This window comes from Methylobacterium currus, from assembly GCF_003058325.1.
Classification (GTDB): domain Bacteria; phylum Pseudomonadota; class Alphaproteobacteria; order Rhizobiales; family Beijerinckiaceae; genus Methylobacterium; species Methylobacterium currus.
This window is the reverse complement of record NZ_CP028843.1, coordinates 359,316-414,433: the sequence shown is the minus strand read 5'-3', so window position 1 is coordinate 414,433 and position 55,118 is coordinate 359,316. Positions and strand designations below refer to the sequence as shown.

Sequence of the window (55,118 nt, the reverse complement as noted above, 5' to 3'; positions counted from 1 at the left end):
GGCGCTGGAGCGCCGCGTTGTAATCCTGCGAATCGTCGCCGAACACCGCCCGGCAGGCCTCGAGCCGGCCGGCGTCGCGGACCAGCAGGTCCCAGTAATGGTGCCCGACCTCGTGACGGAAATGCCCGAGCAGGGTGCGGTAGGGCTCGCCCATCTCGCGCCGGCGCTTCTCGCGCTCGGCATCGTCGGCCTCGACCAGCGCGATGGTGATGACGCCGTTGTCGTGGCCGGTCATCACCTTCGGGCCCTGGTTCTCCGGCGGGTCGGCCAGGAAGTGGAAGATCAGCCCGTGCTCGGGATCCTCGGCGCGGGTCTTCAGCGGCAGGTTCCAGCGCAGGAGGCTGTAGAACAGCCGGTGCTTGGCGAATTCCATCTCGCGCCACCTGGCGAGATGTTCGGGGTTCGACACGTCCGGGATGGTGCCGTTGTGGCGGCAGGCGAGGCAGAAGGCGTCGCCCGATCCCGGCGGCACCAGCCAGTTGCAGGCATCATGCACCGCGTTGGCGCAGAACCGGCTCGGCCGGTCGCGGGCGGCGAGCGGGGTCCAGTCGTCAGCCCCGGCGGGCTCCAGCGCCGAGAGCGTCCGCGTCTCGGGCAGGTAGGCGAGGCGATGGCCGCAGCGCTCGCAGGTCCGGTTCTCGAAATACAGGATGTTGCCGCAGGACTGGCACTGGAACAGCTTCATCGGACATCTCCACCGGGCGCGAGCGCCCGCCGCACGGTGCAACGAACGTGCTAGGGGTGCGCGGGTTGCGGTACCCTGCCGAAGGAAGATCCCCCACGGCGTTGCGCGGCGCCAGCGGGACCGCCGCTCCGTCGAGTGGCCCCCTCGGGTCCGGGAAGCGCTCAAGATTCAAGGCCACCCATGCCCCCGGCGCCCTCACAAGCCGGCGCGAAATCCCCTATCACCGGACCGGAAACCCGAACCGGGCCGACAGATGCCCGCGCGAGAGGAGATGCCGATGGCGATGAACGGGGCCGAGAGCCTGGTGCGCACCCTGGTGGCGGGAGGCGTCGAGGTGTGCTTCACCAATCCGGGCACCTCGGAGATGCACTTCGTCGCCGCCCTCGACCGGGTCGAGGGGATGCGGGCGGTCCTGTGCCTGTTCGAGGGCGGCGCCACGGGGGCCGCCGACGGCTATGCCCGCATGGCCGACAAGCCGGCCTCGACGCTGCTCCATCTCGGGCCCGGCCTCGGCAACGGCATCGCCAACCTGCACAATGCGCGCCGCGCCCGCTCTCCCGTCGTCAACATCGTGGGCGAGCACGCCACCTATCACCGCACCTTCGATGCGCCGCTGACCTCCGACATCGAGGGGCTGGCCGGCCCGGTCTCGGCCTGGGTGCGCACGGGACTGAGCGCCAAGGCCGTGGCGGCGGACGGGGCGGATGCGGTCGTCGCCGCCCGCACGGCGCCCGGGGGCGTCGCCACCCTGATCCTGCCCGCCGACACCGCCTGGGAGGAGGGCTCCGGCATCGCGCCCCTGCCGGCGATCCCCGAGCGCCCGCGGGCGAGCGACGAGGCGATCGCCCACGCGGTCGCGGCGCTCCGCAGCGGCGAGCCGGTGCTCTTGCATCTCGGCGACCGGGCGGTGCGCGACGAGGGCCGTCGCATCGCCGCCCGCATCGCGGAGAAGACCGGCGCCAAGCTGCTCGCCATGACGTCGAATGCCCGTATCGACCGCGGCGCCGGCTCGGTGCCGATCGAGCGCCTGCCCTATCCGGTCGATCCGGCCCGCGAGGTGCTGGCACCCTACAAGCACGTGATCCTCATCGGCGCGACGCTCCCGGTGGCGTTCTTCGCCTATCCGGGCAAGCCGAGCGCCCTCGCCCCGCCGACCTGCGACGTCTTCGCCCTCGCGACCCCCGAGCAGGACCAGATCGACGCCCTGGAGCGCCTGGCCGAGGCGGTCGGCGCCCCCGCCGACGCGCCGCTGCCGCCGCTCGCCCGCCCCGACCTGCCGACGGCAGGCCCCCTCGACCAGGACGCGATCGGGCGGGTGCTCGGCGCCCTGATCCCCGAGGGCGCGATCATCTGCGACGAGTCGGTGACGACCGGACGCAACTTCTTTCCCGCCACCCATGCGGCGGCCCCCCATACCTGGCTCCAGCTCACCGGCGGCTCGATCGGGCTCGGCATCCCGATGGCGACCGGCGCCGCGGTGGCCTGCCCGGACCGCAAGGTGATCTCGCTCCAGGCCGATGGCAGCGCGCTCTACACCGCGCAGGCGTTGTGGACCCAGGCGCGCGAGCGCCTCGACGTGGTGACGCTGATCTGGGCGAACCGCTCCTACGCGATCCTGCGCCACGAGCTGACCAATGTCGGCGCCAATCCGGGCCGCAAGGCGATCGACATGCTGACCCTCGACGATCCGCCGATCGACTGGGTGAGCCTCGCGCGGGGCTACGGCGTCGAGGCGCGCCGGGTCGAGACCCTGGCCCAGCTCGTCGATACCCTCACGGGGGCGCTCGCCCGGCGCGGCCCGTTCCTGATTGAAGTCGCTCTAGGGTAGCCGCCGCACCGACGCAGAGTTAGCGCCCCGCCCAGGCCGATCTCTTCAAGAATCCGGCTGACTTTAACCTTTCGGAAGACTCGCGAGGTCTACCGTCGCGAGGATGCGGCGGGCGGATCGGATCGGATGGGCGGGAACGCGAAGAGCGACGGCACCCTGGGGCTGCTGTACCGCTGGCGTGCCGCCCGGGCCACCGCCGGCGGGCTGCCCACCTACGAGGACCTGGTCCTCGGCAATCTCGGCCGCATGGCCAGCCGGGCCGCCCTGGTGGGCGGGCCGCCCGATCACCCCCGCCTGCTCTGGATCGGGGAGGCGTTCGAGGGCTGGCTCGGCCGCGCGGGGGCAGGTCTCGCCATCGACGACCTGCCGGGCGACCTCGCGCATTCCCTGCGCGAGGTCATCGGCGACGCGCTCGCCGCGGCCGAGCCGGTCCGGGCGCCCTGCGCCCGTGTGGCGGGCGGCGTTGCCTACACCACCGGGATGCTCGGCCTGCCTCTCGCGACCCGGGAGAGCGGGCACCTGGTGCTGCTGTGCCTCGCCGGCGAGACCGCGCGGACGAACCTCCTCAGGACCCTGTTCCGCTCGACCCGGCAGGGCATGGTGGCCGCCTCGGCCCTGCGCGACGCGAGCGGTGCGGTGCGGGATTTCCGGATCCTCGCCCTCAACGCTGCCGCGGCCACGATGCTGCGCGCCACCGTCGAGACGGCGCAGTGGCAGCGCCTGACCGTGTTGCTGCCGCATCTGCGGGGCTCGGCCGTGCTGGAGCGCCTGGTGGCCGCCCTCGAGGGCACGACGAGCAGCTTCGAGGGCTCCTATCCGCGGCCCGACGGGAGCGTGCTGCACCTGCGCATCGAGATCGCGGCGATCGGCGAATTGCTCGGCGTCACCCTCACCGATATCGGCGACCTGAAGGCGCGGGAGGCCTCGGCCCGGCTGCTGTTCGAGCACAACCCGGTGCCGATGTGGCTCGCGGGCGAGGACGGTGCGGTGCTGGCGGTGAACGACGCGGCCACCCGCCATTACGGCTTCCCGCGCGAGGACTTCCTGGGGCTCTCGGCCGGCGACCTCGTCGCACCAGAGGCCCCGGAGACCTTCGCCCCGGGCCCCTCCCAGCGCCATCGCCGCCGGGACGGCAGCCTGATCGATGTCGAGGTCTTCTCGGGCCCGATCCCGTTCGAGGGCCTGAGCGCCACCCTGACCGCCTGCGTCGACGTGACCGAGCAGCGCCGGGCCGAGCAGCGCATCGCCCACATGGCCCTTCACGACGCCCTGACCGGGCTGCCGAACCGGGTCCTGTTCCACCGGCGGCTGGCCGAGGCGATGGCGGCGGGCACCCGCCTCGGCCTGCTCTGCCTCGACCTCGATCATTTCAAGCTCGTCAACGACACCCTCGGCCACCCGGCCGGCGACGCGCTGCTGCGCCAGGTCGCCGAGCGCCTGCGCGCCTGCCTCGACGCCGACGGGCTGGTGGCGCGGCTCGGCGGCGACGAGTTCGCGGTCCTCAGGCCTGCCGGGCGGGACGCGGTGCTCGGCCTCGCCGACCGGATCATCGCCGCCCTCGGCCGGCCCTTCGCGCTCGAGGGCCAGGACGTCACGATCGGGGTCAGCATCGGCATCGCGCTCGCGCCCGAGCACGGCGACGACCCCGACGCGCTCCTGCGCAAGGCCGACACGGCCCTCTACGCCGCCAAGGCCGACGGACGGCGCACGCGGCGCCTGTTCGAGCCCGCCATGGACGCGGCGCTGCAGAGCCGCCGCGCCCTCGAGCGCGACCTGCGCGCGGCCATCGCCGCCGAGTCGCTGGAGGTCCATTACCAGCCCCTCGTCGCCACGGGCAGCCTCGCGGTGACGGGGTGCGAGGCGCTCCTGCGCTGGCGCCATCCGGAGCGGGGCTTCGTCTCGCCGGGAGAGTTCATCCCGGTCGCGGAGGAGACCGGGATGATCGCAACCTTGGGCGAATGGGTGCTGCGGCGAGCCTGCCGGGAGGCCGCCGGCTGGCCGGAGGCCGTGCGGGTCGCCGTCAATCTCTCGCCGGCACAGTTCCGCACCCCCGACCTCGTCGGCACCGTGGCGCGGGTGCTCACCGAGTCGGGCCTCGACCCGGCGCGGCTCGAACTCGAGATCACCGAGCAGGTGATGCTGGAGGAGAGCACCGCCAACATCGCGGTGCTGCACCGGCTGCGCGGTCTCGGGCTGCGCATCGCCATCGACGATTTCGGCACCGGCTACGCGTCCCTGAGCTACCTGCGGGCCTTCCCGTTCGACAAGATCAAGATCGACCGCTCGTTCACCGCGGCGCTGGGCCGCGAAGCCACGGCCGGCGCGATCGTGCAGGCGGTGATCGGGCTCGGCGCCAGCCTCGGCATCACCACCTTGGCGGAGGGCGTCGAGACCGCGGCGCAGCTCACCGCCCTGCACCGCAGCGGCTGCGACGAGGTGCAGGGCTTCCTGTTCAGCCGGCCGGTGCCGGCGGAGGAGATCCGGCGACTGGTCGCGGCCTCCACGGTGCCCTGGGTGGCCGCGGCCTGAGGCGCGTGCCTGATTTTCGCCGCCGGGTTTCTCCGGCGTTGCGTCCGGGAGGACACAACCTGTGCGACCCGGAGCGGCTAGGCATGGGACGACACCCCTGCCGAAAGGTCACGCCCGCATGCTCCCGCGCCGTCTCGTCCTCGCCCTCCTCGCCGGGCTGCCGCTCGCGGCCTGCAATGCCCGCGGGCCCGCGAACGTCGCCGCGGTGGATCCGGACGCGGCCTGGTACATCGGCAGCATGCCCGACCAGCCCTACGACGTGCCGCTGGTCGACCGCAGCCGGATGGATCCGAAATACCGGCGCCAGACCGTCGCCTATACGGGCCTGGAGAAGCCCGGCACCGTCGTGGTCGATATCGACGAGCGCTTCCTCTACCTCGTGCAGGAGGGCGGGCAGGCGCTCCGCTACGGCGTCGGCGTCGGCAAGCTCGGCTTCTCGTGGAAGGGCACCGCCACGGTCGGCCGCAAGGGCGTCTGGCCCGACTGGGGGCCGACCGCCAAGATGGTCAGCCTCAACCCCGACCTGCCGCGCCTGCGCAAGGGCGGCCTCGACAACCCGCTGGGTGCCCGCGCCCTCTACCTCTACCAGGGCGGCCGCGACATCCTGTTCCGCATCCACGGCACCAACGAGCCCTGGAGCATCGGCGAGCAGATGTCCTCGGGCTGCGTGCGCATGCTCAACGAGGACGTGGTCGATCTCTACAATCGCGTGCCGGTCGGCACGACCGTGCTGGTGAAGCGGCACGGGAAGTACCGGGCGTAGCCTAGTGGGGGTCGCCAGGCCTCCGGCGACGCGAAGGCGGGCGGTTCGCCGGAACGACGAGGCCCCGGCACCCGCCATGGGCGGGCCCGGGGCCTCCTGTCTCGGATCGCGCGCCGTGGGGCGGCCTCAGGCGCTCGCGCGGGCCTCGCGGCGGCGGGCGCTCTGCTGGAAGAACAAAGCCTGGCTGATCACCGCCGAGACGTTGGCGGGCTGGAACGGCTTGGCGATGAGGAAGGCCGGCTCGGGCCGCTCGCCGGTGAGGAAGCGCTCCGGATAGGCGGTGATGAAGATCACCGGCACCTCGAACGACTTCAGGAGGTCGTTGACCGCGTCGAGGCCCGAGGACCCGTCGGCGAGCTGGATGTCGGCGAGGATCAGGCCGGGGCGCTTGGTCGAGGCGAGCTTGACCGCCTCGGTGCGGGTGCGGGCGACGCCCGTGACGTTGTGGCCGAGGCCCTCCACCAGGGCCTCGAGATCCATGGCGATCAGCGGCTCGTCCTCGATGATGAGGATCTCGGTCGCCATGTCGGCGGCGAGCTCGCGGCCGGCCTCGTCGACGAGGTCGCGGACCTCCGAGACGTCGACGCCCAGGATCGTGGCGGCGTCCTCCTCGGAGAAGCCTTCGAGGCAGGAGAGCAGGAAGGCCTGGCGCGGCAGCGGGGTGATCTGGCCCAGCCGCACTTCGGCCGGCAGGTCATGCTGCGCCTGCTCGGTCTGGCCGTTGACGGAGAGCGAGTTCCAGATCCGGGTGAAGACGCGGAACAGGTCGGCCTTGACGTTGGTGCTGCGCCCGAGAGTCTCGGGCTCGTTCACGAGCGTCTCGAGCGTCGCGGCCACGTAGGCATCGCCGGCCACCTGGCTGCCCGTGAGGGCGCGCGCGTAGCGGCGCAGGTAAGGCAGGTGCTGCACCACGAGTTGTGCTGTCGACATTCATGTCCCCTTGGTGTTGTCGTTCGCGCGTCGGCCCTCACGCCACAACGCCGCAAAGGCGCGTTCGTTCCGGACCGGAGCGGAACTGACTGCGCTGGCGTGCGTTGTCGCCGCAAGCGCGCGACCCGGCATACCGGGCGCCATGGCATCGCCCTGTCCGCGTGTCCAGGACGGGCGAAGGGGAACGGTATGATCGAAGGCAAGGGGATGCAGGGCCCGCGGGCGCCCCGGCAAGAGGACGATCCCGCGGATGACCCTGCCGCCGGGCCCGAGCAGCCCGCCCTCGACCGCAGCGTCCAGGGGCGCATCGGCTCGCACCTGCGTGCGATGTATGACGAGCTGATGCAGCAGCCTATTCCCGACCGATTCGTCGATCTCATCGCCGAGCTCGAGCGCAGCGCGGCCCGGGAGGCACCCGAGGGGCCGCCGACCGAGTCGTGACGGAGGCCGCCTCGCAGTGACGCCGCCCCTCGTGGGAGGGACGGCGCAAAGTCATCGTGAGGACGTCGTCGGCCGACGTCAGAGCGTCGGCGAGCGGCCCCGCATCAGGCCGACCACGGCCGAAATGGCGAACAGCACGACGGCGACGAAGAAAATGAGCTTGGCGGCCTCGACCGCGGTGCCGGCGATGCCGCCGAACCCGAACAGCGCGGCGACCAGGGCCACGACGAGGAAAGTGACAGCCCAACCCAGCATGGCGAGACCCTCTGTTATCTGATTCTCTCGGCCCTCGGCCGATCGTGAGCAGACAACGTCAAGCATGACCTTGGGTTCCGCTTTGTCGCAGGTAGCGCAATCGGGTCGGGCACCCCACATTCCTGATACGGCCGGGGAGCGGCCGGGCGGAACTCCGGTTTCGCGCCACACGTTCTCACCGGCGTCTGGATGGAGGCTTGATGATGATCCGTTCCAATGCCCTGCGTGCCGGCCTCGTGCTGCTCGCCCTGCTGGCGGGTCTTCTCACGGCCTCGCCGATGGTGGTCGCCGGGGTGATCGCGGCGCTCGGTCTCGCGGGTGCTCTCGCGCTCGCCGGTGGGCGGGCCCAGCAGGCGCCGGTCCTCGTTCCGGTGCGGGTGCGCGACCGCCGGCGTCGCTGAGCCGCCCTCCCCTGCCGGTCCCTCACGGGACCGGGTGCCGGTCCCTCACGGGACCGGGTGCCGGTCCCTCACGGGACCGGGTGCCGGTCCCTCACGGGACCGGGTGCCGGTCCCTCACGGGACCGGACCAAGGAGAGCCATACCAAAGGGGGCGGGACCGCGACGGTCCGCTTCCTCGCCTTCCGCTCCGCCATCCGGCGGAGCGTTCCACGCTCACCATCGATATCAGGGCGATCGCCCGTCAGCGCTGGCGCTGCATCTCGCGCTCGCGATGCCGCAGGCGCAGCAACAGGTCGACCTGATCGAGGGGGATGGGTTGGCCGTCCACCGTGCGTTCGTAGAGCGATCGCAACGTCCGCCCGAGCCGATGCTGCGCTTCGACGCAGATGGCCGGCAGGACCGGATCCTGGACGGTCTCCCGGGACGCACTCACTTCCTGCTTCATGGGACCACCGGCCCTGTGCCATTGCACGAATCCGAGGGAAGGCTGACCCGTGCCGAGATGAAGCAGTCTCCCCGGGCATGGTAAACAAACCGTTAAAATTTGTTCTTTGTTCACCATGTCGGCGGCGCTGATGGACGCCTCGCGAATCACCCCGAGAGCTTAACCGTACAGTAATACCGCCGCGCTTTCGAACTGGCTCGTTCGAAGGCGCTGGCTAAGCCCGAACGGGCGCTGGCGCCGATGCGCCGGACGCCTTCGCATCGACACGTCGATGCGAAGGCGCGATGGCATGATGTCTGTCGGGAGGCGTGACGCCTTCGGACGGAGCCGCGCGTCAGGCCGACGCTGCCTGGAGCAGCCGGGCCGCGGCGGCGCGGGCCTCCTCGGTCACCGTCGCGCCGGCCAGCATGCGGGCGATCTCCTCCTGGCGCGGCATCGCCGCGAGAGGCTTGACCCGCGTGGCGACCCGGTCGGACCCCTTCACCGCTTCCTTGGCGATCAGGAAATGCGTCGAGGCGCGGGCGGCGACCTGCGGCGCATGGGTCACCGCGACGGTCTGGACCCGGGCCGAGAGCCGGGCGAGGCGGGCGCCGATCGCGTCCGCCACCGCGCCGCCGACACCGGTATCGATCTCGTCGAAGATCAGCGTCGGGGCCGACCCCTTGTCGGCCAGCACGACCTTGAGGGCGAGCATGAACCGCGACAGCTCGCCGCCCGACGCCACCTTCATCATCGGGCCGGGCCGGGTGCCCGGGTTGGTCTGGGCCCAGAACTCGACCCGGTCGAGGCCGGCCGGATCACGAGCCTCCGGATCGGTGGCGATCTCGGTGATGAAGCGGGCGCGCTCCAGCTTCAGCGGCGGCAACTCGGCCTGCACTGCCTTGTCGAGGGCGGCCGCCGCCTTGCGCCGTCCCTTGCTCAAGGCGCCCGCCTTCTCGAGATAGGCCGCGTCGGCGCTGGCGAGATCGGCCTCCAGCCTGCCGAGAGCCTCCTCGCCGGCATCGATCACCGCCACGTCGCCTTCGTAGCGCTCGCGCAAGGCCGCGAGGTCGTCGACCGCGACATTGTACTTTCGTGCCGCGGCGCGCAGGCCGAACAGGCGCTCCTCGACCCGCTCCAGCTCGCGCGGATCGAACTCCGCCGCCTGCAGGGCGTCCTCCAGGCTGGTGCGGGCCTCGTCGAGGGCGACGAGGGCGTTGTCGAGGGCATTGATGCTGGGCTCGACGAGGCCCGGCGCCTGGGCCGCCCGCCGTTCGAGCTTGCGGAGCGCCGCCGAGAGATGGGCTGTGGGCGAGCCCTGGCCGGCAACGGCGTCGAGGGCCTCGTTGAGTTCGCGGGCGACCTTCTCGCCCTGCTGCATCATGGTGCGGCGCTCGGCGAGCTCGGTCTCCTCACCGGCCTTCGGATCGAGGGCGGCCAGCTCCTCGACGGCATGGCGCAGGAAATCGACCTCCTTGCGGGCGGCCTCGACCCGGGCGCGATGCTCGTTGAGGGCGTTGCGGGCCTGGCGCACCCGGCGCGCACTGTCCGCCACTGCGGCCTGACGGCTTCCCAGACCCCCGAAGGCGTCGAGGATCGCCCGGTGCGTGGTGGAATCCGAGAGCGCCCGGTCGTCGTGCTGGCCGTGGATCTCGACGAGGGCCGCCCCGATGGCGCGCAGGACCTGCACGCCGACCGGCTGGTCGTTGACGAAGGCGCGGGTGCGGCCGTCCGCGACCTGGACCCGGCGCAGGATCAGGTCGCCCTCGGTGTCGATCTCGGCGGCGGCCGCGAGCGCCCGGGCCGGATGATCGGCGGGCACGTCGAACACCGCCGTGACCTGGCCTTGCGCCTCGCCCTGGCGCACCAGGCGCCCGTCGCCGCGCCCGCCCAGCGCCAGGGTGAAGGCATCGAGGAGGATCGACTTGCCGGCGCCGGTCTCCCCGGTCAGGACGCTCAGGCCTTCGCGAAAGTTCAGCTCGAGCTTATCGATCAGGACGATGTCGCGGATCGCGAGCTGAACCAGCATGCCACCCTTGCCGGGACGTGGAGGAGGAGATCGGGCGGGTATCTACAGCCGAACGGGCCGCGGCGCGAGTGCGCGCCACGGCCGCATGCCTGTGCTTTGATCCGCGAGGCTCTTACTGCGCCTCGGCGGTGCGCGTGTCCATCCCGATCACGCCGCGGAACGCCTTGCTGATCCAGGACGCCTTCTCCTCGCGGGGCTGGAGGCCGCCGCTCTGGAGCAGGTTGTAAGCGTCCTTGTACCAGGGCGAATCGGGGAAGTTGTGGCCGAGCACCGCCGCGGCGGTCTGCGCCTCGCCGGTGATGCCGAGAGCCATGTAGGCCTCGGCCAGGCGCTCCAGCGCCTCCTCGACGTGGCGGGTGGTCTGGTACTTGCTCACCACGTCGCGGAAGCGGTTGATCGCCGCCGGGAAGTTGCGCCGCTCGAGGTAGTAGCGGCCGATCTCCATCTCCTTGCCGGCGAGCTGGTCGCGGGTGATCTGGATCTTGGCCTTCGCGTCGGCGGCGTATTCCGAGGTCGGGTACTTCTGCACCAGCTCGGTGAGCGCCACGAGCGCCTTCTCGGAACGATCCTGGTCGCGGGTCACGTCCGGGATCTGCTTGTAGTGCGACATCGCCAGCAGGTACTGGGCGTAGGCCGCATCCTTCGAGCCCGGATGGCGCTGCAGGTAGCGCTTCGACGCGGTGATCGCGTCCTCGTAGCGGCCGCCTTCGTAGTTCGAGTAGGCGGTCATCAGCACCGCCTTCCGCGACCAGTCCGAATAGGCGTACTGCTTGTCGAGGTCTTCGAACTTCTTCGTCGCGCCCTCGTAGTCGCGGTCCTCGAGCTTGCCGAGGCCCTGGCTGTAGAGCTTGTCGGCCGGAACGTCGGGAACGATCTCGGTCTTGTACTTCTCGTTCGCGAACGGATTGATGGAGTCGATCGCGTCGCAACCGGCGAGCCCCAGGCCGCACGCCGCGACCAGCATGGTCCGCAGAACGGTCACCTTCGCGTCGCGAAGCGGGTGGGCGAACGGCATTCGGGTTCTTCCCCAAGCAGGCGGCCTTGCATGGCCGCTGATCCACGAGCCCCTTAGCCCAGGCCGGCGCGCCGCGCCAAGCCCGTGACGGCCACTGCACAGGGCAGGCGGCCATCGGTCAGGAACCTCTTAACCCTGCGGGGCGAATGGGGCGCCAAGACGGCGCGAGGCGGTGGAGGTTCCGTCCGTCGCCATGACGCGGCGACGAAATCATCCGCATGTGGCCCTGCTGCAACGCGCGGGCCGGGCGGTCGCTCAGAGCTCGGGCGCGTAGACCGCGGCGCCGAGGCCGACGCCGAACTCGGCGAAGACCGGCTCGCGCCGGGACGCAGCCCCCTCGACGATGGCGTAGTTGGCCCGGTCGGCGAAGAGCTCGCCCAGGACCGCGCAGTTCAGGCCGTGGCCGCCGCAGAAGGACTGGTAGGCGCCGAGGATCGGCAGGCCGGCGAGCGCCAGGTCGCCGACGGCGTCGAGGATCTTGTGGCGGACGAACTCGTCCGGGTAGCGCAGGCCTTCCGGGTTGACCACGCCGCCATCGCCGACCGCGACGGTGTTCTCGAGCGAGGCGCCGAGGGCGAAGCCGGCCTTCCAGTAGCGCTCGACGTCGCGCATCATCCCGAAGGTCCGGGCGCGGGCGATCTCGCGGCGATAGGCGGCGGGGGTGAGGGTCAGCGCCTTGCGGCTGCGGCCGATCACCGGGCTCTCGAAGTCGATCTCGACGTCGAGGTGGAAGCCGCGCTCGAACGGGCGCAGCTCGGAATAGGCGCGGCCCTTCTCGGTCCGGACGGTCTTGAGCACCTTGATGAAGCGGCGGGGGGTGCCGCAGGACGTGGTGCCGACCGCCTCGATCGCCGCCACGAAGGGGGCGGCGCTGCCGTCGAGGATCGGCATCTCGGGCCCGTCGATCTCGACGAGGCAGTTGTCGATGCCGAGCCCGTAGAGGGCGGACATCAGGTGCTCGATGGTGGCGACGGCGCCGGTCTCGCGGCTGCCGATGACGGTGCAGAGCTCGGTGGCGCTGACCTGGGCGTATTGCGCCTGGATCAGGCGGTCGCGGCCGCCGGGGAGGCCGGTGCGCAGGAAGGCGATGCCGTGATGCGCCTCCGCGGGATGGAGCGTGATCGAGACGGGGTTCCCGGAGTGGACGCCGAGGCCCGAAAGGCTCGCGGCGGAGCGTAGGGTCGTTTGCTGACTTGTTCTCATTACCTCAGCCCTCGGCCGCGACTCACCAGCGTGTCCTGTTTCCAGGCCCACGTTCGAGGCGATCCGTCCGTTGCTTGAAGCCCCTGTGGGTGTCAGTGCCGGCGGTCCTGCGCGGCCTTCGCCCTTGTGCGTAGGACACCTATAGTCGCGCTCCGAAGCACGGCCAAATCACGGATTCTTACGCTCTGTAACAGCCCGGCGGGTCCGCTACGGTCCCAAAAAGCCGTTTTGGATCAAAAACTTGAACAACGCGTAAACCCCGAGGCCGGGCGGCCTCGGGGTGTGTCTTTTGGGCTGCACCGGTGCCCTCCGTGGCGGGATCGTGGCGTCCGCCGCGGGCCCCGGGGCTTCGCCCTTCGGCGGAGCCCCGGCCGGCCGGTCCCCTCGGTCCGCCGGTCAGTTGGCCTGACGGCGCAGGAAGGCCGGGATCTCGAGCTGATCGTCATCCATCATGCGGGCGCCGGCCGGCACCGAGCGGCCCTGCGGGTCGAGGTTGCCCTGCGCCGGACGGTACCCCTGGGGCTGGGTCGGGTAGCCGCCCTGCGGCGCGTAGGCCTGCTGCGGGGCGGGCTGGCGCGCCGCCGGGGCGGCGTGCTGCTGCACCGGAGCCTGATGGAGCGGGGCTTGCGGCATCGGCCGCGGCGCCGGCTGCGGCGCATGAGCCGCCGGAGCATGATGGGCCGCCTGCGCCGGAGCCTGGGCCGGGTGGCCGGCCTCGTCCTCGCGCCGGCCGCCGAAGCCGACGGTGGCGAGGCGGCGCAGCAGCGAGGTGCGCTTGGCATCCGGGGTCACCTGCTGCACCGGCTCCTCGCCGCGGCTGGCCCGGATCTGGTTCTGGGCCGGCATCGGCAGGTCCTGGACCCGGGGCATGCGCGGCGCGCGCACCACCGCCGGGGACGGCGGGATGAACGGGCCGGAGGCCATCGGCATCTGCGGCTCGAGAGCCGGCGCCGGGGCCGGCTCGTAGACCGGGGCGGGACGCGGCTGGGCCGGTGTGATCTGCACCTCGTCGCGCATCAGGCTGGCGGCCTGGTGGGCGGAGGGCAGCTCCATCCGGACGGTCTCGGGCGCAGGGATCTGGGCATGCATCGGGGCATGCGCCACCGGATCCGGCGCCGGGGCCCGCGCTACCGGGGCCTCGGCGGGACGAAAGGAGGCGGTGGAGGGGGGCGCCGACGGGGTGGCGGCCCGGGCCCGGGCCTCGGCGCGCAGGCGCTCGGCGACCTCGGCGATGCGCTGCTCGGTCTGGGCGATCTCCGGCGAGCCGATCGCGTTGGCGTTGATCAGGGCCGGCTCGATGCCGGTGGCGACCACCGAGACCCGGATGATGCCGTCGAGGCTCTCGTCGAAGGTGGCGCCCAGGATGATGTTGGCGTCGGAATCGACCTCCTCGCGGATGCGGGTGGCCGCCTCGTCGAGCTCGTAGAGGGTCAGGTCGTTGCCGCCGGTGATCGAGATCAGCAGGCCGCGGGCGCCCTTCATCGAGACGTCGTCGAGGAGCGGGTTGGCGATCGCGGCCTCGGCGGCGCGGTTGGCGCGCTTCTCGCCCGACGCCTCGCCGGTGCCCATCATCGCCTTGCCCATGCCGCGCATGATCGCCCGCACGTCGGCGAAGTCGAGGTTGATGAGACCCTCCTTCACCATCAGGTCGGTGATGCAGGCGACGCCCGAATAGAGCACCTGGTCGGCCATCGCGAAGGCGTCCGCGAAGGTGGTCTTCTCGTTGGCGACCCGGAACAGGTTCTGGTTCGGGATCACGATCAGGGTGTCGACGGCCTGCTGAAGCTCGTTGATGCCGGATTCAGCGGTGCGCATGCGGCGCACGCCCTCGAACTGGAACGGCTTGGTGACCACGCCGACCGTCAGGATGCCCATGTCGCGGGCGGTGCGGGCGATGACCGGGGCCGCGCCGGTGCCGGTGCCGCCGCCCATGCCGGCGGTGATGAAGCACATATGGGCGCCCGAGAGCTGGTCGCGGATCTCGTCGATCACCTCCTCGGCGGCGGCGCGGCCGACATCCGGCTGCGAGCCGGCGCCGAGGCCCTGCGTCACCCCGATGCCCATCTGGATCACGCGCTCGGCCTTCGAGGAGGTCAGCGCCTGGGCATCGGTGTTGGCGACCACGAACTCGCAGCCGAGGAGCCCCGACTCGATCATGTTGTTGACGGCGTTGCCGCCGGCGCCGCCGACGCCGAACACGGTGATGCGGGGCTTCAGTTCGCGGATGTCCGGAGCTTGCAGGGAGATGGCCATGATGCGCGAGCCTCTGATGATCGTTACGTTTCTGGTGGCGCTTGAGCGGCGCCGTTTGCCGTCCCGCCCGCCGGCACGGCCCGTTTCCGGGGCCCGCGCCGGGAGGCGATCCCGTTAGAAGCTCTCCCGGATCCAGCGTCCGACCTTGGAGAGGTAGGTGTCCGAGCCGAGGCCGACGCTGCCGGACTGGCCGCGCGGCTCGAAATGCTCGACATGCGAGACCTGCGGGTAGACCAGGAGGCCGACGGCGGCCGAGAAGGCCGGTCCCTTGGCGGCCTCGGGCAGCCCCTTGATGCCGAGGGGCCGGCCGATCCGGACCTGCCCCTGCAGGATGCGGCGGGCGACCTCCGGCAGCCCGACGAGCTGGCTGGCGCCGCCGGTCAGCACCACCCGGCGCCCGGCCTGGGCGGCGAAGCCGGCATTGCGCAGGCGGTCGCGCACCAGTTCCAGCACCTCCTCCACCCGCGGACGGATGATCCGCACGAGGTGCGATTTCGGGATGTGGTGCGGCAGGTCGCGCTCGTCCTCGTCGACGCCGTGGACCGCGATCATGTCGCGCTCGTCCGACGCCGTCGCCATGGCGGCGCCGTAGAGGGTCTTGAGCCGCTCGGCCGCCGCCACCCGGGTCGAGAGCCCGCGGGCGATGTCCATGGTGACGTGGTGGCCGCCCACCGCGAGCGCATCGACATGGACGAGGTGGCCGCCGGAGAAGACCCCGACGCTCGTCGTGCCGCCGCCCATGTCGACCACGGCCACGCCCATCTCGGCCTCGTCGTCGACGAGGGCCGAGAGGCCCGAGGCGTAGGGGGTGGCGATCACCGCCTCGACCCGCAGGTGGGTGTTCTCCACCGCCAGCATCAGGTTGCGGGCGGCGGCGATCTCGGCCGTCACGACGTGCAGGTCGACGCCGAGGCGCTCGCCGAGCATCCCCGACGGGTCGACCACCGCGCTCTGCTGGTCGAGGGAGTAGCCGGTCGGCAGGGCGTGCAGCACCGCCCGGCCGGGGCTGATGCTGTGGGTGCTCGCCGCCTCCAGCACCCGCTGCACGTCGGAGCCGGTCACGGCGCCGGTGCGCACCGGGACCTTGGCGTCGAAATGCTGCGAGCCGAGCCGCCCGCCCGACAGGCTGACGATGACCGACTGCACCTCGACCCGGGCCATGCGCTCGGCCGCGTGGACCGCCTGGCGGATCGCGGTCTCGGCCGCCTCGAGATCGACCACGGCGCCGCCCTTGAGGCCGAGGGAGCGCTGGTGGCCGATGCCGATGATGCGGGCGAGGTGGGTGCGGCCGCGCAGGGTCGCCAGCGTCTCGACCGGCTGCAGCTCGGCGACGAGGCAGACGATCTTGCTGGTGCCGATGTCGAGCACCGACAGGGTCGCGCTGCGGCGCGCCGAGAGCGGCTTTAAGCGCGGCGTGAGACCGTGCTGGAGGAGACTCATGACGCGATGCTCACGGGCAAGGAAAGGGAATTGAGAGGGCTGCCGGAACCGGCAAGGGTGGCTCCGGCAAGAGTGGATCCGGGAAGACCGGCGGGCGTCACGTCTCGCGCGCGGGTCATGTCTCGGTTCCCTTCGGTTTCTTCTGCTTCTTCTGGGCCTCCAGGCGCGCCGCCGCGCCCTCTTCGGTCAGCCGCACCACCACCCGGTCGGGCAGCCGCAGGTCGACCGCGATGATGTCCTTCTCGAGCAGGCTCGACTCGGCCTCGAGCTTGACGAGGCGGGCCACCGCGTCGCGGGCGCCGGCCTCGGGCAGGCGGACGTCGATGCCGTCGAGCTTGAGGGTCCAGCGCCTCCCTGAGACCAGGGTGCCGGCCCGGATCCGCTCCTTGAGCGGGCCCGCCGCCTCGAGGAGCGCGAGGTACTCCTTGGTGCGCAGGTTCGCCTCGTCGCCCACCACCAGCGGCAGGTCGGCGAAGCGGCCGTCGCGCATCTGGTCGATCACCGTGCCGTCGGCGGCGATGACGGCGATCTCGCCGTTGCGCTGCCACAGGGCGCTCGGCTCGCGCTCGGTCAGCGTGACCAGGAGCTCGCGCGGATAGATCTTGCGCACCGAGACCGCGCCGATCAGCGGCACGGTGGACAGGCGGTCGCGCACGTCGACCACGCTGAGGAAGGGCAGCGAGTTGCGCTGGTCGATGCCGGCGGCCTTCAGGATCTCGGCCGAGCGCAGCTGCACCAGGCCGGTGATCGTGACCTTGTCGAGGCCGAAGCCGAGGGCCCGCGCGGCCATGTCGGCCGGGGTGCCGTAGCGGGCCGAGACCTCGGCGTAGCCGCCGCCGGAGACGAAGCCGGCCACCGCGACGAGGCCGAAGAACCCGAAGGCCAGGCCCATCCCGAGATGGCGCGGCATCCGCCGCTCGATCGGCACCGCCACCGACGGGCGGCGCGGGCGCAGGAACCGCGGCAGGACGCGGGCGAAACGCGACTCGCGCGAGGGACCGCCCCGGGCCGGCGCCGCCCCGGGGGCGGGCATGCCGGCCTCCGCGCCGGCATAGCCGGCGGCGGTCAGCGGCTCAGGGAAGCGTCCACCACCATCCATGGGGCGAGTTCACCGAAAACGATACCCGGCACGGGCTGCGATCTCCGGCGCAGGGCTGTCCTGGGTGGTCCGGGGCTCGCGTACCGGCCTGCCGCACCACGGGCATGCCGGTCGCCAGGGCCGGCATGTCGTCGTCGCGAGAGGTCGGCACGGCTCACGCCCGGCATCCAAGTGCTTGATGCGCCGTTAACGCCAACTCTCGAACTCGCTGGTAAATATCCGGTAAAGTTTTCGCTCCCCGCACAAGGATCGCGCACCCCCGGCGGACCCCGTCGCCGAGGCGCCACGCCACGGAAGGAGGCCGGATCCGGATCGCCCAGCCGGTCGGACCCGGGCCGGAAAGTGACGTCTCTTCAAGAGCTTGCATGCCGCTCCGCGGAGCCGGGCCCCGGCTGGGGCCGGCTCCGAAGGAGCGTGGAGCGCCCCGGGACGGCACCGGACCGGGACGGCCCGCATGGTTACCGTCCGGGCCTCGCGGCGGGGTTCGCCCGGGTGATTCGCGAATCAGCGCGTGGCGACGCCGATGCGCTTGATCTCCCAGTGCAGGTCGATGCCGGAGGTCTCGCGCACCCGCGCCCGCACCTCCTCGCCCAGGCCCTCGATCTCGGCGGCGGTGGCGCCGCCGCGGTTGATCAGGAAGTTGCAGTGCATCTCCGACACCTGCGCGCCGCCGCGGGTCAGGCCCCGGCACCCGGCGGCGTCGACGAGCTGCCAGGCCTTGCCCCCTTCGGGGTTCTTGAAGGTCGAGCCGCCGGTGCGCTCGCGGATCGGCTGCGCCGCCTCCCGGGCCGCAGTGACCCTTTCCATCTCGGCCTCGATCGACGCCCGGTCGCCGGGCCGGCCGCGATAGGTCGCCTGAGTGAAGATCAGGTCGGCGGGCGCCGAGCAGTGGCGGTAGGCAAAGCCCATGTCGGAATGGGTCAGCACGCGCAGGGCGCCCGAGCGGTCGACGGCGCGCGCCTCGACCAGCACGTCGGTGGTCTCGCCGCCATGCGCGCCGGCATTCATCCGGAGCGCCCCGCCGACCGAGCCCGGGATGCCGCGGTAGAAGGCGAGGCCGTCGAGCCCGGCCTCCGCCGCGGCGCGGGCGAGCTTCATGTCGGGCACGGCCGTGCCGGCCCGGATCGCCTCGCCCTCGATCGTGACCGACCCGAAGGCCTTGCCGCCGAGGCGGATGACGAGGCCCGGCACGCCGCCGTCGCGCACGATCAGGTTCGAGCCGAGCCCGATCACCGTCACGGGCACCTCAGGCGGCAGGGCGGCCAGCGCCGCGGCGAGGTCCTCCTCGTCGGCGGGCGTGAACAGCACGTCGGCCGGCCCCCCGACCCGGAACCAGGTCAGGTCGGCGAGCGGATGGTCGGGCAGGAGGCGGCCGCGCAAGGCGGCGGGCTCCAGGGCGGCGAGGATGGCGGCGGAGGTCATGGTTCGGTTCCGGCTCGACGCGCGGGGGCGGAGCACTCTAGAGTTGACGCAAGGGCGATGGAGGCCGGCGCGGATGGCCGGGACGGTCGTCTACACCCGAAAGGCGGCGCGGGCGCTCGCCCGGATGCCGGCCGATACCGAGGCGCTGATCCGCGCGAAGCTCGATCAGCTCGCCCGGGATCCGGCGTCGCTCGCCAACACCATCCGGCCGATGAAGGGGATACCGGGCTACCGGCTGCGGACCGGCGATCGGCGCGCCCTCCTCACGAGCGAGGGCGCGCCGATCATTGTGCACGATGTCGGGCCGCGTGGCTCGATCTACGACTAAGCAGACTCGCGTTGGCGGGCCGACGCTTCGTCCGCTTAGGTTCTTGTTTTGTCGCAGATTTTCGTCGCAAAACCGGCAACCACTTTTGCGAAATCTGCTTAGGATCCGGAGCATGACCATCGTCCGCACCAGGACGCCCGCCGGCGAGGCGACCGTGATCCTGCCGGAGGCGGAGTTCGAGCGGCAGCGCGACCTCGCCGAGGAGGCCGCGGATGCCCGCACCCTCGTGGCCGCCCTCGCGCGGCTGCAGGCCGGCGAGGAGGAGCTTCTGGGCGGGGACGACCTCGACGCGTTGCGCGCCGCGCCGACCCCCCTCGCCTTCTGGCGCGGCAAGCGGGGTTTGAGCGCGGCGCAGCTCGCCCGGCACGCGGGCGTGCCGGAGGAGCGCTTGGGCGCGGTCGAGCGCGGCGAGAGCATCGGCGACGTCCAGCTCTACCGGCGGCTCGCCCGGGCGCTCGGGGTCGAGATCGAGGATCTCGTCCCGGAGCCCTGACGGCGCCTCACGCCGCCTTCTCGCCGCCCGAGGCGAGTTCGCCCGGGAGCGCGTAGGCCCATTGGGTGATGTTGCCGGCCCCCAGACACACCACGTAGTCGCCCGGCCCCGCGAGCCCGCCGACGATGCCGGCCAGGTCCTCGGTGCGCTCGAGCGCGATGGCGTTGCGGTGGCCGCGGGAGGTCAGGCCCGCCACCAGGGCGTCGCGGTCGATGCCCTCGATCGGCGCCTCGCCGGCGGCGTAGACGGGGGCGACGATCACCGTGTCGGCGTCGTTGAAGCAGGTGCAGAAATCGTCGAACAGCGAGGCGAGGCGCGAGTAGCGGTGGGGCTGCACCACCGCGATCACGCAGCCGTCGGTCGAGGCGCGGGCGGCCTTGAGAACCGCCCGGATCTCGACCGGGTGGTGGCCGTAATCGTCGAAGATCTGCACGCCGTTCCACTCGCCGGTGCGGGTGAAGCGCCGCTTGACGCCGCCGAAATTCGCCAGCGCCTTACGGATCGCCTCCGGCGACACGCCGAGTTCGTGGGCGACCGCCAAGGCCGCGGTGGCGTTGAGCGCGTTGTGCTTGCCCGGCATCGGCAGGACGAGTTCTTCCATCTCCATCCGGAAGCCGGGGCGGCGGTCGCGGATCATCACCCGGAACCGGCTCTGGCCGCCCTTCAGGTCGACGTCGATCAGGCGCACGTCGGCCTGCGGGTTCTCGCCATAGGTGACGATGCGGCGGTCCTCGATGCGCCCGACGAGGTCCTGCACCGTCGGGTGGTCGATGCACATCACCGCGAAGCCGTAGAACGGGATGTTGTAGATGAAGGCGCGGAAGGCGTCCTTGATCGCGTCGAACGAGCCGAAATGATCGAGATGCTCGGGGTCGATGTTGGTGACGATGGCGATGTCGGCCGGCAGCTTCAGGAAGGTGCCGTCGGATTCGTCGGCCTCCACCACCATCCAGTCGCCTTCGCCCATGCGGGCATTGGTGCCGTAGGCGTTGATGATGCCGCCGTTGATGACCGTCGGGTCGAGGCCGCCGGCATCGAGCAGGGTGGCGACGAGCGAGGTCGTGGTGGTCTTGCCGTGGGTGCCGGCGACCGCGACGCAGGACTTGAAGCGCATCAGCTCGGCCAGCATCTCGGCCCGGCGCACCACCGGCAGGCGGCGCTCGCGGGCGGAGACCAGCTCCGGGTTGTCGCGGCGGATCGCGGTCGAGACCACCACCAGGGCGGCCTCGGCCAGGTTCTCGGCCCGGTGGCCCACGAAGGTGCGGATGCCCTTCTCGGCGAGGCGACGGACATTGGCGTTGTCGGACGCGTCCGAGCCCTGCACCGTGTAGCCGAGATTGTGCATCACCTCGGCGATGCCGGACATGCCGATGCCGCCGATGCCGATGAAGTGGATGGGTCCGAGCTTGTTCGGCAGCTTCATGGAGTCGGGGTCCTCAAAGTCTTCTTGTTCACGAGAGCATTTTCCGACGAAGCGGAGACCGGCTCGTCGCAGAAAATGCGGCACAATCAAAAACCCAGAGCCTCACCCGATCGCGCGGCGATCGGGTGAGGCTCTGGACGGCCGCTAGCGGGCCGCGATGGCGGTCTCGACCACCAGGGCGGCGAGGCGCTCGGCGGCATCGGGCAGGCCGGCCCCCTTGGCGGCGGCGGCTGCCTTGGCGAGCCGGTCGGGATCGCCGAGCAGCGCGCCGAGATCGGCGGCCAGCCGCTCAGGGGTGAAGTCCGTTTGTGGTCTGGGAAAGGCGGCGCCGATCCGGCCCAGCACCGCGGCGTTCGCCGCCTGGTCCTGGTCGAGGGCGCCGGGCAGCGGCACCAGGATCGACGGGCGCCCGATCACCGCCAGCTCCGCTACCGTCGAGGCGCCGGAACGTGCCACGACGAGGTGGGACGAGGCCATCTTGGCCGGCAGGTCCTTGAAGAACGGCGCCACCGTGAAGGCGGCGAGGCCCGCGCCCTCGTAGAGCGTCTGCACCCGGGCGAGGTCCTCGGCCCGAGCCTGCTGGATCACCGTGAGGCGGGCGCGCAAGGGCTCGGGCAGCCGGACGACGGCCTCGGGCACCACGTCGCTCATCACCCGGGCGCCCTGGCTGCCGCCGAAGGCGAGGAGCTGGAGCGGGGCGTCGGGGCCGACGCCGGGGTACGGCATCTCGGCCGCCGCCAGCACCGCCGGGCGCACGGGGTTGCCGGTATGGACGCGCCGCGCCGTGGCCTTGGCGGGCACGCCCCGCACCTCGGGGAACCCCGTGGCGATGACGGTCGCGCCGCGGGCCAGGAAGCCGTTGGCGCGGCCCATCACGGCGTTCTGCTCGTGCAGCAGGGTCGGCACCCGCAGCATCTGGGCGGCGAGCAGCGGCGGCACGGTGGGGTAGCCGCCAAAACCCACCACGACCGCCGGGTTGAGGCGGCGCACCTCGCGCAGAGCCGCCGCGAAGCCGCGCCCGAGGGTCGCGAAGGCGGCGAGGCGGCGCAAGGGGGAGCGTCCGCTCGACGGGGTCGCGGAGGGCACCGCCACGATCTCCGAGGCCGGGAACTCGCCGGAGAGCGCCGCGACCCGGCTGTCGGTGGCGAGCACGACCCGGATGCCGCGCTCGCGCAGGCGCAGGGCCAGGGCCTCGGCCGGGAACAGGTGGCCGCCGGTGCCGCCGGCGGCGAGCAGGACGCGGGGCTGGGCGACGGTCATCGGGCGGCCGGTGTGCGGGGGCTAAGCATGAGGTCTCCGGTCAAGGATCGGCGTCGAGGGGCCCCCGTGTGTCACGGCGGGCCCTCGCGGTCACCCCTCGGGGTGCTTCAGCGCGCCGAGCCCTCGTCGCGGGAGAGGAGCGTCGTGCGCGGCCGGCGCCGGGTGAGGGCGACGAGGAAGCCCATCCCGAGGGCGAGCGAGATCAGCGACGAGCCGCCATAGGAGATGAACGGCAGGGTCATGCCCTTGGCCGGCATCATCCGGGTGTTCACCGCCATGTTGATGCAGGCCTGAAGGCCGAACAGGGCGGTCAGCCCCGTGATGGCCAGGCGGCAGAAGATGTCGTCGCTGCGCCGCGCCAGCATCAGGCCGCGCATCACGATGAAGGCGAACAGGAGCACGATGCCGATGCAGACGATGACGCCGAATTCCTCGCCCGCCACCGAGAAGATGAAGTCGGTATGGGCGTCGGGCAGGTGACGCTTGGCGACGCCCTCGCCCGGGCCGGTGCCGAACCAGCCGCCGGAATTGAACGATTCCTGCGACCAGAAGGTCTGGAAGTTGTCACCCGAATCCTTGTCCATGAAGCGGGTGATGCGGGCCCGCACGTGGGGCAGGAACTGGTAGGCCGCCGCCACGCCGATGAGGCCGGCCCCGCCGAGCCCGCCGACCCAGAACCAGTGCAGCCCGGCCACGAACACCATGGAGCACCACACCATGGTGACCAGCATGGTCTGGCCGAAATCCGGCTGCAGGATGAGGGGCACGATGGTCATCGGCAGGAGCAGCACCGCGAGGGTGCCGCCCGGCATGTCGCGCCGGCGCGCGCCCTCCGCGAAGGCCCAGGCGGCCAGGATCACGAAGGCGGGCTTGACGAACTCGGAGGGCTGGACGCCGATCGGGCCGAACTGGATCCAGCGATGCGCGCCCTTGATCTCGGGCCCGTACTTGGTGGCCGCGATGCACAGCACGATGCCGAGGCCGTAGGTGACGAGCGCCATGCGCCGGATGTGGCGCAGGGACAGGAACGACACCGCCAGGATCAGGGCGATCGTCGGCAGCAGGTACATCACCTGCCGGTTGAGGAAGTGGAAGGTCGGCAGGCCGAGGCGCTCGGCCACCGGCGGGCCGCCGGCCATCAGGAAGACCAGGCCGGCCGTCATCAGCACGCCGAGGCCGGCGAGCAGCGCCCGGTCGACGGTCCACCACCAGTCGCCGAGATGCGAGCGTTCCGCACGGGACATCATGGCTTGCAGGGCCCCTCGTTCACCAGCCCCGACCATCGGACGGAATGGTAAACCGAGTGTTGCCGCGGCGCCGCAGCGAAGCGGATCGCCGTGGCGCAGCCGCGGGCTCGCGCCGCAGGCCGGCCCCGGTCAGGCTTGGAAAGCCGGGTCAGCCTTGGAACGGGATCAGCCTTCGAACAGGGTCAGCCTTGGAACATGCCGTGCGGCGCCAGCTCGAAGTGCCGGGCGTACTCGTCCTCCAGGCTCTCCCACGGCATCAGCATCACGCCGTGCAGCGGCGCCGCGCCGGCCGTGAGTGCTCCGAAGCGACGCAGGATCAAGGCCAGCTCGTAGGCCGTGATGTCGGGCTTAGGGGTGAACTTGTAGAAGTGGGTCTCGTTGTCGACCGGATCGGCGCCGATGCTCTTCAGGAGCGAATCGAACATGACGGAGGTCCCCCGTACCGGCGCGACGCGCCTCGCGCCGGCCTGAAGGTTAGGCCGGATGGTCGCCTGCGGCAAATGAACTTGATGGGAGGGGAGCGCTTGTCTCGCGCATCGGCGGGGGTGAGCCGAGACCTTCCGCAAGTGGGCCCTTCCATCGATGTCTCTCGACGTCATCCCGAGGCTCGACGCAGTCGAGAACCCGGGATGACGCGGAGGGTGTCTCCATGGCCGGATGAAGGCTTCACTCCTCGTGCGGCCCGCACCAGCCCGGCAGGTACGCCGCGTCCTTGGAGCGGGCGAGGGCCAGGGCCTCCTCCAGCGCTTCGGAAAAGTCCTGCTTCACGTCCTTGCGCTTGATGTGCCGGCGCAGGAAGTCGGCCCACAGGAACTCGCTGAACGGCGTCGTCTCCTTGGCGAAGCCCCCGGCGCGGCGCAATTCGCCGGCGAGGCTGCGGAAGGGGTCGTCGGCGAGATCCTCGATGCGCTTAGGGAGATCGCCGACGTCGCGGCGCACGCCGTCCACGTCGTAAGGGTGGACCCAGGCACGGTGGTCGGCCACGACCCAGAAGGCGTCCTTCTCGAGGTGGTGGAGGTCGGCCACCACGGTGGTGAGCACGTTCTCCACGCCCTCCTCCTGCAGCGCGCGGGCGAGGTGGTGGTGGTCGATGACGTAGCGGCGCTTCTTCGGCCCGAGCAGGACCGGGATCATGTGCGAGCCGAGGAACGTCTCGCGGTCCTTGTCGTCGATCTCGCGCCAGCGCTTGCGCTTGGCCTCGACCTCCCGGTAGCCGACCGTCATCTGGGTCGGGCGCAGCTCGGCGATCGGCACGCTGTGGAGAATCGGGTCGCGGACGGACATGCGGGTCATGCGGGGTTGCACGCGCGGAACAGCCGCGCGGGACCCGGAAGCCTCGGGCAGACCGTCCCTAAGGTCAAGGCGCCGGTCCGGCGCCGCACGCGCCCGTTTCGCCTCGGCCTGACGGATTAATCCATGCCGTCGAAAATTTTTTCGCGCCGGCCGTAAGCCGTTCGCGTTCGAGGCATTTTTCCCGTCGAACCGGGGCCGCGGCAGGGCCGGATGGCACCCGGCCGCCGCGGGCGGATGCGCGGCCGCGCATCCTTGACTCGGCTTCGGTTTGCTCGCCAAGAGACCAGAGCGGGGCGCCGCCCGCGAAGCGCGGCGCCCCGTCCCGGACCCCGCCTCGATACTCCCCTCTGTCATGGAATTGACGCAGGGACAGGGCAGGACGCCCGTGGACCCAGGATTTGAGGCACAGACAGGGGCCGATCGGCCGGCCCGGGATGATCCCGGCCGCTCCCCGCAGGGAAGCGGCCGGGCGCTCCGAGGACCCGGCCGCACCGCCCCGGCGAATGGTCGGCGCGCGATGGACACGAACAACCCTCTGACGACGGAGGCGCCGGCGCGCCGGCGGCGCGGCCTCGGCCTCGGCCTCGGCCGGGCCGTCACGCTCCTGCTCCTCGCCGGCGCCGGCGCCGCGATCGGGTTCGTGCCCGCCCTCGCGCCCGTGCGCGAGCGCCTCGAAGCGCTCCTCGTCCAGCGCCAGGGCGTCGAGGGCCAGGCGCCGGAGGCCGGCGAGGCGCACGGAGAGCCGGTCTTCCGGCCGAGCAAGCAGCAGCGCGCGAGCTTCGGCATCGAGACGGTGCAGGCCCGCGACTTCCGGCCCGAGGGCTTCGCGGAAGGCCGGATCACCGTCAACGAGGACGACAACGTCCCGGTCTACACGCCCTATGCGGGCCGGGTGACCAAGGTGATGGTCCGGGCCGGCGACCGGGTGAAGGCCAACCAGGTCCTGTTCACCCTGGAGGCCACCGACATGGTCTCCGCCCTCAACGACTTCCAGGCCGCGACGAACGCGCTCGCCAAGGCCTCGGCCCTGCTGAAGCTCGACCAGACCGTGGCGGCCCGGCTGCAGGAACTCTTCCAGGCCAAGGCGGTAGCCCTGAAGGACTGGCAGCAGGCCCAGAACGACGTGATCGCCGCGCAGAGCGACCAGCGCTCGGCGGAGGCCGCGCTCCAGGCGGTGCGCAACCGCCTGCGCATCCTCGGCAAGTCGGAGGCCGAGATCGACGCCTTCGCCAAGAGCGGCGCGATGAGCCCGGAGACCGAGATCCGCGCCCCGATCGCCGGCACCATCGTGCAGCGCAAGGTGGGCCTCGGCCAGTACCTCGCCTCCGGCAGCGACCCGGCCTTCGTCATCGGCGACCTCTCGACGGTGTGGCTGGTCGCCAACGTGCGCGAGACCGAGGTGCCGCGGATCAAGCTCGGCCAGGAGCTCGAAGCCAGCGTGATCGGCTTCCCCGACCGGGTGTTCAAGGCGCGCATCAGCTACATGGCCGCCTCCCTCGACCCGGCGACGCGCCGCCTGCCGGTGCGGGCCGAGATCGACAATGCCGAGGGCCTGCTCCGGCCCGAGATGTTCGCGACCTTCACGATCCTGACCGGCCGCGACGAGAGCGCCCCGGCGATTCCCGCTTCCGCGATCGTCTACGAGGGCGCCCGGGCCCGGGTCTGGGTCGAGCGGCCGGACGGCACCATCGCGTCGCGGGGCGTCACCCTCGGCCTGTCCGGCGGCGGCCTCGTCCAGGTCGTCGACGGGCTGACAGTGGGCGAGCGGGTGGTGACCCGCGGCAGCCTGTTCATCGACCGCGCCGCCTCCGGCGACAAAGCTTCCTGAATCTCGGTCTCCTAAACGGGCCGCCCCGAGCCCGGCGTCCCGTTTCCAAACCCCGCGAGAGGGGCGACATGAACCGCCTGATCGACTTCGCCCTGCGCCAGCGGGTGCTGGTGCTGCTCCTGTTCCTGGCGATGCTCGGGATCGGCTATGCCAGCTTCCTCGAGCTCAACATCGAGGCCTATCCGGACCCGGTGCCGCCGCTCGTCGACGTCATCACCCAGAATCCGGGCCAGTCGGCCGAGGAGATCGAGCGCTACATCACCATCCCGCTCGAGGTTCAGCTCGCCGGCATCCCCAACGCCAAGGTGACCCGGACGATCTCGGTCTTCGGCCTCTCGGACGTGAAGATCCAGTTCACCTACGACTTCACCTACCAGGAGGCGCTCCAGCGCGTCCTCAACCGCCTGTCGCAGCTCTCGCCCCTGCCGAACAACGCCCAGCCGCAGATCTCGCCGACGAGCCCGATCGGCGAGATCATGCGCTACAAGGTGGCGGGCCCCCCGGGCTATTCCTCGACCGACCTCAAGACCCTGCAGGACTGGGTGCTGCAGCGCCGCTTCAAGGCGATCCCCGGCGTCGTCGACGTCTCGGCCTTCGGCGGCAAGACCAAGGAGTTCGAGGTCGCGGTCGACCTGCGCCGGCTCCAGGCGCAAGGTCTGACGCTGGTCCAGCTCGTCTCGGCGCTCAACAACGCGAGCACCAATGTCGGCGGCCAGACCCTCAATGTCGGCGAGCAATCGGCGGTGGTGCGCGGCATCGGGCTGATCCGCGACATGGACGACATCCGCAACACCATGATCACGCAGGTGAACGGGGTGCCGGTGCTGGTCCGCGACGTGGCGGAGGTGACGGTGAGCAACGCGCCGCGCCTCGGCATGGTCGGGCACGAGAACGAGGGCGACATCGTCGAGGGCATCGTGCTGCTCAGCCGTGGCGGCCAGAGCCTGCCGACGATCCAGCGGGTCGAGGCCGAGATCGAGAAGATCAACACCTCCGGCATCCTGCCGCCCGGCGTGCAGGTGGTGCCGCTCTACGACCGCAGCGCGCTCATCCACACCACCACCCATACGGTGATGCACAACCTCGTCTTCGGCGTGGTGCTGGTGTTCCTGGTGCAGTGGCTCTTCCTCGGCAGCCTGAAGAGCGCGATCATCGTCGCCGCCACCATCCCGTTCGCGCTCGGCTTCGCCATCGCCATCATGGTGGCGCGGGGCGAATCGGCGAACCTCCTGTCCCTCGGCGCGATCGATTTCGGCCTCATCGTCGACGCGACGGTGATCATGGTGGAAAACATCTTCCGCCACCTCGCCGAGCACCAGGGGCCGGCGCAGCGCGGCTCCTCGCTCAAGCTCCGGCTGATCGCCGCGGCGGCGCGGGAGGTGAACCGGGCGATCTTCTTCTCCGCCTCGATCATCATCGTGGGCTTCCTGCCGCTCTTCACCCTGACCGGCGTCGAGGGCCACATCTTCGGGCCGATGGCGAAAACCTATGCCTACGCGCTGATCGGCGGCCTGCTCGCCACCTACACGGTGTCGCCGGCGCTCTCCGCGCTCATCCTGCCCAACCACGTCGAGGAGCGCGACACCATCGTCGTCAAGATCCTGCGGGCGCTGTTCCGGCCGCTCCAGGGCTTCACCCTGAACAACCGGGTGCTGACCATCCTGGTGACGCTGGCGATGCTCGGCTGCACCGGCGTGGCGATGCGGACGCTGGGCCTCGAGTTCCTGCCGACCCTGGAGGAGGGCAACCTCTACATCCGCGGCACGATGCCGGCCTCGATCTCCCTGGAGGCCGGCAACCCCTATGTCGAGCGGATGCGCAAGCTGATCGGCTCCTACCCGGAGGTGGTCACGGTCGTCTCGCATCAGGGCCGGCCCGACGACGGCACCGACGCCACCGGCTTCTTCAACGTCGAGATCTTCGCGCCCCTGAAGCCCGCCGACCAGTGGCCCGCCGGCATGACCAAGGAGAAGCTGATCGAGGAGATCTCGGGGCGGCTCCGCGAGGAGTTGCCCGGCATCGAGTTCAACTTCTCGCAATACATCCAGGACAACGTCCAGGAGGCGGCCTCCGGCGTGAAGGGCGAGAACTCGGTCAAGATCTACGGCACCGACCTCGGGGAGATCACCCGCACCGCCAACGACATCAAGGCGGCGCTCGCCACCGTGCCGGGGGTGACCGACCTCGCGGTGTTCACCTCGCTCGGGCAGCCGACGGTGCGGATCGACATCGACCGGGCGCGGGCCGCCCGCTATGGCCTGAGCCCCGGCGACATCGCCACCACGATCTCGGCGGCGATCGGCGGCCAGGCCGCCGGCGACCTCTACGAGTATGGCAGCGACCGCCACTTCCCGATGCGGGTGCGGCTGGCGCCGGAATACCGCCGCTCGCTGGAAACCATCCGCAACATCACGGTCGGGGTGACGAATCCGAGCGGCGGCGTGATGCAGGTGCCGCTCTCGGAGATCGCCCAGGTTCAGCTCGTCTCGGGCGCGGCCTTCATCTACCGCGAGAACCAGGAGCGCTACATCCCGGTCAAGTTCAGCGTGCGCGGGCGCGACCTCGGCGGCGCGGTGATCGAGGCGCAACGGCGCGTCGCCGAGCAGGTCGAGCTGCCGGCCGGCTACCACCTCGAATGGGTCGGCGAGTTCACCAACCTGCAGGGCGCGATCGCCCGGCTGAAGCTCGTGGTGCCCCTGACGATCGGGCTGATCGCGCTCCTGCTCTACGTCAACTTCGCCTCGCTGACCGACACGCTGCTGACCTTGAGCGTGATCCCGATGGCGCTGATCGGCGGCATCTTCGCGCTGGTGCTCACCGGCACGGCGTTCTCGGTCTCGGCGGCGATCGGCTTCATCGCGCTGTTCGGCATCTCGACCATGGAGGGCGTGATCCTGCTCTCCTACTGCAACCAGCTGATGGACGAGGGCTGGGCGCGGGCGCAGGCCATCCACCACGCCGCCGACGTGCGGATGCGCCCGGTGATGATGACCTGCGTCGCGGCCTGCGTCGGCCTGCTGCCGGCGGCGGTCTCGACCGGCATCGGCTCGCAGGTGCAGAAACCCCTGGCGCTGGTGGTGGTGGGCGGCATCCTGCTCGCCCCGATCCTGATCCTGGTGGTGCTGCCGGTGCTGATCGCCACCTTCTCGCGCCACCGTCCGCGGCAGCCTGTGGCCGCGGCGCGACAGCCGGAGCCGGCGGAATGAGCGACATGCTGTCCCGACCCGACGCGCCCTCCTCCGCCTTCGCCAGCATGCCCCCTTCCATGCGCGCCATCCTGCGCCTCTCGACCGCCATCACGGCCCCGCGGGCCGCCGCGCCCGCCGCACACCCTGCGGCGGACGGCACGGTGCCGGGCGACACGGGCCCGGACGGGAAGGGCTTGGGTGACACAAGTCCCGGCGACGAGGCGGGATCTCGCCGCGCCGCGCGCACCGCGTCCCGCATCCTGGCGGCCGCTCTCGCGGCCGCGTCGGCCTCGGCCTGCATGGTCGGGCCCGACTTCCAGGGCGCGACCCCGCCGCCGGTCTCCCGCTACACCAAGGAAGGCTTGCGCAACCCCGAGGTCGGCGCCGAGGATCGCCGCAACGGTGCCCTCAGCCAGACCTTCGCGACCGGGCGCGACGTGCCGGGCGAGTGGTGGACGCTGTTCCGCTCGAAAGCCCTCAACAGCCTGGTGGCGGAGGCGCTCGCCCGCAACCCGAACCTCGAAGCCGCCCAGGCTAGCTTGCGGGCGGCGCGGGCCACCACGGAAGCGCAGCGCGGCGCGCTCTTCCCGCAGGTCGGCTTCAACTCGCAGGCCTCCTACAACAAGGCGCCGGGCGGCGACCTGCAATCGCCCCTCAACGACAACTCGCTGCTCTACAGCCTCGTCACCCCGCAGGTGACGGTGAGCTTCACGCCGGACGTGTTCGGCGGCACCCGCCGGGCGCTCGAATCGCAGGCGGCGCAGGCCGAGGGGCAGCTCTGGCAGCTCGAGGCGGCCTATCTGACGCTCACCGCCAACGTCGTCGCGGCGGCGATCCAGGAGGCCTCCCTGCGGGCCCAGATCGCCGCGACCGAGAAGGTGATCCAGGCCCAGACCGACCTTCTGAACCTGATCACCAAGCAGCAGAATGCCGGCCAGGTCGCGGGCGCCGACGTGGTGCAGCAGACCGCATTGCTGGCCCAGTCGCAGCAAGTGCTGCCGCCGTTGCAGCGCGCGCTGGCGCAACAGCGCAACCTTCTGACGGCGCTCGCCGGCCGCTTCCCGAGCGAGGAGGTGAGCCAGACCTTCACCCTCGCCTCGCTGCACCTGCCCCGCAGCCTGCCGGTGAGCCTGCCCTCGCGGCTGATCGAGCAGCGCCCCGACGTGAAGGCGGCCGAGGCCGCGGTGCACGCCGCGAGCGCCCAGGTCGGCGTCGCGGTGGCCAACCGCCTGCCGCAATTCACCATCTCGGGCGCGGTCGGCGCCAGCGCCACCAATTTCGCCGCCCTGCTCAACCCGGCGGCCAGCCTCTGGACCATCGCCGGCGCGGTGGCCCAGCCGCTCTTCGACGGCGGCACCCTCTTCCGGCGCCAGCAGGCGGCGGAGGAGAATCTGGTCCAGGCCCAGGCCCAGTACCGCGCCACCGTCATCACCGCCTACCAGAACGTCGCCGATGCCTTGCGCGCCCTCCAGGCCGACGGCCGCGCGGTGGCCGCCGCCAATGCCGCCGTCAAGGCGAGCCAGCAGAGCGTGGACCTGGTGCGCAAGCAATTCGGCCTCGGCGCCGTCAGCAGCGCCTCGCTGCTGATCACCCAGTCGGCCTATCTCCAGGCGGTGGTGACCCAGGCCCAGGCCCAGGCCAACCAGTACGCGGATACGGCGGCGCTCTTCCAGGCGCTCGGCGGCGGCTGGTGGAACCGGCGCGACGTGAAGCCGGCACGCGACCCGAAGGATCCGGCGCCGTTCCTGTGAGGAAACGGGGCTCGAGCCTTTTTCCGACGAAGCGGACACCGGTTCGTCGCGGAAGACGCGGCAAAGTCAAAGACCGAGAGCAGCGCCCGATTGCAACGGGATCGGGCGCTGCTCTAGGCAGCCGCCGAGAGCCGATCGACGGCGCCGAGCACCGCCCGGATGCACAGGACGAAGCGCTCGATCATCTCCTCCAGCGCCTGGCGGGCCGGATCGTTGTCCGAGAGCGCGTCGAGCATCGGGACCATGGCCTCGACGACGTCGCGCAAGCCTTCGCCGATCCCCTCCCGCAGCAGCGCGATCTGGTGGCCGCGCGGTCCCAGGTCGGTGCCGGCCCTGGCGGCATTCGTCAGGACGGCCGTGAGACGCCGGAACGTCTCGGGGGCCGCATCGACCGGCGAGGGAACCGGAAAGAGGTGGATCTCGGCCATGGTTGCTCTGCCCGCCTGAGATGGCGCAAGGGTGGGAGGCGCGTCGCGGCTGCGCCCGTCGGGAGCTCGGTCAGCGTGCCAGCACGCGGGCGGCGCCCTTCGTCGTCTCGACGGCCTGCGTGACGCTGTGAACCGCCGCCGAGATCGCGCCGATATTCTGCGCGATGGCACTCACGGCCCCGGCGGCGTCCTGCATGTTGGCCGACATGTCCTGCGTCACGGCACTCTGCTGCTCCATCGTGGCCGCGGTGCGCATCACGTCGTCGCGCATCGCGCCGACCGCGTCCTGGATCGCCCGCAGCGTCCCGACGACCTGGCCCGACACCGCCTGGATGCTGCCGATCTCGGCGCTGATCTGCTCGGTCGCGCGGGCGGCCTGGTTGGCGAGGTTCTTCACCTCCGCCGCCACGACCGCGAAACCCCGGCCGGCCTCGCCGGCCCGGGCGGATTCGATCGTCGCGTTGAGCGCCAGCAGGTTGATCTGGCTGGCGATGCTCTGGATCAGGCCGACGATGCCGTTCATCGCCGATGCCGTCGTCGTCAGCTTCTGGGTCAGCTCCCCGGCGGCGCTGGCCTGGTGGTGCGCCTCGTCGCTGACCGTCCGCGCCCGGTTCATGCTGGCGGCGATCTCGTTGACCGACTGCGCCAGCTCCTCGGCGGCGGCGGCCACGGACTGCACGTTGGCGGAAGTCTTGCCCGCGGCCAGCCGCGCCTGCTCGGCCTCGCTGTTCGAGCGGCCGACGGCTTGGTCCACCTCGGCGAAGTTCTCGTCGATGAGCAGCTTGAGCTCGGTCAGGCGCTTCACCTCCGCGGTCACGTCGCTGGCGAACTTGACGATCTTGGCGACGCGGCCGTTCTGGTCGAGGATCGGGTTGTAGGAGCCCTCGATCCAGACCGGGCGGGCGTCGCGGGTGAAACGCTTGAATTGCGCCGCTTGGTACTCGCCCCGGCGCAGCTTGTCCCAGAACTCGGCGTAGTCCCGGCTCGCGCGGGTCTCGGAATCGATGAAGATGCTGTGCGGCTTGCCGCGAACCTCGTCGAGGCTGTAGCCCATCAGCGTGAGGAAATTCTCGTTGGCCGTAATGACGGTACCGTCGGGATGAAACTCGACCGCGGCCTGGGACCGGCTGATGGCGGCGATCTGGCTCGAATAGTCGAGATTGAGCAGTCGGGCGCTGGCGTCGCTCCACTCCACCACGAAGCCGAGGCGCTGCTCCTTGTCGCCGAGCGGCGTCACGAGGAGATCGAAGACGCGCTTGCCGACGCGGATCGTGGCCTCGTGGGGCTTGTCGAGGGCCGCGAGCATCCGGCGCTGGTGCGTGGGATTCTTGTGAAAGATGTCGATGTTGCTGCCGATGAGCTTGGCCGCGTCGAAGCGCGGCAGCTCGGCACTGAGATCGGCCTCGGCGTCCTGCATGAAGCGCCGGAGGGCCGGATTCATGTAGGTGATCGTCATGTCCGCGTCGGCGATCATGACGTTGGTGCGGAGCGCCGCGAGGGCTGCAATCTCCAGGCCGTTCCTCGCCGGCCTGCGCTTGAGCAAGAGTTTCATGGCGCCTCGCAAACTCCCGGTCTTATTGCTGAAGGGCAACGCTGTTGTTCAAGTTGTTCCCGTCGATGCTTGTCGACACTTGGCAAAAAATGCTAACAAATCCTGAATTTTCGCGGATTAGTTCGAAATCCGACGGTCATAAGCCCCATCTCCGTGGTGAGGGGAAGTTAACAAATTCTGATTATCGCTGGGGCGTCACGGAGCCGGAGCCATGAACGTCATCGATCTCGTCCGCCTGTTCGCCGAGTCTCTGGATGTCGGAGTGCTGCTGACCGACGCGCAGCTGAACCAGCCGGGCCCGAGGATCCTGTATGCCAATCCCAGCTTCGCGCGGATGAGCGGCTACGCGGCGTCCGAGGTGATCGGCCAGACGCCGCGCATCCTCCAGGGCCAGGGGACGAGCCGGGAGGGAACGCGGCAGGTGCAGCGGGCCCTGCGGGCGGAGGGGCATTTTCTCGGCTGCCTCCAGAACTATCGCAAGAGCGGCGAAGCCTATCTGTGCGAGATCAACGTGCGGGCGATCCGGCGCCTGGACGGCGAGCCGGAGGCGTACATCGCCTTCGAACGCGAGGTCGTCCGTCGCCGCGGCCGGCCGACGCGCGGCGGGGCCGGCCGGTACAGGCCCGTCGAGGAGACGGCATCGGACATCTTCCTGTCGGACCGGATTCCGGGGCTCGGCTGACGCCGCCGCGACGGGACGGATCGGGCCGACGATCGCGTCCGCACACGCGCAGCTGATTCTGCACACGCGCAGCTGATCACGCCGCAGCGTGCCTCGGCAGCCCGCATCCTTGCCGGCCGGTGCCACCGGTGACCGGTCGGACCTTGGCGCCGAACGATCTTTCGCCGATTGTTGCCGGCGGGTCGCGCGCGGCGCACCATCGCGGTGACCCGGGACATGCGGCAAGGTGGGACCTGAACGCGATGGGACCTGGACGAGACGGGACCTGAGGATGGGAGCGCGCACGACACCGAGGATCCGGCGGCGCCGCGCCGCCATGGTGCTCGCCGGCCTCACCGCGGGCCTCGTCCTCACCACCGCCACCTGGCTCTGGTCCATCCTCGCCCGGCTCCCACCCCTCGACCTCACCGCCGCGCAGGCCCGCTCCACCATCGTCCTCGACCGGGCCGGCATCCTCCTGCGCCCCTTCGCGACCGTGGATGGCCGCTGGCGCCTGCCGCTCGAACCCGCGGCCGTCGATCCCCGCTTCCTCGCCATGCTGACGGCCTACGAGGACCGGCGCTTCCAGTCGCATCCGGGGGTCGACCCGATGGCGCTCCTGCGCGCCGCCGGGCAATGGCTCGCGGCGGGGCGGATCGTGTCGGGGGCCTCGACCCTGTCGATGCAGGTGGCGCGCCTCGTCGAGCCGCGGGGCGAGCGCTCGCTCGGCGCCAAGCTGCGCCAGATCGCCCGGGCGATCGAGCTGGAGCGGCGCCTCGGCAAGGACGGTGTGCTGCGGCTCTACCTCGCCCTCGCGCCCTATGGCGGGCCGGTCGAGGGCCTGCGGGCGGCGAGCCTGGCCTATGTCGGGCGCGAGCCGGCGCGCCTCACGCTGGCCGAGGCCGCCCTGCTGGTGGCCCTGCCGCAGGCGCCGGAGGGCCGGCGGCCCGACCGCTTCCCGGACGCCGCCCGCCGGGCCCGCGACCGGGTGCTCGACATCGCCGCCGCCCGCGGCGTGGTGCCGGCGGCGGACGCCGCCGCGGCCAAGGCCGAGCCGGTGCCGCATTCCCGAAAACCCTTCCCGATGCTCGCGCCCCACGCCGCCGAGGCGGCCCTGGCGCAGGAGCCGGGCCGGGCCGTGCATCGGCTGACCCTCGACGCGCGGCTGCAGGCCCGGCTCGAGCCGCTGGCGGCCGAGCGGGCGGCGGCGCTCGGCCCCGGGCTGTCGGCGGCGATCCTCGTCATCGACAACGCCAGCGGCGAGGTGCGGGCCCAGATCGGCAGCGCCGGCTACCTCGACGCCGCGCGCGCCGGCGCCATCGACATGACGGGGGCGGTCCGCTCGCCGGGCTCAGGCCTCAAGCCCTTCGTCTACGCCATGGCGTTCGAATCGGGGCTTGCGCACCCCGAGACCCTGATCGAGGATCGTCCGTCCCGGTTCGGCGCCTCCTACGCGCCGGAGAATTTCGACCTCACCTTCCAGGGTACGGTGACGGCGCGGCGCGCCCTCCAGCTCTCCCTCAACGTGCCGGCGGTGGAGCTGATGGAGGCGGTGGGCCCGGCCCGCTTCATCGCCCGCCTGCGCGCCGCCGGCGCATCGATCGTCCTGCCGCGGGATTCGGCGCCGGGCCTGCCAGTGGCGCTCGGGGGCCTCGGCATCACGCTCACCGACCTCGGCCGGCTCTATGCCGGGCTCGCCCGCGGCGGCGAGGTGCCGGTGCTGAAGCGCCGCCTCGACGGTGCGACGCCTGACGCGGTCCTGCCGCGCATCGCCGAGCCGGTGGCGGCCTGGTACGTCGCCGATACCTTGCGCGGCACGCCGCCGCCCGAGAGCGCCCTGCCGAACCGCCTCGCCTACAAGACCGGCACGTCCTACGGCTACCGCGACGCCTGGGCGGTCGGGTTCGACCGCCGCACCACGGTGGCGGTGTGGCTCGGGCGGCCGGACGGGGCCGGGGTGCCGGGCCTCGTCGGGCGGGTCGCCGCCGCACCGCTCCTGTTCGACGCGGTCGCGCGCCTCGGCGGGGACCCCGAGCCCCTGCCGCGACCCCGCGACGCCCTGGTGGCGTCGACCTCCGCCCTGCCGCCGCCCCTGCGCTCCTTACGCCGCGAAGCAGGCCCGACCGACCGCCTGCGCATCGCCTACCCGCCGGACGGGGCACGGATCGATCTCGGGGCGGAAGGTGATGCGCCCGCCGGCCTCGCTCTCAAGGCGCTTGGCGGCACCCTGCCGCTGACCTGGCTCGTCGGCGGCCTGCCGGTGGCCGAATCGGACCGGCGCCAGGCCGAGTGGCAGCCCGACGGCGCCGGCTTCGTGCGCATCTCGGTACTGGACGCCACAGGCGCGAGCGACAGCGTGACGGTGCGGATCGAGGAGGCGCGATCACATTTTCGATAGGTTGGCCCTGGGTCATGGGCGGATCGTTTCCCCGCTGGCCCCGTTCCTCCCCCGTGGAAGCGTGGCGAGACGGCGAGCGCCGCGCGCGAGGAAGTGAGCGGCGCATGGCGGATGGGCGAGACGATCGCAGGCGGATCTTCCCGGTGAACCCGGCCCGGGTCCAGGCTGCCGAGACCCCCGGCGACGGCCTCGCGGCGCCGCTCGTCATCGCGGCGGTGATCGTGGCGGCCCTGTATTTCGGCCGCGAGATCCTGATCCCGATCGCCATCGCGGTGCTGCTCAGCTTCGTGATCGGGCCGCTGGTGGCGCTGCTGCGCAAGCTCCGGCTCGGGCGGATTCCCTCGGTCGGCGTCGCGGTGCTGCTGCTCCTCGCCGTGGTGGCGGGACTCGGCGGGCTGATCGGCATGCAGGTCGCCGACCTCTCGACCGGCCTGCCGCGCTACCAGCGCACCATCGCCCAGAAGGCCGAGAACCTGAAGGCCGGGCCCCTCGGCGACATGGCCGGGTATCTCCGCAGCATCAACCACCAGATCCAGCAGGCCGGCGCGCCGGAGCCGAAGCCAGAGGAGAAGCCCGAGGGCAAGCGCAGCCCGCCGCCCTCGGTGCAGAACCCCGACAAGCCGGTGCTGGTCGAGATGCGCGACCGCGAGCCGAGCCCGATCGAGCTCGCCGAGAAGGTGCTGGCCCCCGTGGTCTCGCCGCTCGCCACCCTCGGCATCGTCTTCGTGGTGCTGATCTTCATCCTGGTGCAGCGCGAGGATCTCCGCGACCGGATGATCCGCCTCGTCGGCTCCAGCGACCTGCACCGCACCACCGTGGCGATGGACGATGCGGCGCGGCGCCTGAGCCGGTTCTTCCTGGTCCAGCTCGCGCTCAATGCCGGGTTCGGCCTCGCCATCGGGACCGGGCTTTGGCTGATCGGCGTGCCGAACCCGATCCTGTGGGGCATCTTCACCGCGCTGATGCGCTTCGTGCCCTATATCGGCGCCTTCCTGTCGGCCCTGCTGCCGCTGATGCTGGCCGCCGCCGTCGATCCGGGCTGGAACATGGTGCTGGCGACCGCCGCCCTGTTCATCGTGCTCGAGCCCCTGGTCGGCCAGTTCATCGAGCCCCTGGTCTACGGCCACTCGACCGGGCTCTCACCCTTCGCGGTCCTGGTCTCGGCCCTGTTCTGGACCTGGCTATGGGGGCCGGTGGGACTCCTGCTCTCGACGCCGCTCACCGTCTGCCTCGTCGTGCTCGGCCGCCACGTCGACAAGCTCGAATTCCTCGACGTGCTGTTCGGCGACCGCCCGGCCCTGACCCCGGTCGAGAACTTCTACCAGCGCATGCTGGCCGACGATCCCGACGAGGCGCAGGAACTGGCGGAAGCGATCCTCGCCCAGTGCTCGCTCTCCTCCTACTACGACGAGGTGGCGCTGAAGGGCCTCCAGCTCGCCGCCACCGATGCCCGCCGCGGCGTGCTGACCGGGGGCCAGCTCGATCGCATCCGCGTCGGCATCGCGCAGCTGATCGAGGACCTCGCCGACCGGGACGATACGGCGCCGGAGACGAAGCCCACGCTCGCCGGCCGCCTCCTGTCGGGCCGTCAGGACGAGCAGGTGCCCTGCGAGGCGGCCCCTGCGGTGCCGGATGCCCCGGCCCCGGACGCCCTGCCGGAGGACTGGCGGCGCGAGGGCGCGGTGCTGTGCGTCGCCGGACGCGGGCCGCTCGACGAGGCCGCCTCGATGATGCTGGCCCAGCTCCTCGAGAAGCACGGCTTCGGCACCCGGGTGGTGCCGTTCGAGGCGGTGTCGCGGTCCGCGATCGCCTCGCTCGATGCGGCCGGAGCGCGGATGATCTGCATCTCCTACCTCGAGATCAGCGGGACGCCGGCCCATCTGCGCTACCTCGTCCAGCGGCTGCGGCGCCGGGCGCCGGAGGCGCAGGTGCTGGTGGGCTTATGGCCGGCGGACGACGCGGTGCTGAGCGATCCCGGCGCCCGGGCGTCCCTCGGCGCCGACCATTACGCGGTCTCCTTGCGCGAGGGCGTCGAGGCCTGCCTGGAGGCGGTTCGCGACGTGCCGGTCGCCGCCCCCTCCCCTGCCCCGGTCCGGGCGCCCGAGCATGAGCCCGAGCGCGCCGACGCCTGAGGCTCGCGGCCCCGGGGCTTGACGCCGGGGCCGCGCCGCCCTTTCGATCCGGCGAAGCGGGCTGCGGGCCCGCGGCTTGAGCGGGAATCGGGGACAGCATGAGCGTGGTGGATTTCGCGCGGTTCGTGGACGAGCTCGCCACCCAATCGGGCCAGGCCATCCTGCCCTTCTTCCGCGCCGCCTTCGCCACCGAGGACAAGGCCAAGGGCCATGCCGCCTTCGACCCGGTCACCGAGGCCGACCGGGCCGGCGAGGCGGTGATGCGCCAGCTCATCAAGCGCAGCTTCCCCGACCACGGCATCCTGGGCGAGGAATTCGGCTCCGAGCACGAGGACGCCGAATATGTCTGGGTGCTCGACCCGATCGACGGCACCCGCGGCTTCATCGCCGGCCTGCCGATCTGGGGCACCCTGATCGGGCTGACCCGCGGCGGCGTGCCCTGCTACGGCCTGATGAACCAGCCCTTCACCGGCGAGCGCTTCTTCGGCGACGGCGAGGCGGCCCATTACCAGGGCCCGCACGGCCAACGCCGCCTGCGCACCCGCCGCAAGGGCGACCTGTCGGAGGCGATCCTGCACACCACCGACCCGCGCCTGTTCGGCGAGGGCACGTCGGACCGGCAAGCCTACGAGCGCGTGGAGAAGGCCACCCGCCTCGCCCGCTACGGCGCCGATTGCTACGCCTACGCCATGCTGGCCGCCGGCCATATCGACCTCGTGGTCGAGGCCTCGCTGAAGCCCTACGATATCGTGGCGATGATCCCGGTGATCGAGGGTGCCGGCGGCATCGTGACGACCTGGGAGGGGACGTCCGCCGCCAAGGGCGGGCGGATCGTGGCGGCGGGGGACAAGCGGCTGCACGAGGCGGCGCTGGCGCTGCTGAACGGGTAGACCGTCGCGCCGGTGCTCCGCCGCGCCCTGATCGACGCCCTGCACGGGCGGGGATGAGCCTCACGCCACCTCCGCCCTCGCCTCCCCCTGCCTCTCCTCGCGCACCGGCGCCGCCGTCCCCGGCACGAAGGCGTCGAACGCCGCCCAGAACTGCTCGCGGATCGCGTCGCGCTCCATCAGGATCTCGTGGCGGGCGCCGCGCAGCGTGATGGTGTGGCCGGCCGCGAGCCGGGCGGCGAAGCGCTCCACCGCCGGGGTGCTGCAGACCGGGTCGGCGCCGGCGGCCACCACCAGCACCGGCACGCGAATGCCCACGGGATAGCGCGGGTCCTCGAAGCGGCGCATCGCCCGGAAGGCGGCGGCGAGCCAGCCGATGGTGGGATCGCCGACGGCGCCGGCCCCGACCGCGAGCGCCGCGGCGGCGTTGCGGGCGTAGCGCACCGGATCGGCGGTGAGCCGGTTGTTCGGGAACGGCTTGGTGGCGATCGAGACCGCCGACCCCCCCGGCACGTAGCGACGGCCGAACCTGAGGGCGCGCAGAACGGCCGCGAGGCGCATCGCGGCCTTCGGCCGGCGGATCATGCAGATCGCCACCATCGGGGCGAGCACGACGAGGCGGCTGAACGGCAGCCAGCCCTCCCGGGCGGCGGTGAGGCAGATCGCGCCGCCCATCGAGTGGGCGAGGCCGAAGAACGGGCGCGGCATCCGCGCCTCCATCACCTGCGCCTCCACCGCCGCGAGGTCGAGCTTGTACTCGGAAAAATCGTCGACATGGCCCTTGTGCGGGTCCTCGACGGTGCGGTCCGAGCCGCCCTGGCCGCGCCAGTCGAACGCGACGACGTGGAAGCCGCGGTCGCGCAGCTCGGTCACGGTCTCGAAGTACTTCTCGATGAACTCCGCCCGGCCCTGCACCAGGCAGACCGTGCCGTGCACGACGCGCGCCGTCGGCGCCCAGGTGGCGACGCGCAAGGAGAGACCGTCGGCGGTCCTGACCGTCAGGAGCGTGGCCCCCGGCGGGATCGGATTGTCGGGCGTGGCGAGCAGCGGCACGGTCACGGGAGGGCCTCCGAGGCTGGCATCCGCCGCATCCTGGCACGGCACACCCTAATAAGTGGGGCAGGATCCGCGTGCGTCCGCGCTCATCAAAAAAATTCGCGACGCGCCTCTGGCAGCGGCCTTGACCAGTCGAAAGCCCAATCCAATATGCGAGGGGCGCCGGCCGATATGGCGGCGCGCAAGACCGGGACCGGCCTCAGCGGCGTTCCCTCAAGACTACATATTGCTTCAGATGGAGAATATGTCATGCGTCAGTTCGATCTCGCTCCCCTGTACCGCTCCACCGTCGGCTTCGACCGCCTGTTTTCCGCACTCGATCAGTTCGTGACCTCGGATGCGGCGCCGACCTACCCGCCCTACAACATCGAGCGCACGGCCGAGAACGCCTACCGGATCACCCTCGCGGTGGCCGGCTTCACGGATCAGGATCTGTCGATCGAGACCCGGGAGAACGCGCTCACCGTGAAGGGCGAGCGCAAGGCCGAGGCTAAGCAGAGCGAGTTCCTGCATCAGGGCATCGCAGCCCGCGGCTTCGAGCGGCGCTTCCAGCTCGCCGATCACGTCCAGGTGACCGGTGCGGTGCTGGAGAACGGCCTGCTCCACGTCGATCTCGTCCGCGAGATCCCGGAGGCCAAGAAGCCGCGCCAGATCCAGATCGCATCGGGCTCCCGCCCGCAATCGATCGAAGGCAGCGTGCAGCAGGCCGCGTAAGCGTCAAGCCTTTCAAGGGGAGCGCCCCGGCCGCAAGGCCGGGGCGCTTCGTCGTGCCTGGGTGCCGGGCATGCCTGCCAGCATGCCCGGCTGCCGAGAGCGCCACGGCCTCGGGGCCGCGGCGTCCGGCGGATCAGGGCAGGAGATGCGTGCCGTGGGTGAGCGCCGCGCCGGCCCGCAGGGCCACCGCCACGAAGACGGTCTCGGCGAGTTCCTGCTCGGTCGCGCCGGCCTTCTTCGCCGCCTCGCGGTGCACCTCGAGGCAGTAGGGGCATTGCGTGGTGAGGGCGACGGCGAGCGCCATCAGCTCCTTGTACTTGCGCGGGATCGCGCCGTCCGCCAGCGCCGCCTTGTCGAGGGCCTCGAAGGCGCCCATCGCCTCGGGGGCGAGGCTCTTCAGGGCGGGCAGCTTCGTCAGGTTGGCGGAGTCGTACATCGCGTGGGACATGGCGTGATCCTCCCGGGTTGGCCGGTGTGGTGACCGGCCGCCCGTCGATCGGGGCGGCTCGGCACCTCGACTGTTAGAGGATCACGGGCCGCCGCCCAATGCGGCTTTGGGCCCGTCCGCGCGACGATCGGTCAGAGATCGCCGAAGGCCAGCTGGGCCGCCGCCGGGCTCTTCTGCGACTTGCCGGCCTTGGCCGTAGCCGCCTTGCCGCCTGCCTTGCCGCCCGCCTTGGCGCTGCTTCTGGCGCCCCCCTTTGCGGCCCCCCGGGCGGCGGCCTTGCGCGGCCGATTCGGCTCGACGCCCTGGATGCGCGCCTTGCCCTTGTCGCGGGCCACCGCCTCCGGGGCGGTCTGGTCGCCCGAGAGCCACTTGCCGCGCTTGATCACCTCGTTCACCCGGCCCTGGTTGACGCCGAGCTTGAAGGCGATCTCCTGCTGGGTCATCTCCGTCGAGCCATGCAGCTCGAGGATTTCGCGGGCGAGTTCCGGGGTCATCTTCTTGCCGACGATGCGCCGCCCGGGCTTGACCACCCGGTTGGCGCGGTCGCGCTCGCGCAGACGCTCGAGAATCGCCAGCGCCATCTGCATGCCGTTCTCGCGCAGGGCTTCCTCGAATTCCTTCAGCGTCGCCATGAGGACCGAACTCCGCTGTCACGTTCCGGCAGGGAAACGGCGCCGGTCGGGGCTGGTTGCCACCGTGCACAGGTCATCCACGGTTTGTGCGCGTCCTGTTCCGGGTTGGCAACCGCCCGCCGGAGGCCATCCACCGCTGTTGGATTCCGCGCTCGCGCCGCGTGGACAAGCCCGGCGGCTTCGCGCATGGCTTAACCCCACCGGACAGGAGGCAGACGCTATGGTTCTGGAGATCGCGCAGATCGAGGTGAAGACCGGGCACGAGGGCGCCTTCGAAGCCGGCGTCGGCCAGGCCGCGGAGCTGTTTCGCCGCGCCAAGGGCTGCCGCGGCATGGAGCTGCAGCGCTCGGTCGAGATCCCGACACGCTACCGTCTGATGGTGCAGTGGGAGACCCTGGAGAACCACACGGTCGATTTCCGCGAATCGGGCGATTTCCAGGCCTGGCGCGCCCTGGTCTCGGAGCATTTCGCCGCCCCGCCGCAGGTCGAGCACACGGTGCTGGCGGTCCAGGGGTTCTGAACCCGGGCGGCATTCCGGCCGTTCACAGGGGTTGACGACCTGGGCAACGACGACCGGAGACCGCCGTGACCGACGACCGCAAGCCGGATCCGAATCCCGGCGAAGGGCTCGCCAACGACAGCCTCGGGGCGAGCCGCCGCCCGGCCGGGCACCCGCCGGGCAAGGGCGGGACGAAGCCCGCCGCCGGCACGCCGCAGGGCGGCCGGCCGGCCGACGAGCAGGTCCCACGCGACTGAGCGCCCGCGGGAACAGCCGCCGCGTGACACGGAGCGCCTGACCCGCTACTCGCGAAGTCAAGGCTCCTCGATCTCACGGCAACCGACATGCCTCGACGTCCCCTGCGCATCGGCACCCGCGGCAGCCCGATGGCCCTCGCCCAGACCGGGATGGTGCGCGACCGCATCGCGGCGGCCCATCCCGACCTCGCCGAGCCCGGCGCGATGGAGCTCGTCGTCGTCACCACGGTGGCCGACAAGGTGCTCGACCGGCCGCTCTCCGAGATCGGCGGCAAGGGCCTGTTCACCAAGGAGCTGGAGCAGGCGCTCCTCGCCGACGAGGTCGACCTCGCCGTCCACTCGATGAAGGATGTCGAGACCTGGCTGCCGGACGGCCTCGTCATCGCCTGCATCCTGGAGCGGGACGACCCCCGCGATGCCTTCCTGTCGCCGCACGCGAACCGCCTGGCCGATCTCGCGCCGGGCAGCCGGGTCGGCACCTCGTCCCTGCGCCGCGGCGCCCAGGTGCTGATGCGCCGGCCCGACCTCCAGATCGTGCCGTTGCGCGGCAACGCCAACACCCGGATGAAGCGGCTTCAGGAAGGCGCCTGCGATGCCACCCTGCTCGCCATCGCGGGGCTCGAACGCCTCGGCCTCGCCGACCGCGCCCAGGAGATCCTGCCGGTGAGCGAGATGCTGCCGGCAGTGGCGCAAGGGGCGCTGGGCATCGAGTGCCGGGCCGGCGACGCGGCGCTGATCGAGCGTCTCCAGGCCGTCGCCTGCCCCCGCACCACCATCGCGGTCGGAGCCGAGCGGGCCCTGCTCGAGGAGCTCGACGGCTCGTGCCGCACCCCGATCGCGGCTTTGGCCCAGATCGACGGCGATCGCCTGACCCTCGACGGGCTGCTGTTCCTGCCCGACGGCAGCGCCCACTGGGCCACCCACCGCACCGGCTCCACCGCGGATGCCCTGGCGATCGGGCGCGAGGCGGGCGCGGAGCTGAAGGCCAAGGCGGGCGAGACCTACCGGGCGAAGCTGCAGTAGCGGGGCGCTCAGCAGGCGGCCGCACCCGGATCCGCGCCCGCCGCGCGGACCCCAGCCCATGATGCCCCTGGGGACGGCCCGCCCGCGGCGACCCCGCCGCCCCGACGCTTGACCGCGTAGGAGGCGGCATCAGCCCGCCGGACCAGGTCGTCGAGATTCGCCGCGCGCGACGGCGCGCAGGCGAAGCCTAAGCTCAGGCCGACGCTGACGGTCTCGCCGCCGAGATGGTAGGGTGCGCTGAGGGCGTGGACGATGCGCCGCGCGAGGCTTTCCGCCTCCTCCGCGTGCCGCACGCCGGGCTGGAGCACCACGAACTCGTCCCCGCCCGTCCGGGCCGCCAGGACGGGGGCCTCCACGAGCAGGCGCAGCCGCGCGCCGAGTTCCTGCAGCAGGGCGTCGCCGGCCGCGTGGCCGTAGCGGTCGTTGACCGGCTTGAAGCGGTCGAGGTCGAAGCAATGGATCGCCACGCTGTCGCCGTCCGTCCGTGACAGGCGGCCGAACGCCTCGCGCAGGCCGAGCCGGTTGGCGAGCCCGGTCAGGACGTCGCTGCGGGCGAGCCTCGCCATGTCGAGCCGCAGCCGGATCTGCCGGATGGCGGTGCGGTGGGCGGAGAAGACGGCCTGCACGGCCCCGAAGAGGAAGAGGCCGAACATCGCCGCCAGGATGCCGTGCGGCATGTCCCCGAACCAGGCCGCCGACGCGATCGCCGGCAGGGCCGCCAGCAGCAGCGCGCTGGCCGCCATCACCGGCCGGCCGAACAAATGGGTGACGACGCCGGAGCAGTAGCCGAAGAGCAGCCCGGTCGCGAGCATCTGCAGGTCCATGCGCGGCTGCGCGAAGACCGTGCCGACGAGGGTGCCGACCGAGGAGGCGACCGCGAAGATGGTCAGGACATGCCCCCGTTCCCAGAGACCGGCCTCCCTCGGCGCGAGCGGCCCACCCTCCAGCCGCCGCATCTGCCGCAGGACGAGCGCGAGCCTGCACGCGGAGGCCAGGACTCCGCTCGCGACCGCCGCGAACAGGATCGTGTGGCCGAGCGCCAACGCGACGAACAGGCCCACGCCCGCCAGGGCGACGCCCATGATGGTCGTCGGCATGCCGGTCCGCGCGAGATCGGCGACAAGCGCGACGTAGATGTCGTCCGATTCAACGCCTGCGCGCATCCGCTCTAGATCCGACCGTGTTTCCGATCGTTACGGAAGCACGGGATCTATGACGAATCCGACAATAATCCCGGGGACCGGGCCACGTTTTCCCGGTTCCGCGTGTCCCACCCGTCGTCAGGATGACGGAGGGCACACACCGTGCGGGACTACGGCAGGACTAGACCAGGACCGGTACGGCCTGCTGAGTGCCCACCCCGAAGACCCGCTTGTAGCGCTCGACCTCGTCCTCGGGCCCCAGCGCCTTGGTGGGGTTGTCGGAGAGCTTCACGGTCGGGTGCCCGTTGGCCGAGATCACCTTGCAGACGATCGAGATCGGGTCGAGGCGGCGGTCGGGCGCGAGACCGCGGAAATCGTTGGTGAGCAGCGTGCCCCAGCCGTAGCCGATGCGCAGGCGGCCGTGGAAGTGGCGGTGGATCCGCTCGATCACGTCGACGTCGAGCCCGTCGGAGAAGATCGCCAGCTTCTCCCGCGGGTTGCGGCCATGCCGGGTCCACCACCGGATGGCCTCTTCGCCGCCCTCGATCGGGTCCTTCGAATCGATGCGGATGCCGGTCCAATCGGCCATCCAGGCGGGCCCGCGCTCGAGGAAGCCGGTGGTGCCGTAGGTGTCGGGCAGGATCACCAGCAGGTTGCCGGCATAGTCCCGCTGCCAGTCGGCGAGCACGAGGTAAGGCGCGCGGGCCAGCTCCTCCTCCGTCTCGGCCAAGGCCGAATAGACCATCGGCAGCTCGTGCGCGTTGGTGCCCACCGCCTCGATGTCGTGGCGCAGCGCGATCAGGCAGTTCGAGGTGCCGAGGAAGCTGTTGCCCAGCCCCTCGATCATCGCCTCGACGCACCAATCCTGCCACAGGAAGCCGTGGCGGCGGCGGGTGCCGAAATCGGCGATCGACAGGCCCGGCAGGGTCTTCAACCGCTCGATCTTCTCCCAGATGCGGGTCATGGCGCGGGCGTAGAGCACCTGAAGCTCGAACTTGCCCATGCCCTTGAGCACGCCGCGGGAGCGCAGCTCGTTGAGGATGGCGAGCGCCGGCACCTCCCACATCGTGGTCTCGATCCACGGGCCGTGGAAGGTGAGCACGTATTGGCCGTCCTGCTTCTCCAGCAGGTAGTCGGGGAAGCGGAAGTTCTCGAGCCAGTCCATGAAGTCCGGCGAGAACATCTGGCGCCGACCGTAGAAGGTGTTGCCGCGCAGCCAGGTGGATTCGCCGCGGGTGAGCCGCAGCGACCGGCAATGGTCGAGCTGCTCGCGCAACTCGCCCGGGTCGATCAGATCGGCGAGGCGGACCCGGCTGGTGCGGTTCTGGATGCCGAAGGTGACCGAGACGTTCCGGTGACGCCGGAAGATCGTCTGGGCCATCAGGAGCTTGTAGAAATCCGTGTCGAGCACGGAGCGGATGATCGGATCGATCTTCCAGGTGTGATTGTAGACCCTGGTCGCGAGATCGAGCATCGCCCGTGCCTGCCTGGTTCAGGACCGCCTCCTGCGGGCGGCCGGACCGTCGCCCCTCGGGCGGGGCGACGGAGGGTGGGAAGCCGGCACGGTTCGGGCCGCCGAGTCAAGCATCAAGCTCAACCGCCGGCCCTGTCCTAGGCGCAATTCTCAGCGGGCGCCGAGGTCGACCGCCTTCTTCTCGGTCTTCGGCGACTCGCCGGTCACCGCCGCCTTCACGTAGCCGTAGAGGTGCAGCATCGTGGCGTTCGGGCTGTCCCAGTACTCGCCCTTCTCGGGATGGACGCGGATCAGCGCGATCGACGGATCGTCCTTGCCGCCGGGGAACCAGGTCTTCAGGCCCTCGCTCCACTTGGCCTCGATCTGCGCCTTGTCGCGCACGATCTCGGCCTTGCCCGACACCGAGACGTAGTTCTGGTTCGACGGATCGGCATAGGCCAGGTTGACCTGGTTGTCGCGGCCGATCTCGCTGGTCACCGGCGCATCCTGCTTGACGAAGAACCACAGGTCGCCGTTCTCGTCCGCGTCCTGATTCCACATCGGGCGGCTGCGCAGCTGGCCGTCGGAATCGGCCGTGGTCATCATCGCGACCTTCACGTCCTTGATCATCGCGAAGAGCTTCTTTGCGCCCTCATGGTCGCGGTGGCTGCCCTGATGCATCTCGTCGATCTCCCTCGAACCTGTGACGAGCGGGCGGACCCGCTCGAAGCTGCACGTCAACGGACGATTCCGGCTTTGGTTTCGGTTCCCCGCCATCGAAACTCGGCCGTGAATTCCGCGCGGACGGCTCGCCGGGACGGGACGGGACGACTATCTGTGCGGCCAGGGCGGCGCCGTCACGTCGCCGCGATGCGGGACGGGGAGACCCTTCGATGAAGATCAGCGCGCGCAACCAGCTCGACGGCAAGGTCGTCGAGGTCAAGAAGGGCGCCACCACCGCCCATATCCGGGTCGAGCTCGCCGGCGGGCAGGTCGTGACCGCGGCGATCACCAACGAATCCGCCGACGAGCTGGGGCTGGCGCCCGGCAAGAGCGTGAAGGCGGTGATCAAGTCCAGCGACGTGATGATCGCGACGGACTGATTTTTTGACGATGATGCGGCCCGACCGGCGCTCCCTGCTCCTCGGCTCGGCGGCCCTCGCGCTGGCGCGGCCTGCACGCGCCGCGCAAGGTCTTCGGGTCCAAGACCTGCGGGTCCAAGACCTGCGGGACCAGGGCCTGCGGGACCAGGGCCTGCGGGACGATGCCGGCCGGGTCCTCGATAGGTTGCGCACACCGGTCGCCCGGGTGTTTCCCGCCGGCCCCCCGGCGGCGATCCTGCTCTACACCCTGGCGCCCGACCTGCTGCTCGGCTGGCCGCGGGCGATCCGCCCGGCGGAGAAGCCCTATCTGTCTGCCCGGGCGGCCGAGCTGCCGGAGGTCGGCCGGCTCACCGGGCGCGGCAACACCGCCAACCTCGAAGCGGTGCTGGCGTCGAAGCCCGATCTGATCCTCGATGTCGGCTCGACCGCCGAGACCTACCGCTCGCTCGCCGACCGGGTGCAGGACCAGACCGGCATCCCCTACGCCCTCCTCGACGGCCGGCTCGCGGCCGCGCCCGCGACGTATCGCAGCCTCGGACGCCTGATCGGGCGCGACGCCGAACCCCTGGCGACCTTGAGCGAAGGTATCCTCGCGACGGTGCGCGAGCGCGTCGCCCGGGTGCCGGAGGGCGAGCGCCCCCGCGTCTACCTCGCCCGCGGACCCCGCGGGCTCGAGACGGCGCGCCAGGGCTCGATCAACGTCGAGGCGCTGGCGCTCATGGGCGCCGTCAACGTCGCGGGCCCCGGCGGCAGCCTGGCCCAGGTGTCGCCGGAGGACGTGGTGGCTTGGGCGCCCGAGGTGATCGTCGCCCTCGATCCGGCCTTCGCGGCGGCGGCGCTTCAGGATCCCCTGTGGCAGGCGACGCCGGCCCTGGCGGCGAACCGCCTGCATGTGAGCCCGTCGCTCCCCTTCGGCTGGGTCGATTTCCCGCCCTCGGTCAACCGGCTCCTCGGCCTGTGGTGGCTGGGCAAGATCCTCTACCCGGCGCGATTCCCGGAGGACATCCGGGCGGTCGCCCGCGATCTCCATGGCCGGCTCTACCACGTGACGCCGGACGATGCGGCCCTCGACCGCGTGCTGGCGGGAGCCCTGTGAGCGGCATCGCTCATGCCATCGCCTTTGCCGGCGCCCGCGCCGCCCGGCTCGGAGGGCCGTGGCTCGCGCTCCTCGCCCTGATGCTCGCCGCCGCCCTCGCCTTCGGGGTCGGGCGCTATCCGGTCTCGCTCCTCGACGTCGCCCGGGTGCTCGTCGCCCGCCTCACCGGCCACGCGCCGGACGTGGCGCCGGCGGTCGAGGCGGTGGTCCTGCAGATCCGCGGCCCCCGCATCGCCGCCGCGATCCTGATCGGCGCCGCGCTCTCGGTCGCCGGCGCCGCGTTCCAGGGACTCTTCCGCAATCCCCTCGTCTCGCCCGACATCCTCGGCGCCTCGTCCGGGGCGGCCCTCGGCGCGGTCCTCGGCATCTGGCTCTCCCTCGGCGTGCTCGCGATCGAGGGCCTGGCCTTCGCGGGCGGGCTCGGCGCGGTCGCCTGCGTCTACGCGCTCGGCGCCGCCCTGTCGGGGCGCGACCCGGTGCTGGTGCTGGTGCTCGCCGGAATCGTCATCGGCTCGCTCCTCGGGGCCGGGGTCGGGCTCATCAAGTTCCTCGCCGATCCCTACAACCAGCTCCCGGCGATGACCTTCTGGCTGCTCGGCAGCCTGTCGGGGATGCATCCCTCCGACCTCCTGCCGCTCGCCGGTCCGGTCGTCCTCGGCACCGGGCTCCTGCTCACCTTGCGCTGGCGCCTCGACGTCCTGTCCCTGCCGGACGAGGAGGCGCGCTCGCTCGGCCTCGCCACCGGCCCCTTGCGCGTCGCGGTGGTGGCGGCCGCGACCCTCGTCACCGCGGCGAGCGTGGCGGCGGCCGGCATCGTCGGCTGGGTCGGGCTGGTGGTGCCGCACCTCGCCCGCTTCCTGGTCGGCCCCGGCTTCGGCCGGCTGATCCCGACCGCGGCTTTGCTGGGCGCCGGCACGCTGCTCACCATCGACACGCTCGCGCGTACCGTGGCCCCGGTCGAGGTGCCGCTCGGCATCCTCACCGCCTTCGTCGGCACGCCGGTCTTCCTGTGGCTGCTCGCCCGGGCGGAGCGCGACTGGTCGTGACGCTGCTCGACACGCAGGACCTGGCCTTCGGCTATCCGGGCCGGGAGATCGGGAGCGGCCTCTCGGTGCATCTCGCCGCCGGCGAGGCCCTGGCGCTGCTCGGGCCGAACGGCGGCGGCAAGACGACGCTCCTGAAGACCCTGCTCGGGCTGCTGCCGGCGCTCGGTGGCACGATCCGGATCGAGGGCCGGCCGCTCGGCGAGCTGACGGCCCGGGAGCGCGCGCGGGCGATGGCTTACGTGCCGCAGGCCGGCGCCAGCGCCTTCGCGTTCACGGCCCGCGCCGTGGTGCTGATGGGGCGCACCAGCTGCACCGGCCTGCTCTCCGCCCCCTCGCGCGCCGACCACGCGGCGGCGGAGAGCGCGCTCGCCCGGATGGGCATCGCCCACCTCGCCGAGCGCCCGGTGACGCGGCTCTCGGGCGGCGAGCGCCAATTGGTGCTGGTCGCCCGGGCCCTCGCCCAGGAGCCGCGCATCGTGGTCCTCGACGAGCCGACGGCGAGCCTCGACTTCGGCAACCAGGGCCGGGTGATGGCCGAGATCCTGCGCCTGCGCGCCGACGGGCTCGGCCTCCTCTTCACCACCCACGACCCCAACCAGGCCGCCCGCTACGCCGACCGGGCGCTCCTCCTGCGCGGCGGCTTGGCCCTCGCCGCCGGCCCGGTGGCGGAGGTGCTGGACGCCCCCGCCCTGAGCCGGCTCTACGGCGCGCCGGTCGAGGAGGTGCGGGACGCCGGCACCGGCGCGCGAGCCTTCCTGCCGGGATAGGCGTCAGCGCGGCGCCAGAGCCGTGGCGGTCTCGGCGGCCCGGGCGAGGTTGACGAACTCAACCCGGTAGCCGAACGGGTCCTCGCCCCGGGCTTCGGCGGCGAGGCGCACCGCGTCGGCGAAGCGGGCCCGTAGAGGTGCCGCCGCGCAGGATCTCGCTGCAGCCGGCGCTCGAGAGCGGGAAACCGGCCCGCGAGGCCCGCACCCCACGGTCCCCCCACCGATGGCCGCCCCCGCCGCGCTGGCGTTTCCCGGCGCAAGGGTTACATGACCCGGAGAGACGATCCGCGGATGAGGAGCGAGGCGACGTGGCGATCACCCGGGACGACGTGCTGAAGGCGCTCGCGGGCGTGACGGTCGATGCGGCGGGGACCAGCCTGCCGGCCTCCGGCCGCCTGTCGGAGATCGTCATCGATCCTTCGGGCCGGGTGGTCTTCTCGATCGGCATCGCGCCGCCGGAGGCCAAGGCCTTCGAGGCGGTGCGGCAGGCGGCCGAGATCGCGGTCCTGAAAGTTCCCGGCGTCAAGGCGGCGCTCGCGAGCCTCACCGCCGAGCGCGGACCGAGTGCCGGACCTGGTGCCGGCCGGGCCCCGCGCCCCGCCGCGCCCGGCCCCCAGGGTGGCGCTCAGGGCGGTCCCCGGCCCGGCCCGGCCCTGCCGGGCGTGCGCCACATCGTGGCGGTGGCCTCGGGCAAGGGCGGCGTCGGCAAATCGACCACCGCCTGCAACCTCGCCCTGGCGCTTCGGGCGCAAGGTCTCAAGGTCGGCCTGCTCGACGCCGACATCTACGGCCCCTCGGTCCCGAAGCTCTTCGGCCTCGACCGCAAGCCGGAGACGATCAACACGCCGCAAGGCCAGCGCATCGTGCCGCTCAACGGCTACGGCCTCGCGGTGATGTCGATCGGCTTCCTGATCTCCGCCGACACGGCGATGATCTGGCGCGGCCCGATGGTGCAATCGGCCCTGACCCAGCTCCTGCGCGAGGTCGCCTGGGGCGAGCTCGACGTCTTGATCGTCGACATGCCCCCCGGCACCGGCGACGCGCAGCTGACGCTGGCGCAGGCGACGCCCCTGGCCGGGGCGGTGATCGTCTCGACGCCGCAGGACCTCGCGCTGATCGACGCGCGCCGGGCGGTGACGATGTTCCGCCGGGTCGAGGTGCCGATCCTCGGCGTGGTCGAGAACATGGCGACCTTCGTCTGCCCGCATTGCGGCGGCACCTCGCACATCTTCGGCCATGGCGGCGCCCGCCACGAGGCCGAGACCCTCGGCGTGCCGTTCCTCGGCGAGGTGCCGCTCAACATGACGATCCGCGAATCCTCCGATTCCGGCCGTCCCGTCGTGGCGGTCGATCCGGACGGGCCGCAGGCCGCCGCCTACCGGGCGATCGCCGCCAGCCTCTGGGCCAATCTCAGCGGCGGCGCCGGCCCGCGCCCGGCGCCCCGGATCGTGATCGAGTGAGCGCGTCCCCGACCCTCGGGGTGATCCTGGCCGGCGGGCTCTCCCGCCGGATGGGCGGCGGCGACAAGCCGCTGCTCCGGCTCGGCGGCAGGACCTTGCTCGAGCGGGTGGCCGAGCGGCTGCGGCCGCAATGCTCTGCCGGCCTGATCCTCAACGCCAACGGCGATGCAGGCCGGTTTCGCGCCTTCACGGGCTTCGTGGTGCCGGATTCGGTGCCCGACGCGCCGGGGCCGCTCGCCGGCGTGCTCGCCGCCCTCGATTTCTGCGCCGCGCACCGCCCGGACGTGGCTTACGTCGCGAGCGTCGCCGGCGACACGCCGTTCCTGCCGGACGACTTCGTCGCTCGCCTGCACGCGGCGCGTGCCCGCGACGGCGTGGACATGGCGGTCGCGGCCTCCGGCGGGCAGCTGCACTTCGTCAACGGATTGTGGGCGGTGTCCTTGCGCCACGACCTGCGGGCGGCCCTGGTGGAGCGGGGCCTGCGGCGGGTCGGCATGTGGATCGCCCGGCACAACGCGGCGGAGGCGGCCTGGGAGACCGAGCCGGTGGACCCGTTCCTGAACCTCAACACGCCGGCGGACTTTGCCGCAGCGGAGCGGCTGGTGGCAGGCGAGGGTCGAACGCCGATTCAGTAAGGCACTGGTTTCCCCCTCCCCCTCTGCGGGTGAGGGTGTCCCGCGGAGCGGGCCGGGCGAGGGGACGCCGCTTCCGGAGAGGTCGCGACCATCCTGACGGGCGCCGTCTGGATCAGCGTCGCGCCGGCTCTCTTGCGGGACTTCGTCCCGGCCCGGCCCCTGCTGACGCCGGGACCACCCTCCCCCGCAGAAGGGGGAGGGTTCAAGTGCAGGCTTACGCCTCGACGCGCATCGACGTGATGGTGTCGGGATCGCGCACCGGCTCGCCGCGCTTGATCTGGTCGATCACCTCCATGCCCTCGACCACCTTGCCCCACACCGTGTACTGGCGGTCGAGGAACTTGGCGTCGCCGAAGCAGATGAAGAACTGCGAGTTGGCCGAGTGCGGGAAGTTGGTGCGGGCCATCGAGCAGGTGCCGCGCACGTGCGGCTCGGCGTTGAACTCGGCCTTCAGGTCCGGCAGGTCGGAGCCGCCGGTGCCGGTGCCGGTCGGGTCGCCGGTCTGGGCCATGAAGCCGTCGATGACGCGGTGGAACGGCACGCCGTCGTAGAAGCCCTGCTGCGAGAGGGTCTTGATCCGCTCGACGTGGTTGGGGGCGAGGTCGGGGCGCAGTTCGATGACCACGCGGCCCTTGCTGGTCTCCATCACGAGTCGGTTGCTGTCGGTCATGGTCGGTCTCCTTGATTCGGACCAGAGTAGACGAAACGCAGGGCGATGGGACGCCCCGCGACGGCGCCGCCGAGCCCCGCCGTCAGCCGCGCCGGGGTGCAGCGGGCGAGGGACGAGACAGTCTCGGCGACGAGGGCGGTGCGGCGCTCATCCGCGACGCGCGCGAAGGTGATCCGCGGCGTGCCCTGAAGGCTCCCGTCCCGCCGCAGGGCGAAGCGCGCGGTGATCGCGGCGGCCCCGAGGCCGGCCGGCGGGCGCCAGCAGGCGGCGAGCCGGGGATAGAGCGCCACGAGGGTGTCGACGAGGGTGTCGGCGGCCCCCGGCGGCGGGCTCGCCACCGGCACCCGCACGGTCGCCCGCAGGGTCGTCGGCAGCGAGAGCACCGAGGGGTTGTCATAGACGTCGAACTGCGCGGCGGCGTGCGAGGCCGAGACAGTCAGCGCGAGGCCGGCCGAGATTCCGCTCGACACGATTCCGCTCGACGAGCGCCCGCCGCGCAAGGCCTTACTGGCCGTCCTGCGCCAGGCTCATCCGGACGATCTTGTCCGGGCTCTGCACGGTGCCGTTCTGGGCCGACGAGCCCTTCTTGATCTTGTCGACCACGTCCATGCCCGAGGTCACCTCGCCCACCACCGTGTACTGGTTGTTGAGGAACGAGGCGTCGCCGAAGCAGATGAAGAACTGGGAATTGGCCGAGTTCGGGTCCTGCGAGCGGGCCATGCCGACGGTGCCGCGCTTGAACGGCGCCTTGGAGAACTCCGCCGGGATGTTCGGCAGGTCGGACTTGCCCATGCCGGTGCCGGTCGGGTCGCCGGTCTGGGCCATGAAGCCGTCGATGACGCGGTGGAAGACGATGCCGTTGTAGAAGCCGCGCTTCGTCAGCGTCTTGATCTGCTGGACGTGCTTGGGTGCGAGGTCGGGGCGCAGCTGGATGGTGACGCGGCCGTCCTTGGTGTCGAGATAGACGGTGTTCTGGTCGGGCGCGGCGCTCGCCGGGGCGGCGAAGCCGAACGCGGCGACGGACAGCGCCAGGGCTGCGAGCCAACGGATCATGGATGTCTCCTGGGAGTGGGGCGCCCGCGTCAGGCGGACGGGGCGAAGCGGGCCGCGAGGCGGTCGGCCACCGCCGCGGGCACGAAGGGCCGCACGTCGCCGCCCATGGCGGCGATCTGGCGGACCAGGGTGGCGGTGATCGGCCGCACGCCGGTCGAGGCCGGCAGGAACACGGTCTGCACCTCCGGCGCCATGGCGCCGTTCATGCCGGCGAGCTGCATCTCGTAATCGAGATCGGTGCCGTCGCGCAAACCGCGGATGAACAGGCTGGCGCCGTGCCGGCGCGCCGCCGCCACCGCGAGGTCGGCGAAGCTGACCACCTCGAGCACCGTCCCGGTCTCCGCGGCGAGCGGGCCGCAGGTGATCCGGATCAGATCCGTACGCTCCTCGGCGGAGAAGAGCGGGGTCTTGCCCGGATGCACGCCGATCGCCACGACGAGGCGGCCGACCAGGCGGCAGGCCTGGCGCACCACGTCGA

Annotated in this window: 52 protein-coding genes (2 of these 52 cut by a window edge); 24 read left to right on the top strand and 28 right to left on the bottom strand. The window is 71.6% G+C overall.

Annotated features, from left to right (window positions below):
* A protein-coding gene (locus tag DA075_RS01935) for a zinc-binding metallopeptidase family protein (RefSeq protein WP_099951773.1) crosses the window boundary here: on the bottom strand, window positions 1–685 show its 5' portion. The gene continues 377 nt to the left of window position 1, outside the view; 685 of the gene's 1,062 nt are visible here — the first part of the coding sequence; the start codon lies at window positions 683–685; the stop codon falls past the left edge of the window.
* Between the two features lie 277 nt (window positions 686–962).
* Here DA075_RS01935 and DA075_RS01930 point away from each other — a divergent pair, with 277 nt between their 5' ends.
* From DA075_RS01930 to DA075_RS01920, 3 genes are all read left to right on the top strand, one after another.
* Window positions 963–2,513: an acetolactate synthase large subunit gene (locus DA075_RS01930; RefSeq protein ID WP_099951772.1), complete on the top strand. Its 1,551-nt coding sequence runs from the start codon at window positions 963–965 to the stop codon at window positions 2,511–2,513.
* Window positions 2,514–2,639: 126 nt separating this feature from the next.
* Entirely contained in the window at window positions 2,640–5,042 is a 2,403-nt protein-coding gene (locus DA075_RS01925) for a putative bifunctional diguanylate cyclase/phosphodiesterase (protein WP_099951771.1), read from the top strand.
* 118 nt (window positions 5,043–5,160) lie between these two features.
* Window positions 5,161–5,805 carry a L,D-transpeptidase gene (locus DA075_RS01920; protein ID WP_099951770.1) on the top strand — a complete coding sequence of 215 codons (645 nt, stop codon included), beginning with the start codon at window positions 5,161–5,163 and terminating at the stop codon, window positions 5,803–5,805.
* A 126-nt stretch (window positions 5,806–5,931) separates the two neighbouring features.
* Here the strand turns inward: DA075_RS01920 and DA075_RS01915 are convergent, their stop codons facing one another.
* A complete protein-coding gene (locus DA075_RS01915) occupies window positions 5,932–6,735 on the bottom strand; it encodes a response regulator (protein ID WP_048446558.1) in 804 nt (267 codons plus the stop codon).
* 189 nt (window positions 6,736–6,924) lie between these two features.
* Here DA075_RS01915 and DA075_RS01910 point away from each other — a divergent pair, with 189 nt between their 5' ends.
* Complete coding sequence (locus DA075_RS01910; RefSeq protein ID WP_099951769.1) at window positions 6,925–7,176, top strand: NepR family anti-sigma factor; 252 nt, start codon at window positions 6,925–6,927, stop codon at window positions 7,174–7,176.
* A gap of 78 nt (window positions 7,177–7,254) precedes the next feature.
* Here DA075_RS01910 and DA075_RS01905 read toward each other — a convergent pair whose 3' ends face one another.
* Window positions 7,255–7,431, bottom strand: a complete 177-nt coding sequence (locus tag DA075_RS01905) for a DUF1328 domain-containing protein (RefSeq protein ID WP_048429091.1) — start codon at window positions 7,429–7,431, stop codon at window positions 7,255–7,257.
* Between the two features lie 200 nt (window positions 7,432–7,631).
* Here DA075_RS01905 and DA075_RS01900 point away from each other — a divergent pair, with 200 nt between their 5' ends.
* A complete protein-coding gene (locus DA075_RS01900; protein ID WP_232386554.1) occupies window positions 7,632–7,832 on the top strand; it encodes a hypothetical protein in 201 nt (66 codons plus the stop codon).
* Window positions 7,833–8,073: 241 nt separating this feature from the next.
* On the opposite strand, the gene DA075_RS01895 is transcribed toward DA075_RS01900, so the two are convergent.
* The 8 genes from DA075_RS01895 to murB form a co-directional block, all read right to left on the bottom strand.
* Complete coding sequence (locus DA075_RS01895) at window positions 8,074–8,277, bottom strand: hypothetical protein (protein WP_099951768.1); 204 nt, start codon at window positions 8,275–8,277, stop codon at window positions 8,074–8,076.
* A gap of 334 nt (window positions 8,278–8,611) precedes the next feature.
* The gene (gene recN / locus DA075_RS01890) at window positions 8,612–10,285 is read right to left on the bottom strand and encodes a DNA repair protein RecN (RefSeq protein ID WP_099951767.1); all 1,674 of its coding nucleotides are present in this window, start codon (window positions 10,283–10,285) and stop codon (window positions 8,612–8,614) included.
* A gap of 112 nt (window positions 10,286–10,397) precedes the next feature.
* Window positions 10,398–11,300, bottom strand: a complete 903-nt coding sequence (locus tag DA075_RS01885; protein ID WP_099951766.1) for an outer membrane protein assembly factor BamD — start codon at window positions 11,298–11,300, stop codon at window positions 10,398–10,400.
* A 255-nt stretch (window positions 11,301–11,555) separates the two neighbouring features.
* Entirely contained in the window at window positions 11,556–12,503 is a 948-nt protein-coding gene (gene lpxC, locus DA075_RS01880; protein ID WP_099951765.1) for a UDP-3-O-acyl-N-acetylglucosamine deacetylase, read from the bottom strand.
* 396 nt (window positions 12,504–12,899) lie between these two features.
* Window positions 12,900–14,756, bottom strand: a complete 1,857-nt coding sequence (gene ftsZ, locus DA075_RS01875) for a cell division protein FtsZ (RefSeq protein ID WP_099951764.1) — start codon at window positions 14,754–14,756, stop codon at window positions 12,900–12,902.
* 114 nt (window positions 14,757–14,870) lie between these two features.
* Window positions 14,871–16,196, bottom strand: a complete 1,326-nt coding sequence (ftsA, locus tag DA075_RS01870) for a cell division protein FtsA (protein WP_099951763.1) — start codon at window positions 16,194–16,196, stop codon at window positions 14,871–14,873.
* 115 nt (window positions 16,197–16,311) lie between these two features.
* Window positions 16,312–17,295 carry a cell division protein FtsQ/DivIB gene (locus DA075_RS01865; RefSeq protein ID WP_099951762.1) on the bottom strand — a complete coding sequence of 328 codons (984 nt, stop codon included), beginning with the start codon at window positions 17,293–17,295 and terminating at the stop codon, window positions 16,312–16,314.
* A 504-nt stretch (window positions 17,296–17,799) separates the two neighbouring features.
* Window positions 17,800–18,717: a UDP-N-acetylmuramate dehydrogenase gene (gene murB / locus DA075_RS01860; RefSeq protein WP_099951761.1), complete on the bottom strand. Its 918-nt coding sequence runs from the start codon at window positions 18,715–18,717 to the stop codon at window positions 17,800–17,802.
* Between the two features lie 73 nt (window positions 18,718–18,790).
* Between murB and DA075_RS01855 the strand changes: the two genes are divergently transcribed.
* Both DA075_RS01855 and DA075_RS01850 read left to right on the top strand, forming a co-directional pair.
* On the top strand, window positions 18,791–19,045 hold the full coding sequence (locus DA075_RS01855; RefSeq protein ID WP_232386556.1) for a type II toxin-antitoxin system RelE family toxin: 255 nt from the start codon (window positions 18,791–18,793) through the stop codon (window positions 19,043–19,045).
* 112 nt (window positions 19,046–19,157) lie between these two features.
* The gene (locus DA075_RS01850; RefSeq protein ID WP_099951760.1) at window positions 19,158–19,538 is read left to right on the top strand and encodes a helix-turn-helix transcriptional regulator; all 381 of its coding nucleotides are present in this window, start codon (window positions 19,158–19,160) and stop codon (window positions 19,536–19,538) included.
* A gap of 7 nt (window positions 19,539–19,545) precedes the next feature.
* Here the strand turns inward: DA075_RS01850 and murC are convergent, their stop codons facing one another.
* The 5 genes from murC to DA075_RS01825 all read right to left on the bottom strand — a co-directional run bounded on the left by murC (window position 19,546) and on the right by DA075_RS01825 (window position 24,752).
* Window positions 19,546–20,961, bottom strand: a complete 1,416-nt coding sequence (gene murC, locus DA075_RS01845; RefSeq protein WP_099951759.1) for a UDP-N-acetylmuramate--L-alanine ligase — start codon at window positions 20,959–20,961, stop codon at window positions 19,546–19,548.
* A gap of 144 nt (window positions 20,962–21,105) precedes the next feature.
* Complete coding sequence (locus tag DA075_RS01840) at window positions 21,106–22,221, bottom strand: UDP-N-acetylglucosamine--N-acetylmuramyl-(pentapeptide) pyrophosphoryl-undecaprenol N-acetylglucosamine transferase (RefSeq protein WP_099951758.1); 1,116 nt, start codon at window positions 22,219–22,221, stop codon at window positions 21,106–21,108.
* Between the two features lie 107 nt (window positions 22,222–22,328).
* Window positions 22,329–23,468 (bottom strand): FtsW/RodA/SpoVE family cell cycle protein, encoded by a 1,140-nt coding sequence (locus DA075_RS01835; RefSeq protein WP_099951757.1) that lies wholly within the window; start codon window positions 23,466–23,468, stop codon window positions 22,329–22,331.
* 182 nt (window positions 23,469–23,650) lie between these two features.
* Entirely contained in the window at window positions 23,651–23,893 is a 243-nt protein-coding gene (locus DA075_RS01830) for a hypothetical protein (protein ID WP_099951756.1), read from the bottom strand.
* Window positions 23,894–24,134: 241 nt separating this feature from the next.
* Complete coding sequence (locus DA075_RS01825; protein WP_099956342.1) at window positions 24,135–24,752, bottom strand: ParB-like protein; 618 nt, start codon at window positions 24,750–24,752, stop codon at window positions 24,135–24,137.
* Between the two features lie 526 nt (window positions 24,753–25,278).
* On the opposite strand from DA075_RS01825, the gene DA075_RS01820 reads away from it, so the two are divergent.
* The 3 genes from DA075_RS01820 to DA075_RS01810 all read left to right on the top strand — a co-directional run bounded on the left by DA075_RS01820 (window position 25,279) and on the right by DA075_RS01810 (window position 31,528).
* Entirely contained in the window at window positions 25,279–26,589 is a 1,311-nt protein-coding gene (locus DA075_RS01820; RefSeq protein WP_099951755.1) for an efflux RND transporter periplasmic adaptor subunit, read from the top strand.
* Window positions 26,590–26,657: 68 nt separating this feature from the next.
* Complete coding sequence (locus DA075_RS01815; protein WP_099951754.1) at window positions 26,658–29,795, top strand: efflux RND transporter permease subunit; 3,138 nt, start codon at window positions 26,658–26,660, stop codon at window positions 29,793–29,795.
* Window positions 29,792–31,528 (top strand): efflux transporter outer membrane subunit, encoded by a 1,737-nt coding sequence (locus DA075_RS01810; RefSeq protein WP_244936478.1) that lies wholly within the window; start codon window positions 29,792–29,794, stop codon window positions 31,526–31,528. Before DA075_RS01815 ends, DA075_RS01810 begins: the two co-directional genes overlap by 4 nt.
* Before the next feature lie 113 nt (window positions 31,529–31,641).
* Here the strand turns inward: DA075_RS01810 and DA075_RS01805 are convergent, their stop codons facing one another.
* Both DA075_RS01805 and DA075_RS01800 read right to left on the bottom strand, forming a co-directional pair.
* Entirely contained in the window at window positions 31,642–31,956 is a 315-nt protein-coding gene (locus DA075_RS01805) for a hypothetical protein (protein WP_099951753.1), read from the bottom strand.
* A 70-nt stretch (window positions 31,957–32,026) separates the two neighbouring features.
* Entirely contained in the window at window positions 32,027–33,508 is a 1,482-nt protein-coding gene (locus DA075_RS01800) for a methyl-accepting chemotaxis protein (protein WP_099951752.1), read from the bottom strand.
* A gap of 211 nt (window positions 33,509–33,719) precedes the next feature.
* Between DA075_RS01800 and DA075_RS01795 the strand changes: the two genes are divergently transcribed.
* From DA075_RS01795 to hisN, 4 genes are all read left to right on the top strand, one after another.
* Entirely contained in the window at window positions 33,720–34,190 is a 471-nt protein-coding gene (locus tag DA075_RS01795) for a PAS domain-containing protein (protein ID WP_099951751.1), read from the top strand.
* Window positions 34,191–34,461: 271 nt separating this feature from the next.
* A complete protein-coding gene (pbpC, locus tag DA075_RS01790; protein WP_099951750.1) occupies window positions 34,462–36,567 on the top strand; it encodes a penicillin-binding protein 1C in 2,106 nt (701 codons plus the stop codon).
* Window positions 36,568–36,671: 104 nt separating this feature from the next.
* Complete coding sequence (locus tag DA075_RS01785) at window positions 36,672–38,699, top strand: AI-2E family transporter (RefSeq protein ID WP_099951749.1); 2,028 nt, start codon at window positions 36,672–36,674, stop codon at window positions 38,697–38,699.
* 98 nt (window positions 38,700–38,797) lie between these two features.
* Window positions 38,798–39,589: a histidinol-phosphatase gene (gene hisN, locus DA075_RS01780; protein WP_099951748.1), complete on the top strand. Its 792-nt coding sequence runs from the start codon at window positions 38,798–38,800 to the stop codon at window positions 39,587–39,589.
* Window positions 39,590–39,649: 60 nt separating this feature from the next.
* Here hisN and DA075_RS01775 read toward each other — a convergent pair whose 3' ends face one another.
* Window positions 39,650–40,645: an alpha/beta fold hydrolase gene (locus DA075_RS01775; protein ID WP_099951747.1), complete on the bottom strand. Its 996-nt coding sequence runs from the start codon at window positions 40,643–40,645 to the stop codon at window positions 39,650–39,652.
* Window positions 40,646–40,891: 246 nt separating this feature from the next.
* Between DA075_RS01775 and DA075_RS01770 the strand changes: the two genes are divergently transcribed.
* Complete coding sequence (locus DA075_RS01770) at window positions 40,892–41,356, top strand: Hsp20 family protein (protein WP_099951746.1); 465 nt, start codon at window positions 40,892–40,894, stop codon at window positions 41,354–41,356.
* Window positions 41,357–41,489: 133 nt separating this feature from the next.
* Here DA075_RS01770 and DA075_RS01765 read toward each other — a convergent pair whose 3' ends face one another.
* Together DA075_RS01765 and DA075_RS01760 are read right to left on the bottom strand one after the other, a co-directional pair.
* Entirely contained in the window at window positions 41,490–41,804 is a 315-nt protein-coding gene (locus DA075_RS01765) for a carboxymuconolactone decarboxylase family protein (RefSeq protein WP_309296441.1), read from the bottom strand.
* Window positions 41,805–41,935: 131 nt separating this feature from the next.
* Window positions 41,936–42,436 carry an RNA polymerase subunit sigma-70 gene (locus tag DA075_RS01760; protein WP_099951745.1) on the bottom strand — a complete coding sequence of 167 codons (501 nt, stop codon included), beginning with the start codon at window positions 42,434–42,436 and terminating at the stop codon, window positions 41,936–41,938.
* 220 nt (window positions 42,437–42,656) lie between these two features.
* Here DA075_RS01760 and DA075_RS01755 point away from each other — a divergent pair, with 220 nt between their 5' ends.
* The 3 genes from DA075_RS01755 to hemC all read left to right on the top strand — a co-directional run bounded on the left by DA075_RS01755 (window position 42,657) and on the right by hemC (window position 44,215).
* On the top strand, window positions 42,657–42,956 hold the full coding sequence (locus DA075_RS01755) for an antibiotic biosynthesis monooxygenase family protein (protein WP_099951744.1): 300 nt from the start codon (window positions 42,657–42,659) through the stop codon (window positions 42,954–42,956).
* A gap of 65 nt (window positions 42,957–43,021) precedes the next feature.
* Window positions 43,022–43,192: a hypothetical protein gene (locus DA075_RS36330; RefSeq protein WP_164712185.1), complete on the top strand. Its 171-nt coding sequence runs from the start codon at window positions 43,022–43,024 to the stop codon at window positions 43,190–43,192.
* 87 nt (window positions 43,193–43,279) lie between these two features.
* Window positions 43,280–44,215, top strand: a complete 936-nt coding sequence (gene hemC, locus DA075_RS01750; protein WP_099951743.1) for a hydroxymethylbilane synthase — start codon at window positions 43,280–43,282, stop codon at window positions 44,213–44,215.
* An 8-nt stretch (window positions 44,216–44,223) separates the two neighbouring features.
* Here hemC and DA075_RS01745 read toward each other — a convergent pair whose 3' ends face one another.
* The 3 genes from DA075_RS01745 to DA075_RS01735 all read right to left on the bottom strand — a co-directional run bounded on the left by DA075_RS01745 (window position 44,224) and on the right by DA075_RS01735 (window position 47,491).
* Window positions 44,224–45,378, bottom strand: coding sequence for a GGDEF domain-containing protein (locus DA075_RS01745; protein ID WP_099951742.1), 1,155 nt, complete (start codon window positions 45,376–45,378; stop codon window positions 44,224–44,226).
* Between the two features lie 160 nt (window positions 45,379–45,538).
* Window positions 45,539–46,831, bottom strand: coding sequence for a nicotinate phosphoribosyltransferase (gene pncB, locus DA075_RS01740; RefSeq protein ID WP_099951741.1), 1,293 nt, complete (start codon window positions 46,829–46,831; stop codon window positions 45,539–45,541).
* A gap of 150 nt (window positions 46,832–46,981) precedes the next feature.
* Window positions 46,982–47,491 carry a pyridoxamine 5'-phosphate oxidase family protein gene (locus DA075_RS01735; RefSeq protein ID WP_099951740.1) on the bottom strand — a complete coding sequence of 170 codons (510 nt, stop codon included), beginning with the start codon at window positions 47,489–47,491 and terminating at the stop codon, window positions 46,982–46,984.
* 212 nt (window positions 47,492–47,703) lie between these two features.
* On the opposite strand from DA075_RS01735, the gene DA075_RS01730 reads away from it, so the two are divergent.
* The 6 genes from DA075_RS01730 to mobA all read left to right on the top strand — a co-directional run bounded on the left by DA075_RS01730 (window position 47,704) and on the right by mobA (window position 52,917).
* Window positions 47,704–47,913: a TOBE domain-containing protein gene (locus tag DA075_RS01730; protein WP_099951739.1), complete on the top strand. Its 210-nt coding sequence runs from the start codon at window positions 47,704–47,706 to the stop codon at window positions 47,911–47,913.
* Window positions 47,914–47,923: 10 nt separating this feature from the next.
* The gene (locus DA075_RS01725) at window positions 47,924–49,009 is read left to right on the top strand and encodes an ABC transporter substrate-binding protein (protein WP_244936477.1); all 1,086 of its coding nucleotides are present in this window, start codon (window positions 47,924–47,926) and stop codon (window positions 49,007–49,009) included.
* Between the two features lie 5 nt (window positions 49,010–49,014).
* The gene (locus DA075_RS01720) at window positions 49,015–50,055 is read left to right on the top strand and encodes a FecCD family ABC transporter permease (protein WP_420813148.1); all 1,041 of its coding nucleotides are present in this window, start codon (window positions 49,015–49,017) and stop codon (window positions 50,053–50,055) included.
* A complete protein-coding gene (locus DA075_RS01715; RefSeq protein WP_099951738.1) occupies window positions 50,052–50,822 on the top strand; it encodes an ABC transporter ATP-binding protein in 771 nt (256 codons plus the stop codon). The genes DA075_RS01720 and DA075_RS01715 overlap by 4 nt, the downstream gene beginning before the upstream one ends.
* A 308-nt stretch (window positions 50,823–51,130) precedes the next feature.
* Complete coding sequence (locus tag DA075_RS01710; RefSeq protein ID WP_099951737.1) at window positions 51,131–52,282, top strand: Mrp/NBP35 family ATP-binding protein; 1,152 nt, start codon at window positions 51,131–51,133, stop codon at window positions 52,280–52,282.
* Window positions 52,279–52,917, top strand: coding sequence for a molybdenum cofactor guanylyltransferase MobA (gene mobA / locus DA075_RS01705; RefSeq protein ID WP_099951736.1), 639 nt, complete (start codon window positions 52,279–52,281; stop codon window positions 52,915–52,917). The genes DA075_RS01710 and mobA overlap by 4 nt, the downstream gene beginning before the upstream one ends.
* A gap of 214 nt (window positions 52,918–53,131) precedes the next feature.
* Here mobA and DA075_RS01700 read toward each other — a convergent pair whose 3' ends face one another.
* The 4 genes in view from DA075_RS01700 to coaD are tightly spaced (at most 31 nt apart) and all read right to left on the bottom strand, a layout consistent with a single transcriptional unit that may run on beyond the window.
* On the bottom strand, window positions 53,132–53,587 hold the full coding sequence (locus DA075_RS01700) for a peptidylprolyl isomerase (RefSeq protein ID WP_099951735.1): 456 nt from the start codon (window positions 53,585–53,587) through the stop codon (window positions 53,132–53,134).
* Complete coding sequence (locus DA075_RS01695; RefSeq protein ID WP_099956338.1) at window positions 53,584–54,060, bottom strand: hypothetical protein; 477 nt, start codon at window positions 54,058–54,060, stop codon at window positions 53,584–53,586. Before DA075_RS01695 ends, DA075_RS01700 begins: the two co-directional genes overlap by 4 nt.
* A gap of 31 nt (window positions 54,061–54,091) precedes the next feature.
* Window positions 54,092–54,640: a peptidylprolyl isomerase gene (locus DA075_RS01690; RefSeq protein WP_099951734.1), complete on the bottom strand. Its 549-nt coding sequence runs from the start codon at window positions 54,638–54,640 to the stop codon at window positions 54,092–54,094.
* Window positions 54,641–54,669: 29 nt separating this feature from the next.
* Window positions 54,670–55,118: the 3' portion of a pantetheine-phosphate adenylyltransferase gene (coaD, locus tag DA075_RS01685; protein ID WP_099951733.1), read on the bottom strand. 55 nt of this gene lie beyond the right edge of the window; the window shows 449 of its 504 coding nt (coding positions 56–504); its start codon lies beyond the right edge, outside the window — the gene reads right to left on this strand; the stop codon is at window positions 54,670–54,672.

Excerpts from the sequence above, each read along its gene's own strand:
- DA075_RS01825 (WP_099956342.1), bottom strand. The coding sequence starts at position 24,752 with ATGTCCGTCCGCGACCCGATTCTCCACAGCGTGCCGATCGCCGAGCTG.
- DA075_RS01925 (WP_099951771.1), top strand. The coding sequence starts at position 2,640 with ATGGGCGGGAACGCGAAGAGCGACGGCACCCTGGGGCTGCTGTACCGC.
- ftsZ (WP_099951764.1), bottom strand. The coding sequence starts at position 14,756 with ATGGCCATCTCCCTGCAAGCTCCGGACATCCGCGAACTGAAGCCCCGC.
- DA075_RS01755 (WP_099951744.1), top strand. The coding sequence starts at position 42,657 with ATGGTTCTGGAGATCGCGCAGATCGAGGTGAAGACCGGGCACGAGGGC.
- DA075_RS01865 (WP_099951762.1), bottom strand. The coding sequence starts at position 17,295 with ATGGATGGTGGTGGACGCTTCCCTGAGCCGCTGACCGCCGCCGGCTAT.
- DA075_RS01800 (WP_099951752.1), bottom strand. The coding sequence starts at position 33,508 with ATGAAACTCTTGCTCAAGCGCAGGCCGGCGAGGAACGGCCTGGAGATT.
- DA075_RS01900 (WP_232386554.1), top strand. The coding sequence starts at position 7,632 with ATGATGATCCGTTCCAATGCCCTGCGTGCCGGCCTCGTGCTGCTCGCC.
- ftsA (WP_099951763.1), bottom strand. The coding sequence starts at position 16,196 with ATGAGTCTCCTCCAGCACGGTCTCACGCCGCGCTTAAAGCCGCTCTCG.
- hisN (WP_099951748.1), top strand. The coding sequence starts at position 38,798 with ATGAGCGTGGTGGATTTCGCGCGGTTCGTGGACGAGCTCGCCACCCAA.
- DA075_RS01905 (WP_048429091.1), bottom strand. The coding sequence starts at position 7,431 with ATGCTGGGTTGGGCTGTCACTTTCCTCGTCGTGGCCCTGGTCGCCGCG.
- DA075_RS01885 (WP_099951766.1), bottom strand. The coding sequence starts at position 11,300 with ATGCCGTTCGCCCACCCGCTTCGCGACGCGAAGGTGACCGTTCTGCGG.
- pncB (WP_099951741.1), bottom strand. The coding sequence starts at position 46,831 with ATGCTCGATCTCGCGACCAGGGTCTACAATCACACCTGGAAGATCGAT.
- lpxC (WP_099951765.1), bottom strand. The coding sequence starts at position 12,503 with ATGAGAACAAGTCAGCAAACGACCCTACGCTCCGCCGCGAGCCTTTCG.
- DA075_RS01795 (WP_099951751.1), top strand. The coding sequence starts at position 33,720 with ATGAACGTCATCGATCTCGTCCGCCTGTTCGCCGAGTCTCTGGATGTC.
- murC (WP_099951759.1), bottom strand. The coding sequence starts at position 20,961 with ATGAAGCTGCCGAACAAGCTCGGACCCATCCACTTCATCGGCATCGGC.
- DA075_RS01820 (WP_099951755.1), top strand. The coding sequence starts at position 25,279 with ATGGACACGAACAACCCTCTGACGACGGAGGCGCCGGCGCGCCGGCGG.
- DA075_RS01910 (WP_099951769.1), top strand. The coding sequence starts at position 6,925 with ATGATCGAAGGCAAGGGGATGCAGGGCCCGCGGGCGCCCCGGCAAGAG.
- DA075_RS01930 (WP_099951772.1), top strand. The coding sequence starts at position 963 with ATGGCGATGAACGGGGCCGAGAGCCTGGTGCGCACCCTGGTGGCGGGA.
- pbpC (WP_099951750.1), top strand. The coding sequence starts at position 34,462 with ATGGGAGCGCGCACGACACCGAGGATCCGGCGGCGCCGCGCCGCCATG.
- DA075_RS01735 (WP_099951740.1), bottom strand. The coding sequence starts at position 47,491 with ATGCATCAGGGCAGCCACCGCGACCATGAGGGCGCAAAGAAGCTCTTC.
- DA075_RS01920 (WP_099951770.1), top strand. The coding sequence starts at position 5,161 with ATGCTCCCGCGCCGTCTCGTCCTCGCCCTCCTCGCCGGGCTGCCGCTC.
- DA075_RS01700 (WP_099951735.1), bottom strand. The coding sequence starts at position 53,587 with ATGACCGACAGCAACCGACTCGTGATGGAGACCAGCAAGGGCCGCGTG.
- DA075_RS01690 (WP_099951734.1), bottom strand. The coding sequence starts at position 54,640 with ATGATCCGTTGGCTCGCAGCCCTGGCGCTGTCCGTCGCCGCGTTCGGC.
- DA075_RS01815 (WP_099951754.1), top strand. The coding sequence starts at position 26,658 with ATGAACCGCCTGATCGACTTCGCCCTGCGCCAGCGGGTGCTGGTGCTG.
- hemC (WP_099951743.1), top strand. The coding sequence starts at position 43,280 with ATGCCTCGACGTCCCCTGCGCATCGGCACCCGCGGCAGCCCGATGGCC.
- DA075_RS01810 (WP_244936478.1), top strand. The coding sequence starts at position 29,792 with ATGAGCGACATGCTGTCCCGACCCGACGCGCCCTCCTCCGCCTTCGCC.
- DA075_RS01745 (WP_099951742.1), bottom strand. The coding sequence starts at position 45,378 with ATGCGCGCAGGCGTTGAATCGGACGACATCTACGTCGCGCTTGTCGCC.
- DA075_RS01760 (WP_099951745.1), bottom strand. The coding sequence starts at position 42,436 with ATGGCGACGCTGAAGGAATTCGAGGAAGCCCTGCGCGAGAACGGCATG.
- DA075_RS01765 (WP_309296441.1), bottom strand. The coding sequence starts at position 41,804 with ATGTCCCACGCGATGTACGACTCCGCCAACCTGACGAAGCTGCCCGCC.
- DA075_RS01785 (WP_099951749.1), top strand. The coding sequence starts at position 36,672 with ATGGCGGATGGGCGAGACGATCGCAGGCGGATCTTCCCGGTGAACCCG.
- murB (WP_099951761.1), bottom strand. The coding sequence starts at position 18,717 with ATGACCTCCGCCGCCATCCTCGCCGCCCTGGAGCCCGCCGCCTTGCGC.
- DA075_RS01835 (WP_099951757.1), bottom strand. The coding sequence starts at position 23,468 with ATGATGTCCCGTGCGGAACGCTCGCATCTCGGCGACTGGTGGTGGACC.
- DA075_RS01840 (WP_099951758.1), bottom strand. The coding sequence starts at position 22,221 with ATGACCGTCGCCCAGCCCCGCGTCCTGCTCGCCGCCGGCGGCACCGGC.
- DA075_RS01830 (WP_099951756.1), bottom strand. The coding sequence starts at position 23,893 with ATGTTCGATTCGCTCCTGAAGAGCATCGGCGCCGATCCGGTCGACAAC.
- DA075_RS01725 (WP_244936477.1), top strand. The coding sequence starts at position 47,924 with ATGATGCGGCCCGACCGGCGCTCCCTGCTCCTCGGCTCGGCGGCCCTC.
- DA075_RS01915 (WP_048446558.1), bottom strand. The coding sequence starts at position 6,735 with ATGTCGACAGCACAACTCGTGGTGCAGCACCTGCCTTACCTGCGCCGC.
- recN (WP_099951767.1), bottom strand. The coding sequence starts at position 10,285 with ATGCTGGTTCAGCTCGCGATCCGCGACATCGTCCTGATCGATAAGCTC.
- DA075_RS01850 (WP_099951760.1), top strand. The coding sequence starts at position 19,158 with ATGACCATCGTCCGCACCAGGACGCCCGCCGGCGAGGCGACCGTGATC.
- DA075_RS01730 (WP_099951739.1), top strand. The coding sequence starts at position 47,704 with ATGAAGATCAGCGCGCGCAACCAGCTCGACGGCAAGGTCGTCGAGGTC.
- DA075_RS01855 (WP_232386556.1), top strand. The coding sequence starts at position 18,791 with ATGGCCGGGACGGTCGTCTACACCCGAAAGGCGGCGCGGGCGCTCGCC.
- DA075_RS01895 (WP_099951768.1), bottom strand. The coding sequence starts at position 8,277 with ATGAAGCAGGAAGTGAGTGCGTCCCGGGAGACCGTCCAGGATCCGGTC.
- DA075_RS01805 (WP_099951753.1), bottom strand. The coding sequence starts at position 31,956 with ATGGCCGAGATCCACCTCTTTCCGGTTCCCTCGCCGGTCGATGCGGCC.
- DA075_RS01770 (WP_099951746.1), top strand. The coding sequence starts at position 40,892 with ATGCGTCAGTTCGATCTCGCTCCCCTGTACCGCTCCACCGTCGGCTTC.